The sequence below is a fragment of the Gemmatimonadota bacterium genome (assembly GCA_026706345.1).
Taxonomy (GTDB): domain Bacteria; phylum JAAXHH01; class JAAXHH01; order JAAXHH01; family JAAXHH01; genus JAAXHH01.
The window spans coordinates 19,267-76,937 of sequence record JAPOYX010000216.1; the positions used below are offsets into that span (position 1 = coordinate 19,267).

57 protein-coding genes and 1 tRNA gene (1 of these 58 running past the window's edge) are annotated in these 57,671 nt (G+C 61.4%); 43 read left to right on the top strand and 15 right to left on the bottom strand.

The genetic code is table 11. The annotated features are described in order from the left end of the window. Positions 1 to 489 precede the first annotated feature (489 nt). The 5 genes from OXG98_15115 to moaC all read left to right on the top strand — a co-directional run bounded on the left by OXG98_15115 (position 490) and on the right by moaC (position 3,435). Positions 490 to 987, top strand: a complete 498-nt coding sequence (locus OXG98_15115; GenBank protein MCY3773334.1) for a hypothetical protein — start codon at positions 490 to 492, stop codon at positions 985 to 987. A gap of 9 nt (positions 988 to 996) precedes the next feature. Continuing rightward, positions 997 to 1,842, top strand: a complete 846-nt coding sequence (gene cyoE, locus OXG98_15120; protein ID MCY3773335.1) for a heme o synthase — start codon at positions 997 to 999, stop codon at positions 1,840 to 1,842. A gap of 114 nt (positions 1,843 to 1,956) precedes the next feature. After that, positions 1,957 to 2,379, top strand: coding sequence for a DUF420 domain-containing protein (locus tag OXG98_15125; protein MCY3773336.1), 423 nt, complete (start codon positions 1,957 to 1,959; stop codon positions 2,377 to 2,379). Between the two features lie 35 nt (positions 2,380 to 2,414). Next, a complete protein-coding gene (locus tag OXG98_15130; GenBank protein MCY3773337.1) occupies positions 2,415 to 2,966 on the top strand; it encodes an ECF transporter S component in 552 nt (183 codons plus the stop codon). Further along, positions 2,941 to 3,435 (top strand): cyclic pyranopterin monophosphate synthase MoaC, encoded by a 495-nt coding sequence (gene moaC, locus OXG98_15135; protein MCY3773338.1) that lies wholly within the window; start codon positions 2,941 to 2,943, stop codon positions 3,433 to 3,435. Before OXG98_15130 ends, moaC begins: the two co-directional genes overlap by 26 nt. A 7-nt stretch (positions 3,436 to 3,442) precedes the next feature. Here moaC and OXG98_15140 read toward each other — a convergent pair whose 3' ends face one another. Then, positions 3,443 to 3,658, bottom strand: coding sequence for an AbrB/MazE/SpoVT family DNA-binding domain-containing protein (locus OXG98_15140; GenBank protein ID MCY3773339.1), 216 nt, complete (start codon positions 3,656 to 3,658; stop codon positions 3,443 to 3,445). Between the two features lie 205 nt (positions 3,659 to 3,863). On the opposite strand from OXG98_15140, the gene OXG98_15145 reads away from it, so the two are divergent. The 11 genes from OXG98_15145 to OXG98_15195 all read left to right on the top strand — a co-directional run bounded on the left by OXG98_15145 (position 3,864) and on the right by OXG98_15195 (position 12,860). Further along, the gene (locus OXG98_15145; protein MCY3773340.1) at positions 3,864 to 4,331 is read left to right on the top strand and encodes a hypothetical protein; all 468 of its coding nucleotides are present in this window, start codon (positions 3,864 to 3,866) and stop codon (positions 4,329 to 4,331) included. Between the two features lie 5 nt (positions 4,332 to 4,336). Next, a complete protein-coding gene (gene argC, locus OXG98_15150) occupies positions 4,337 to 5,356 on the top strand; it encodes an N-acetyl-gamma-glutamyl-phosphate reductase (GenBank protein MCY3773341.1) in 1,020 nt (339 codons plus the stop codon). Positions 5,357 to 5,436: 80 nt separating this feature from the next. After that, positions 5,437 to 6,225, top strand: coding sequence for an acetylglutamate kinase (gene argB / locus OXG98_15155; GenBank protein MCY3773342.1), 789 nt, complete (start codon positions 5,437 to 5,439; stop codon positions 6,223 to 6,225). A 23-nt stretch (positions 6,226 to 6,248) separates the two neighbouring features. Then, complete coding sequence (locus OXG98_15160) at positions 6,249 to 7,433, top strand: aspartate aminotransferase family protein (protein MCY3773343.1); 1,185 nt, start codon at positions 6,249 to 6,251, stop codon at positions 7,431 to 7,433. Positions 7,434 to 7,449: 16 nt separating this feature from the next. Further along, on the top strand, positions 7,450 to 8,817 hold the full coding sequence (argH, locus tag OXG98_15165; GenBank protein ID MCY3773344.1) for an argininosuccinate lyase: 1,368 nt from the start codon (positions 7,450 to 7,452) through the stop codon (positions 8,815 to 8,817). Positions 8,818 to 8,886: 69 nt separating this feature from the next. Beyond that, positions 8,887 to 9,474, top strand: coding sequence for an N-acetyltransferase (locus tag OXG98_15170; GenBank protein ID MCY3773345.1), 588 nt, complete (start codon positions 8,887 to 8,889; stop codon positions 9,472 to 9,474). A gap of 77 nt (positions 9,475 to 9,551) precedes the next feature. Beyond that, positions 9,552 to 10,721, top strand: a complete 1,170-nt coding sequence (locus OXG98_15175) for a nucleotidyltransferase domain-containing protein (GenBank protein ID MCY3773346.1) — start codon at positions 9,552 to 9,554, stop codon at positions 10,719 to 10,721. 99 nt (positions 10,722 to 10,820) lie between these two features. Beyond that, the gene (locus OXG98_15180; protein ID MCY3773347.1) at positions 10,821 to 11,261 is read left to right on the top strand and encodes a hypothetical protein; all 441 of its coding nucleotides are present in this window, start codon (positions 10,821 to 10,823) and stop codon (positions 11,259 to 11,261) included. Next, a complete protein-coding gene (locus tag OXG98_15185) occupies positions 11,258 to 11,656 on the top strand; it encodes a helix-turn-helix transcriptional regulator (protein ID MCY3773348.1) in 399 nt (132 codons plus the stop codon). Before OXG98_15180 ends, OXG98_15185 begins: the two co-directional genes overlap by 4 nt. Positions 11,657 to 12,043: 387 nt before the next feature. Beyond that, positions 12,044 to 12,385 (top strand): hypothetical protein, encoded by a 342-nt coding sequence (locus OXG98_15190; GenBank protein ID MCY3773349.1) that lies wholly within the window; start codon positions 12,044 to 12,046, stop codon positions 12,383 to 12,385. A 67-nt stretch (positions 12,386 to 12,452) separates the two neighbouring features. Further along, on the top strand, positions 12,453 to 12,860 hold the full coding sequence (locus OXG98_15195) for a very short patch repair endonuclease (protein ID MCY3773350.1): 408 nt from the start codon (positions 12,453 to 12,455) through the stop codon (positions 12,858 to 12,860). A 126-nt stretch (positions 12,861 to 12,986) separates the two neighbouring features. Here the strand turns inward: OXG98_15195 and OXG98_15200 are convergent, their stop codons facing one another. The 3 genes from OXG98_15200 to OXG98_15210 all read right to left on the bottom strand — a co-directional run bounded on the left by OXG98_15200 (position 12,987) and on the right by OXG98_15210 (position 15,659). Beyond that, positions 12,987 to 13,445 (bottom strand): hypothetical protein, encoded by a 459-nt coding sequence (locus OXG98_15200; GenBank protein ID MCY3773351.1) that lies wholly within the window; start codon positions 13,443 to 13,445, stop codon positions 12,987 to 12,989. Positions 13,446 to 13,523: 78 nt separating this feature from the next. Beyond that, on the bottom strand, positions 13,524 to 14,534 hold the full coding sequence (locus OXG98_15205; protein ID MCY3773352.1) for a Gfo/Idh/MocA family oxidoreductase: 1,011 nt from the start codon (positions 14,532 to 14,534) through the stop codon (positions 13,524 to 13,526). Between the two features lie 84 nt (positions 14,535 to 14,618). Further along, positions 14,619 to 15,659, bottom strand: a complete 1,041-nt coding sequence (locus OXG98_15210; protein ID MCY3773353.1) for an Ldh family oxidoreductase — start codon at positions 15,657 to 15,659, stop codon at positions 14,619 to 14,621. A 1,506-nt stretch (positions 15,660 to 17,165) separates the two neighbouring features. Here OXG98_15210 and groES point away from each other — a divergent pair. The 19 genes from groES (at position 17,166) to OXG98_15305 (ending at position 38,553) form a co-directional block, all read left to right on the top strand. Then, entirely contained in the window at positions 17,166 to 17,453 is a 288-nt protein-coding gene (groES, locus tag OXG98_15215; GenBank protein ID MCY3773354.1) for a co-chaperone GroES, read from the top strand. A 77-nt stretch (positions 17,454 to 17,530) separates the two neighbouring features. Continuing rightward, positions 17,531 to 19,171 (top strand): chaperonin GroEL, encoded by a 1,641-nt coding sequence (gene groL, locus OXG98_15220; protein MCY3773355.1) that lies wholly within the window; start codon positions 17,531 to 17,533, stop codon positions 19,169 to 19,171. Positions 19,172 to 19,260: 89 nt separating this feature from the next. Continuing rightward, complete coding sequence (locus OXG98_15225) at positions 19,261 to 19,656, top strand: zinc ribbon domain-containing protein (GenBank protein ID MCY3773356.1); 396 nt, start codon at positions 19,261 to 19,263, stop codon at positions 19,654 to 19,656. A 69-nt stretch (positions 19,657 to 19,725) separates the two neighbouring features. Further along, entirely contained in the window at positions 19,726 to 20,739 is a 1,014-nt protein-coding gene (locus tag OXG98_15230; GenBank protein MCY3773357.1) for a MoxR family ATPase, read from the top strand. Next, positions 20,736 to 21,617: a DUF58 domain-containing protein gene (locus OXG98_15235; GenBank protein ID MCY3773358.1), complete on the top strand. Its 882-nt coding sequence runs from the start codon at positions 20,736 to 20,738 to the stop codon at positions 21,615 to 21,617. The genes OXG98_15230 and OXG98_15235 overlap by 4 nt, the downstream gene beginning before the upstream one ends. A 233-nt stretch (positions 21,618 to 21,850) precedes the next feature. Beyond that, complete coding sequence (locus OXG98_15240) at positions 21,851 to 22,798, top strand: ATP-binding cassette domain-containing protein (GenBank protein ID MCY3773359.1); 948 nt, start codon at positions 21,851 to 21,853, stop codon at positions 22,796 to 22,798. A 2-nt stretch (positions 22,799 to 22,800) separates the two neighbouring features. Then, positions 22,801 to 23,574, top strand: coding sequence for an ABC transporter permease (locus OXG98_15245; protein ID MCY3773360.1), 774 nt, complete (start codon positions 22,801 to 22,803; stop codon positions 23,572 to 23,574). A 73-nt stretch (positions 23,575 to 23,647) separates the two neighbouring features. Then, on the top strand, positions 23,648 to 25,267 hold the full coding sequence (locus OXG98_15250; protein MCY3773361.1) for a Gldg family protein: 1,620 nt from the start codon (positions 23,648 to 23,650) through the stop codon (positions 25,265 to 25,267). Positions 25,268 to 25,280: 13 nt separating this feature from the next. Then, positions 25,281 to 27,059, top strand: a complete 1,779-nt coding sequence (locus tag OXG98_15255; GenBank protein MCY3773362.1) for a DUF4340 domain-containing protein — start codon at positions 25,281 to 25,283, stop codon at positions 27,057 to 27,059. A gap of 16 nt (positions 27,060 to 27,075) precedes the next feature. Beyond that, positions 27,076 to 28,140 carry a BatD family protein gene (locus tag OXG98_15260; protein MCY3773363.1) on the top strand — a complete coding sequence of 355 codons (1,065 nt, stop codon included), beginning with the start codon at positions 27,076 to 27,078 and terminating at the stop codon, positions 28,138 to 28,140. A 7-nt stretch (positions 28,141 to 28,147) separates the two neighbouring features. Beyond that, positions 28,148 to 29,155 carry a VWA domain-containing protein gene (locus tag OXG98_15265; protein MCY3773364.1) on the top strand — a complete coding sequence of 336 codons (1,008 nt, stop codon included), beginning with the start codon at positions 28,148 to 28,150 and terminating at the stop codon, positions 29,153 to 29,155. A 43-nt stretch (positions 29,156 to 29,198) separates the two neighbouring features. Next, a complete protein-coding gene (locus OXG98_15270) occupies positions 29,199 to 30,209 on the top strand; it encodes a VWA domain-containing protein (protein MCY3773365.1) in 1,011 nt (336 codons plus the stop codon). A gap of 34 nt (positions 30,210 to 30,243) precedes the next feature. Further along, positions 30,244 to 30,909 (top strand): tetratricopeptide repeat protein, encoded by a 666-nt coding sequence (locus OXG98_15275; protein MCY3773366.1) that lies wholly within the window; start codon positions 30,244 to 30,246, stop codon positions 30,907 to 30,909. A gap of 40 nt (positions 30,910 to 30,949) precedes the next feature. After that, positions 30,950 to 32,359, top strand: a complete 1,410-nt coding sequence (locus OXG98_15280) for an aspartate kinase (GenBank protein MCY3773367.1) — start codon at positions 30,950 to 30,952, stop codon at positions 32,357 to 32,359. Beyond that, positions 32,346 to 33,449: a hypothetical protein gene (locus OXG98_15285; protein ID MCY3773368.1), complete on the top strand. Its 1,104-nt coding sequence runs from the start codon at positions 32,346 to 32,348 to the stop codon at positions 33,447 to 33,449. Before OXG98_15280 ends, OXG98_15285 begins: the two co-directional genes overlap by 14 nt. Positions 33,450 to 33,482: 33 nt before the next feature. Further along, entirely contained in the window at positions 33,483 to 34,541 is a 1,059-nt protein-coding gene (gene asd, locus OXG98_15290) for an aspartate-semialdehyde dehydrogenase (protein MCY3773369.1), read from the top strand. A gap of 4 nt (positions 34,542 to 34,545) precedes the next feature. Beyond that, the gene (locus OXG98_15295; protein ID MCY3773370.1) at positions 34,546 to 36,435 is read left to right on the top strand and encodes a BatD family protein; all 1,890 of its coding nucleotides are present in this window, start codon (positions 34,546 to 34,548) and stop codon (positions 36,433 to 36,435) included. Further along, positions 36,432 to 37,289 carry a tetratricopeptide repeat protein gene (locus OXG98_15300; GenBank protein ID MCY3773371.1) on the top strand — a complete coding sequence of 286 codons (858 nt, stop codon included), beginning with the start codon at positions 36,432 to 36,434 and terminating at the stop codon, positions 37,287 to 37,289. The genes OXG98_15295 and OXG98_15300 overlap by 4 nt, the downstream gene beginning before the upstream one ends. Positions 37,290 to 37,356: 67 nt before the next feature. Then, on the top strand, positions 37,357 to 38,553 hold the full coding sequence (locus tag OXG98_15305) for an aminotransferase class V-fold PLP-dependent enzyme (protein ID MCY3773372.1): 1,197 nt from the start codon (positions 37,357 to 37,359) through the stop codon (positions 38,551 to 38,553). 107 nt (positions 38,554 to 38,660) lie between these two features. Here the strand turns inward: OXG98_15305 and OXG98_15310 are convergent, their stop codons facing one another. From OXG98_15310 to OXG98_15325, 4 genes are all read right to left on the bottom strand, one after another. Next, entirely contained in the window at positions 38,661 to 39,380 is a 720-nt protein-coding gene (locus tag OXG98_15310) for a sulfotransferase (GenBank protein ID MCY3773373.1), read from the bottom strand. 93 nt (positions 39,381 to 39,473) lie between these two features. Next, the gene (gene surE / locus OXG98_15315) at positions 39,474 to 40,157 is read right to left on the bottom strand and encodes a 5'/3'-nucleotidase SurE (protein MCY3773374.1); all 684 of its coding nucleotides are present in this window, start codon (positions 40,155 to 40,157) and stop codon (positions 39,474 to 39,476) included. A 376-nt stretch (positions 40,158 to 40,533) separates the two neighbouring features. Next, positions 40,534 to 41,250, bottom strand: a complete 717-nt coding sequence (locus OXG98_15320; GenBank protein ID MCY3773375.1) for a PspC domain-containing protein — start codon at positions 41,248 to 41,250, stop codon at positions 40,534 to 40,536. Between the two features lie 7 nt (positions 41,251 to 41,257). Beyond that, positions 41,258 to 41,782 carry a hypothetical protein gene (locus OXG98_15325; protein MCY3773376.1) on the bottom strand — a complete coding sequence of 175 codons (525 nt, stop codon included), beginning with the start codon at positions 41,780 to 41,782 and terminating at the stop codon, positions 41,258 to 41,260. Positions 41,783 to 42,068: 286 nt separating this feature from the next. Between OXG98_15325 and OXG98_15330 the strand changes: the two genes are divergently transcribed. The 8 genes from OXG98_15330 to OXG98_15365 all read left to right on the top strand — a co-directional run bounded on the left by OXG98_15330 (position 42,069) and on the right by OXG98_15365 (position 49,250). Continuing rightward, on the top strand, positions 42,069 to 42,656 hold the full coding sequence (locus OXG98_15330) for a sigma-70 family RNA polymerase sigma factor (protein ID MCY3773377.1): 588 nt from the start codon (positions 42,069 to 42,071) through the stop codon (positions 42,654 to 42,656). 32 nt (positions 42,657 to 42,688) lie between these two features. Further along, positions 42,689 to 43,267, top strand: coding sequence for a zf-HC2 domain-containing protein (locus tag OXG98_15335; protein MCY3773378.1), 579 nt, complete (start codon positions 42,689 to 42,691; stop codon positions 43,265 to 43,267). A gap of 195 nt (positions 43,268 to 43,462) precedes the next feature. Continuing rightward, the gene (gene lepA / locus OXG98_15340; GenBank protein ID MCY3773379.1) at positions 43,463 to 45,280 is read left to right on the top strand and encodes a translation elongation factor 4; all 1,818 of its coding nucleotides are present in this window, start codon (positions 43,463 to 43,465) and stop codon (positions 45,278 to 45,280) included. A gap of 56 nt (positions 45,281 to 45,336) precedes the next feature. After that, complete coding sequence (gene lepB / locus OXG98_15345) at positions 45,337 to 46,044, top strand: signal peptidase I (GenBank protein MCY3773380.1); 708 nt, start codon at positions 45,337 to 45,339, stop codon at positions 46,042 to 46,044. A 17-nt stretch (positions 46,045 to 46,061) separates the two neighbouring features. Continuing rightward, a complete protein-coding gene (gene hemW, locus OXG98_15350) occupies positions 46,062 to 47,192 on the top strand; it encodes a radical SAM family heme chaperone HemW (protein ID MCY3773381.1) in 1,131 nt (376 codons plus the stop codon). A 42-nt stretch (positions 47,193 to 47,234) separates the two neighbouring features. Continuing rightward, entirely contained in the window at positions 47,235 to 48,323 is a 1,089-nt protein-coding gene (gene ddlA / locus OXG98_15355) for a D-alanine--D-alanine ligase (protein ID MCY3773382.1), read from the top strand. Between the two features lie 184 nt (positions 48,324 to 48,507). Continuing rightward, positions 48,508 to 48,580 (top strand) — tRNA-Gly (locus tag OXG98_15360). Positions 48,581 to 48,635: 55 nt separating this feature from the next. Further along, positions 48,636 to 49,250: a tetratricopeptide repeat protein gene (locus tag OXG98_15365; GenBank protein MCY3773383.1), complete on the top strand. Its 615-nt coding sequence runs from the start codon at positions 48,636 to 48,638 to the stop codon at positions 49,248 to 49,250. A gap of 68 nt (positions 49,251 to 49,318) precedes the next feature. Here the strand turns inward: OXG98_15365 and OXG98_15370 are convergent, their stop codons facing one another. The 7 genes from OXG98_15370 to OXG98_15400 form a co-directional block, all read right to left on the bottom strand. Further along, positions 49,319 to 50,134: a sugar phosphate isomerase/epimerase gene (locus OXG98_15370; protein ID MCY3773384.1), complete on the bottom strand. Its 816-nt coding sequence runs from the start codon at positions 50,132 to 50,134 to the stop codon at positions 49,319 to 49,321. A 19-nt stretch (positions 50,135 to 50,153) separates the two neighbouring features. After that, complete coding sequence (locus tag OXG98_15375) at positions 50,154 to 50,834, bottom strand: phytanoyl-CoA dioxygenase family protein (GenBank protein ID MCY3773385.1); 681 nt, start codon at positions 50,832 to 50,834, stop codon at positions 50,154 to 50,156. Positions 50,835 to 50,851: 17 nt separating this feature from the next. Next, positions 50,852 to 52,567 (bottom strand): dihydroxy-acid dehydratase, encoded by a 1,716-nt coding sequence (locus OXG98_15380; GenBank protein ID MCY3773386.1) that lies wholly within the window; start codon positions 52,565 to 52,567, stop codon positions 50,852 to 50,854. A gap of 32 nt (positions 52,568 to 52,599) precedes the next feature. Further along, the gene (locus OXG98_15385; protein ID MCY3773387.1) at positions 52,600 to 53,253 is read right to left on the bottom strand and encodes a DUF2953 domain-containing protein; all 654 of its coding nucleotides are present in this window, start codon (positions 53,251 to 53,253) and stop codon (positions 52,600 to 52,602) included. A 3-nt stretch (positions 53,254 to 53,256) separates the two neighbouring features. Beyond that, positions 53,257 to 53,613, bottom strand: coding sequence for a spore germination protein GerW family protein (locus OXG98_15390; protein MCY3773388.1), 357 nt, complete (start codon positions 53,611 to 53,613; stop codon positions 53,257 to 53,259). Positions 53,614 to 53,733: 120 nt separating this feature from the next. Next, positions 53,734 to 54,273, bottom strand: a complete 540-nt coding sequence (msrA, locus tag OXG98_15395; protein MCY3773389.1) for a peptide-methionine (S)-S-oxide reductase MsrA — start codon at positions 54,271 to 54,273, stop codon at positions 53,734 to 53,736. A gap of 174 nt (positions 54,274 to 54,447) precedes the next feature. Further along, on the bottom strand, positions 54,448 to 57,671 hold the 3' portion of the coding sequence (locus OXG98_15400; protein MCY3773390.1) for a UvrD-helicase domain-containing protein. Its footprint extends 295 nt past the window's final position; only the last 3,224 of its 3,519 coding nucleotides appear in the window; its start codon lies off the right edge, out of view; its stop codon occupies positions 54,448 to 54,450.

Sequence of the window (57,671 nt, forward strand, 5' to 3'; positions counted from 1 at the left end):
GGCACGTCGGAATCGTTCGGCGGGCGAAAGCAGCTCGATACCCGCTCCGGCCTCTGTCGGCCTTCGGACCTTGTGCAGGATGTTTCCGTCCCAATCGGCGATGACCACGGCCAGCTTGGTGCCGCCGATATCATGGCCCAGGAGGTACGGGGCGTTCCGATCGGGCTGGGGCATAATCGCGGGTCGGAGCGTTAATCCTGACTGGAGCATAGTCGCGGGTCGGCACATGAATCCCGAGGCTTCGCGGGCGCCTTCCGGCTTTCAGGAAAGCATGCAGTTATTATAGCCCGCGAACGGCTTGTGTCAACTGCTTTCAACCGGGTCCCGACGCTGTTCCGGGCAGCCAAAAACTGATTGACAGCAACCGTCCGGTCCGGGCATTTTTGCAGGAATCGGAAGGCTGCTTCCCGGTCTGGGCGGCCTTGACCTGAGGCGCACGGATCCGCGGCCGGTCCACGGCCCGCTGGAGGAATGGGAGGAGGACGGCAAATGTTGGATACCAAGATTCTGTGGATGTGGCTGCATGTACTGGGCGTCGTGCTGTGGGCGGGCGGTTTCTTCTACGTCCTGGTCGCGCTCACCCCGGCGCTCCGGTCGGGCAGGGCGTCGGAGGAGCGCGTGGAGATCATGCGCAGGACCGGCGCCATATTCCGGCGGGTATCCTGGACGGCGATCGTCATCCTGGTCGTGAGCGGTTCGTTCAGTCTGTATAACCGGATCATGGATGGGGTGGCCGCCCGGGCGATGTCGTCCCAGCCCGAGCTGTACCCGCTGCTTCCGCCGGGCTACGAAGCCCTGATGACCGTCAAGCTGCTGATCGTGATCGCGTTGATCGTGCACCATGCGGTCCGGCTCCTGGAACCCCGGGTCCTCGAAGACGGCAGCATCGGGTTCAAGTCCAGGGCTTCGGGCATCGTGGGCGCCGTGCTCTTTGCGGCGGCGGTGCTGCTGGGCCTGATCCTGCTGACCATGAACGTCTCTGTCTGATTCGGTTCCATGAAGGATTTCATCGCCCTGACCAAGCCCGGCCTGGTCATCATGCTGGTGCTGACCACCTGCGTCGGGTTCTACCTGGGGTCCGACGGGCCGGTGGACTGGCTGCGCCTGCTGCACACGCTGGCCGGAACCGCCCTGGCGGCCGGGGGCACGCTCGCCCTGAACCAGTTCATGGAGCGAGACCGGGACGCCATGATGCGGCGGACCCGGAAGCGTCCGCTCCCCGCCGGGAAGCTGCGGCCCGCGCAGGCCCTCGGGTTCGGCGTGGCCATCACGGTGGCGGGCCTGTTGTACCTAGCGCTTGTGGTCAACGTCCTGAGCTGCGCGGTCACCGCGTTGATCACCGCCACCTACCTGTTTCTCTATACGCCGCTCAAGCACCGGACCACGCTGTCGACCGTGTTCGGCGCGGTCCCGGGCGCGTTGCCGCCGGTGACGGGATGGGCGGCTGCCCGAAACGAACTGGGGCTGGAGGCCGGCGTCCTGTTCGCCATCCTCTTTCTCTGGCAGATGCCCCACGCCCTGGCGCTGGCCTGGCTCTTCCGCGAAGACTACGCCCGCGCCGGTTTTCAGTTGCTGCCCGCCGTCGATCCCGACGGCCGGTTCACGAGCGTGCAGATCCTGATCAACTGCCTGGCCCTGACCGCCTTCAGCCTGGTCCCGACCATACTGGGCATCTCGGGGATCATCTATTTCTACGCGGCCTTCGCGGCCGGACTGGGCCTGCTCGCTTTCGCCATCCACCTGACCGTGACCCGGACGCAGGCTTCGGCCAGGAACCTGTTTTTTGCGTCGCTGGTGTTCCTGCTGGTCCAGTTCTCCGTGATGGCCTATGACAAGGTGTGAGTACGTGTCGGTATCGCTACGGATGGATGGTTGCGATGTTTGCCGGTATGGTTTTCGACGAGCGGATGCGACGCGATCCAGATCAGGAAATACTTCTGAGGAGTACACGCTGAAATGCTGGAAATTTCCGACCTGCCCCTGATGAATGCCTGCCTGAACACGACCAGCGCGGCTTTCCTGGTCGCGGGCTACGTCAATATCAGGAAGCGCAATGTCGCCGCGCACAGGACGTGCATGCTGGGCGCGGTGGCGGCGTCCGTTCTGTTCCTCACAACTTATCTGATCTACCACTTCAACCACGGAAGCACGCCCTTCACCGGCGAGGGATGGACACGTTACGTCTATTTTACCATATTGATAAGCCACACGATTCTGGCCACGGCCATCGTGCCCATGGTCGTGCTGACGCTGCGCCACGCGCTGAAGGGACGTTTCGAGCGCCACGCGCTGCTGGCCAGGTGGACCCTTCCGATCTGGCTGTACGTGTCCGTTACCGGCGTGCTGGTGTACCTGATGCTCTACCACTGGCCCGTATAGACATGCTCTACCACTGGCCGGGATAGGCGACTGGCATGGCCGTAACCGTTCGCAGCCTGACACTGGCCGCGCTCATGATCGCGCTCATGACGCTGGCGACCCTGATCGTCCGGATCCCCAATCCGGCTACCCAGGGATACATCAATCTCGGCGACGCGATGCTGTTCACCATCGCCCTCGTCTTCGGCTGGCGTATCGGCGGAATCGCGGGCGGCGTGGGTTCCGCCCTGGCCGACGCGCTGGGCGGCTATTTCCTCTGGGCGCCCTGGACGCTCGTCATCAAGGGCTTGGAAGGGATCCTGGTCGGAACGATCGCGGCCTGGGGAGCCCGGGACGGTCGGGATGCCCGGGGCGGTCGCCATCCGCGCCGGATCGCGGCCTTCGTCGCTGTGTTCGTTGGCGGCGCATGGATGGTATCAGGGTACTACGTGGCCGGATCGGTGTTGTTCGGAGGAGTAGCCGCACTGACGGAGATACCGGGTAACCTGACGCAGGCCGGTGTGGCGGTGGTGGTGGCTTTGCCCCTGTCGGTCATATTGAGAAACGCCCTGCAACGGAGTGATTATGGACCTCACGCATCTCGATGAAAAGGGACGCGTCCGCATGGTGGACGTGACGGAGAAATCGGTTACGGAAAGGCGGGCGGTGGCCTACGGTGAAGTGAGGGCGGCTACGGAGACGATCCGGAAGATCTCCGCCGACGAGATGGGCAAAGGGGATGTACTGACCACGGCGAAGATCGCGGGCATCTCGGCGGCCAAGAAGACGGGCGACCTCATCCCCATGTGCCATCCCATCCCGCTGACCCACGTGGAAATCGACATTACCCTGAACGAAGACCAGGGCAGGATCGGCCTCCTGGCCACGGCCGTCGCGTCCGGCAAGACCGGCGTGGAAATGGAGGCCCTGACGGCCGTCTCCGTAGCCGCCCTGACCATCTACGACATGTGCAAGGCCGTGGACCGGACCATGGAGATCGCATCCGTCCTGCTGGCGGAGAAGGAGGGCGGCAAGTCGGGCACGTTCAAGCGGCCCGGGTGGGAGGGTCCGGGGTAGTCCGGACTCATCTTCCCCTGATCGTTTCGATGTAGTCGTCCGTGTTCTCCCTACTTCGCAAAATGCCGCAGATGCGTTCAACGGGATGACGGTCCTTCGCTGCCTTGCGAACGAGCAGGCCCTCTTTCGTCGGTATAATCTCGACCTCGATGCCTTGATGCAATCCATAGCGGTCTCTCAACCGCTTCGGGATCGTAATCTGCCCCCGCTTGGAAATCCTCATACAGCCTCCTGGGTGTGTTGCAGAATCTGCCTTTCACATTAGTCGGTGTCTTGCCGGGATTTCTCGTACTTCACTTCACCGTCCCCATGTCAGCCGAAACTGACATGCGGGTCTTTTTTCTTGACGGCAATCGATTGGGCCATATATTGTAGTGCGACATTAGGAATAATTATGCTTATAAATTCATATTTATTCGGATAAACACGTGAACGCCAAGCACCAGCGCCAGGGCACCCTACGATCACTCATCGAGCGGGGGCACTTCCATACGCACAAGGAGGTGATCGCGGCCCTGCACACGGAAGGGATCGACATCAACCAGGGCACGCTGTCCAAGGATTTCAAAGAACTGCACGTGATCAAGACGCGTCTGGCGGACGGACAGTACAAGTACGTATTGCCGCGTTACTACTCGGTGGAGACTCAGGACGAACTGGTCGAACGGGAGATCCGGGATTTCGTCGTCGGCGCGGAAGACGCCATGAACCAGGTCGTCCTGCAGACCACCGCCGGTCACGCGTCCGGGGTGTGCGAGGCGATCGACCAGGCGGAATGGCCGGAGATCGTAGGCAGCGTGGCGGGCGAGAACACGATTCTCTTGGTCACGAAATCGACCGCCCAGGCCAGCAAAACGCTGAAGCGCATCCGGGCCATCATGAAGCAGAAGAGGTAAGACACATGATCAGACTGGGCATCATAGGCGCGACGGGGTACACGGGCATGGAACTGTACCGCCTGGCGTCGCGTCATCCGGACATCGAGATCGCGTTCGCCACTTCGGAACAGTACACCGGCCAGCACCTCGGCGAGATCTTCCCCCGGGTGGACCCGGACCGGGACATTACGCTGAGATCCCTGGACGACATTTCGGAAGAACCCGCTGACGTGGTCTGTTTCTGCACGCCGGACGGGGTGGCCATGGACCGGGTCGGCGCCTTTCTCGACCGGGGCGTGCGCGTCGTGGACGTCAGTTCCGATTTCCGGTTCGACGATCCGGAGGTGTATACGTCCTGGTACAGCCGGCCGCATACGGCACCGTCGCTCCTGGATTCCGCGGTGTACGGGATTCCCGAATTGAACCGGGATCGCATACGGACGGCCGATCTCGTGGGCAATCCCGGCTGCTATCCCACCGGCGTGATCCTCGGCCTGGCCCCGCTGCTCGAAGAGGATGCGATAGACGCCGGGCAGATCATCGTGGACGCCAAGTCGGGCGTCAGTGGCGCCGGCCGGGGCCTGAAGCTGCGGAATCTCTACGTGGAGGTGAACGACAGCATCACGCCGTACAACATCGGCCATTCGCACCGCCACGTGGGGGAAATCGAGCAGGAACTGTCCAGGTTCTCCGATGGGTGGCCCTATGTGGTCTTTTCGCCCCATCTGACGCCCATGAACCGGGGCATCCTGGCGACGACCTACGTACACGTGAAGAACGGCGCGACCAACGGAGACCTGGCGGCCCTGTACGCGCAGCGCTACGAAGGGGAGCCTTTCATCCGGCTGTCGCAGTCCGGCTATCCCGAGACGCGCTTCGTGACCTGGACGAACTACTGCGACCTGCGGATCGACCGGGTGGACGGATCGGACCTGGCCATCGTCACGTCCGCCATCGACAACCTGGTCAAGGGCGCCGCCGGCCAGGCGCTGCAGAACGTGAACGCCATGTGCGGCCTGGACGAAACGACGGGGCTGATTTAGGGAAAGCGCGGCACGAGACTTACACGACGCGGCACGACGTGGCACGACACAATGCGACGGCACGATCGATTGGGATCATCATGGCACGAAACATCGTGGTAAAACTGGGCGGCGCGACGATCGAGCAGGACGGCGTGATCGAGGAGTTGGCCGCCGACCTTCGGGACCTGCCGGACGTTTTCCCGATCATCGTCCACGGCGGCGGTGCGGAGATCGGCCGGTACCTGGAGTTGCTCGGCAAGGAGTTCACCTTCGTGAACGGCCTCCGGGTCACGGACGGCGACATGGTCGAAATCGTGGAGATGGTCCTGTCGGGCAAGGTCAACAAGGAACTGGTCTCGCGCTTCCAGCACAGCGGCGTGAACGCTCTCGGCGTAAGCGGGAAGGACATGGGCCTGCTGCGGGCGGAGAAGTACCGGGAGGACGGCGTGGACATCGGTTTCGTGGGAGAGATCGTCGAGGTGAATACCGCCCTCTTCGATCTCTGCGCGTCGAACCACGTCACGCCCGTGGTCTCCCCCATTTCGGGGGGCGTCAACGGGGAGACCTACAATGTCAACGCAGACCACGCCGCGCTGGACATCGCCCGGGCCGTGGCCTGCGACGACATCGTGTTCATATCGGACGTGGCCGGCATCCACCGGTCCGACGGCCGGCCCGTTCGCAAGTTGACCCCCGAACTGGCCGATGAACTGATCGAAGCGGGAGAAATCACGGGCGGGATGATTCCCAAGGTCCGCTCCGCCCTCGAGTGCCTGTCCTATGGTGTCCGCCGTGCCCGCATCATCGCGTGGCGGGGGGCCGGAACGCTGCGGAAGGAACTGGCATCGGATGAAAGTGTCTTTGGAACGGTAGTGACCACTGGATGAACCACCGGAAGAAAGGAAAAAGCATGACTACCGAAGAGATCATCGGCCTGGAGGAACAGTACATCGCGCCGACCTACGTACGTCCGCCCGTCGTGTTCGACCGGGGCAGCGGAGCCTACGTCTACGACCTCGAAGGCAGGAGGTATCTCGATTTCCTCGGCGGTATCGCGGTGAATTCCCTGGGCCACGGGGTACCGGAGATCATCGGCGCCGTGGCGCAGCAGGCCGCGAAGCTGATGCACATCTCCAACCTGTACCACACGGAACCCCACGTGAAGCTCGCGAAGCTGCTGGTGGAAAACGCCTTCCCGGCCAGGGTGTTCTTCTGCAACAGCGGATCGGAGTCCATTGAGGCGGCCCTCAAGTTCACCCGCCGGTGGGCGTCCGAAGCGGGCGGCGAAGCCAAGCACGAGATCGTGACCTTCGAGAACGCGTTTCACGGCCGGACTTACGGCGCCGTCAGCGCCACGGCCCAGCCCAAGTACCACGAGGGGTTCAAGCCCATGCTCCCGGGGATGGTCTACCTGCCCCTGAACGAGATCGAGCCCCTCGAAGAAGCGATATCGGCGGAACGGACCGCGGCCGTGATGGTGGAGCCCGTCCAGGGAGAGGGCGGCGTAAACCCGGCGCACGTGGAGTTCCTGCAACATCTGCGCAGGTTGTGCGACGAACGCAGGGTCGCCCTGATCTTCGACGAGATCCAGTGCGGCCTGTGTCGCACGGGCAAGCTCTTCGCCTACCAGCACCACGGCATCGAGCCGGACGTGATGACCCTGGCCAAGCCGCTGGCCGGCGGCTTGCCCATCGGCGCCGTCATGATGAAATCCCACATCGCCGAAGTGCTCAAGCCGGGCATGCACGGCTCCACCTTCGGGGCGAACCCGGTGGCCTGTCACGTAGCCCATGCCGTCGTCAGCAAGATGATCGACGAGGGTCTGGCGGACCGGGCCCTGGAAATGGGCGGCAAACTGACCGCCGGTCTGAATGAGCTCACAGGAACCAACAAGGACATCCGGGGCGCGGGCCTGTTGATCGGCGTGGAATTCGAAGACAAGGTGGGCGACGTGGTGAACGCGTGCCGGGACGGGGGCCTGATCGTGGGAACGGCCGGGGACAACGTGCTCCGCTGCGCGCCGCCCCTGGTGATCGAACAGCGGCACGTGGACGAGGCGCTCGGGATCATCGGCGGAGTGCTGGACGCGCGGTGAGCAGAATGGGAGCATCATGACCGACAGCCGGGACGAAGCACTCAAACAACTCATGGATGATTTCCACGCGTCCATCGACGCGGACCGCCGCCTGTTCCGCGTGGACATCAGGGGCAGTATTGCCTATGCGCGCGGGCTCGTGCGCATCGGCGTGCTCACCGCCGATGAGGGCCGGGTGATCGAAGCGGCACTGGGCGAGATCGAAGGCGAGATCGAAAGCGGCGCCTATACGCTGACCCGGGACCTGGAAGACATCCACATGGCCGTGGAGAAACGCCTCATCGAGAAAGTGGGTCCCGTGGGCGGAAAGCTGCACACGGGCCGGAGCCGGAACGACCAGAACGCCACGGACGAGCGACTGTATCTCCGCGAGGTGGTGGACGACGTCTCCGGGCGGATCCGGGAATGCCAGGCAGCGCTGCTGGGGCTGGCCGAGCGTACCGTGGATGTCGTCTTCCCGGGGTATACCCACCTGCAGCAGGCGCAGCCGATCCGGTTCGCCCACTACGCCCTTTCGCTCCTGTTCGGGCTCCAGCGGGACCGGGAGCGACTGGCGGATTGCCGGAAGCGGATCAACGTCATGCCCCTCGGCGCCGGGGCGATGGCGGGCAGCGCCTTCCCGATCGACCGCGCGTTCCTGGCCGATGAACTGGGTTTCGACGGCATCTCGCCCAACAGCATCGACGCGGTGAGCGACCGAGATTTCAACGTCGAGTTCCTCGCCGCATGCACGACACTGATGATCCGCATCAGCCGGGCCTGCGAGGACCTGGTCATCTGGTCGTCCACGGAATTCGGGTACGTCACGCAGCATCCCCGGCTGGCCACGGGCAGCAGCATCATGCCGCAGAAGAAGAACCCGGACGCCGCCGAACTGCTGCGGGGCAAGACCGGACGCGTCGTGGGCAGCCTGGTCTCCCTCGTTACCATGCTCAAGGGCCTGCCCCACACGTACAACAAGGACATGCAGGATGAAAAGGAACCCCTTTTCGATGCGATCGACACGGTGACCGTCGCGCTGACGGTCTTCACGGCGATCTGGGAGACGCTGGAGGTTAGCGGCGATCGGGTTGAAGAAAACATGGACGACGCCATGCTGGCCACGGACCTGGCGGACTACCTGACCCGGTGCGGCGTGCCGTTCAGGGAAGGACACGGCATTGTGGCCGCCCTCGTGGACGAGGCCATGAACCGAGGCTGCAGCCTGCGGGACCTGCCGATCGAGCTGTATCAGCATTATTCGGAACATTTCGACGAAGCCGTGATCGCCGGGCTCAGGTTCGACGACAGCGCCGACAAGCGCGATCTGCCCGGTGGGACCGGTAAGGACTCCGTGCTGCGCCAGCTGGAACAGGCCCGCGAGATCATCGCGCAGGGATCATAAGATGTGGTTGAGTTCGGCAAGCCAGGACACGGGTATCAAGAGTGCAGGTAGTCATGGAGCAGAACGGCCATGAACAAAGCTGACACGTCTTTGACGCCGGCCTCGAACGGAAGCGACATCGTCATCCGTCCGGCCGTGATCGGGGACGTCCCCGAGATCATGGAGATTCTCCAACCCTATATCGAGGAGGACATCCTCCTTCCGGTGTCGGTCTACCGCCTGTTCGAGCACATCCGTTATTTCGTCGTGGGCGAGCGGGACGGCCAGGTGATAGGCTGCGGTTCCCTCGTGATCGTGTGGCACGACCTGGCCGAGGTGCGGTCCCTGGCCGTCCGGAGAGGATGCCAGGGCGGCGGCGTCGGCGGGCGCATCGTCGACGAACTGATCGCGGAAGCGGAGGAACTGGGCGTCGCCCGGGTCTTCGCCCTGACCTACGAGACCAGCTTCTTCGGCCGCCACGGGTTCGAGGTGGTCGATCGCGAGACCCTGCCGCACAAGGTATGGAAGGACTGTACCTCCTGCGCCCGTTTCACCCACTGCGACGAGATCGCGGTAGCCCGGACGCTGATCCCCGAAGACCAGCGGAAACCGGAACCCGCCCTGCCGGACATGCAGCAGGACCCCACGCTGATCATGCCTTCTCCCGCTCCTCAGTAACTAATCTTCCGCTCCCCGGCGACTCGCCTTTGACTGGCTGAAAAAGCGTGCCTGGACGATCTCCTCTATCGAACCACGTGACGGAAGCAGCGAACCAGCTCGGATGGTGGCTGCGGCTTCCCCCGACCAACCTGATAGATCGCGGCGATCACGTCCGTTTCCGCCACGCCCTCTACTTGATGATCCACCAGACCGCCACCGTACTCTACGGGATGAACGGCCTGCCGGAGATCATGTATTATCCGTCGCGGCTCGAAGGCGCGCGAAACCGGCTGAACGGGTTGTCACGGGCGCTGGAAAACGCAGGCGATGCCCTGTGGACGCTGGCGACCGAACGGGTACCTGAAAAGGCGTGGGCAGCCGCGTCCCGGCTGATGCGGGATACCCTGGCGTTGCTGCACGAATCCGGTGGCGATCATGGCACGTTGGACCAGGATATCGAGGAAGGGTCCTTCAAGCCGGATCAATCCCGGGATCCTGGTGAGCTGTACGCCTTGGCCGCCGAAATCGTGGAGAGGATCCGGCTGCTCGAGGGAACGAGCGCCGTGGCGCTGGGTGGATCCCTGGGAAGAGGTTACGCCGACCGCCAGTCGGACATCGACCTGCTCGTGTTCGGGCCGGGCATTCCCCGGGAGGCCGATCGCCGCCGGTTGATCTCGGCGTGGCCGGACATGCGGCACGGTCCCCTGATTGAGCCGGCCTGCGACAGCGTGGTGCTTGACGGGGCGATGGTCCACATCCGTTACTGGACCCGGCAGACCGTGGAAGATATGCTGAAGGCGTTTCCCAGGCCGCCCGAGCAGCGGATTCTCGCCGAAGAGTTGCAGTGCTGCCATGCGCTGGTCGATCCGGATGGTCGGCTGAGTGTGTGGCAGAATGTATTGGAAAAGTTACCCGCTGAATTGGTTAAAGCGGTGATCGGTGAAGCACAGGATCGGCTGCCCCTGTTTCGGAACCAGTGGCGAACGGCACAGGGCGCTGACGACCGGGGCCACCTTTACTGTCTGGCCAACCAGGCCGTGAACGATTTACTGATCGCGCTGTACATAAGGAATGGACGGTTTCTGAGTACGCCTCGGTGGGTCCACAAAGATATCGGAGTGTGTGCTACCTTGCCAGCGGACCTGGGGGCGAATCTCTCTCGGCTCGTAGATGGGATCATCGACAGGGAAGATATGGTGGCCAGATGGACGGTACTGGAGGATCTGTGGGACAGGTCTGAATCTCTGCACACCACATTGGAGTGATGTCTCATCCATCTTTAGCTGCGAGATAAATCTGCAGATTGCGACTATTGACAATGACTGTTCTAATTGACATTTTTAACACAATCAATATGTTGTGTAATGATACCTGCTTTCGACAGTTCCGGAAACCTTCCTCCAGGTGTTTACTGGTCTGCCTGGGAAGAGGTGTCGACCAGATTTGGGACAAATCCATGGAGACGGTTAATTCTTTCCGGTCTTCGAGAAGCACTGTCGAATCTTAAACTTGCTGGTTGTCAAAAGGTCTATCTAGACGGTAGCTTTGTTTCCAGCAAGAACATGCCGAATGACTTCGATGCATGTTGGGATGAAAACGGAGTAAATCCGACTGTTCTTGACCCAATTCTGTTAACTTTTGATTCCGGCAGGGCTACCCAGAAAGCAAGGTACATGGGGGAGTTGTTTCCTGCCTCTGTTTCAGCAAATAACGACGGACTGTCATTCTATGAATTCTTCCAGACAGACAAACACACTGGAAACAAAAAAGGGATAATCGCGCTGGATTTGGGAGATCTCAAATGATTAAGAACGAGAGACAATATCTAATCACCAAAGCACAGTTATCGCGATTCGTGCGTACCTTGGAAGGCCTGAGCGAAGAGGTGGGGGTACATCCGCTGATCCTGAAGGCGCAGAAAGATGCGGTGCGTAGCCAGCTTTGCGATTTGGAAGCAGACTTACGCGAATATGAATCATTGAAGGCAGGCAGATTCAAGTTGGAACAGCTTAAGACCGTCAGAGAAATACCGACCATACTGATCAAAGCGAGAATCGCTCAGGGCCTAAGCCAGAAAGACCTGGCGAAGCGGCTCGGTTTGAAAGAGCAACAGATACAGCGATACGAAGCGACTGACTATGCTTCCGCCAGGCTTACAAGAATACGCGAGATCGCTGAAGCCTTAGATATTGAATACTAACCCAAACGAATTCGATCGAGTTGAACGTAACATTGGAATCAAGTGATTTGCACAGTACCACTAACAACGACTAATTCAAATGGATTGTTTAGCATAAGGAATTGTAGCGATGGGACACACTGACCATGAAACAGACCAAACAGGTTGTGATGTCATGGAGGAGTTTCGAACCTTTCTTATTGAATTAGCAAACAACCTTACTTCTCATCTTGACATTCCTGAAGGTGTACCCAGTCAGTGGTGGTCTAGAGTCGATGAAGGCTCTCTTTTTCTTAACTCGAAAGAATATCAACAGTATAACCATATTCTACGAAAGTTGATGGAATCCGGTAGATGTGAATACCTATACAGTGCCCAACTGTCAACGTCCGCCAGGTTTGGGCGCGCATGGCCTCGCAACTAATCGCGAAATCTGAAGCAGCAAATAGCTGGGGAGGACGTACCATTTGGATAGTTCAGGATTTGTTGGCTGATTACATTCGTACACAAACTGCTTTGCCACTAGATGATCTACACTCCCCAGATTGGATTCCGGATGAAGTAAATATGGTTGTGGCGAATTTGAGTGGACCTGTTGCGCTGTATGCCGGACCTATCAGGCCACGAGGTAAAGATCAGGCATGCTGGATGGAAATACTAGGAGCCGCTCATTTACCGTCTAAAGAAGCAATCACAAGTAAACTACGAGAAAGGAATAACCTCACTTCCACACGTGTATCATTGGAATAGAAGTCCCTAGTCGCTAGAGAATCCCGGTTTGAGATATTTAAGACAAAGCAGTCGTGATACACTAACTGTGCGAGAGCGTAGTGAGTTGATGGGCCGTATTCGATCCGTGAATACGAAGCCCGAGATGCGCGTACGGCGGCTGGTGCACGGTATGGGATACCGTTACCGTTTACACGCAAAGGATCTTCCGGGTCGACCGGATCTTGTATTCCGTCCACGACGCAAGGTCATCTTTGTTCACGGTTGTTTCTGGCATCGTCATAGAGGATGCTCAAATAACCGAATGCCGAAATCACCTGAACGGCTATTTTATTGGCGTAAAAAGTTGGATGGCAATGCTCAACGCGATAGGGAACATTATTCTGCTTTGCGGAGCATGGGGTGGCAGGTACTCGTGATCTGGGAATGCGAGACAAAGGAACCAGAATCCGTCAAAGAGAAAGTTAGAGCATTCCTAAAATATAACGAGGAATAACGGCATCAGATTTCGCTAACTCCTGACTTCGCTTTAAGGTACATCTTCGACGGTTAAACGAACTCATCATTGGCAACCTAGCTAAGAACCGGGTAGGTAGTAGTTCGAAGTCATAGCTTTACATCCCTAAATCCTCAATTCAAACCCATCCTCGGTCTGCCTCAAGCTCTCTGCTACCAGATCGTCGGATATCCGGACGACTACGCCGGAACCCGAATCGCCGATCGGCTCGAAGGATACGCCGAGGTTTCTGTCCCTGCCCCCGGCCTGCGCGACGTCGACCACGAGCCTGTTGCGATCGGATGAAAACGTATCGAGCAGGCCTTCCGGAACGTCTACGTCATCCACGACGACGGTCAAACCCTCCGCATCCCACGATTCAATTACCCCGTCGAACCGGTTCAACGTCCATACGACCGGTTCATTCTCCTTCGTATTGAGTGAAACGATCCGTTCGTCCTCCATCACGACGCCGAGTCGCTCGCCGGCAACAAGCAGATGGGTGAGATCTTCCCTCGGTCCGCCGCATCCCATAGCGATCAGCAGGGCAGCCAGAACGAAGTATCGCATGTTTATGTGGTACATGGTCGTCTCCCGGATGCAGCGCGCCGGTTGTGCTTCGCCGCCTGAATTCGCGTACATCACGCGTGGATCCCGCCTCGATCACGCCTCCTCAATAAACCGTTCCACGTCCACGAGGACCCCGTCCCGGCGTGCCGAATCCCATCCGGCCAGGATAGGTGCGAGCGATCTGAGCCCGTCGTGGTAATCGCTCTGAAGCAGATTCGGATCGTTCGACCGGACCGCCTCGACGAAGGCCTGGTCCTGGGCCAGCCATGGGTCGAAGGGATCGGCCTCGTAGACGACCTCGTCATTCACCTCTATCCGTTCATAACCGAAAACCCCCAGCCTCCCGCCGTCGAAGTAGATCTTGAAATAGGGCTCTTCGCCCGGGCCGGTCGGATCGGATTCGATGAAGGTCAGCGTCGCCGTGGCGCCTTCCGACAATTGGTAATGGAAGGACGAGGAAAGAGGGGTGTGGTATTCCTCCGGATGGTACAGGAATGCCTGGGCCTTGAGGACGTCCTGCCCCGTCATGAACCGGGTGTAGTCCGTGGCGTGCACGCCCCAGTCGAAGAAGCGGACGCCGCCTTTCTCCACCTGGTGCGACCATGCGGTGGGGGCAACAGCGGCCGGTTTTGGGTTATGCGAGATCTGCTGGAAACGGACATGCACTACGCGCTTGTCCCGGAGCAGCCGCCGGGCTTCCTGGAAGATCGGCCGGTACCGTTCCCGAAAGCCTACCGTGCTGATGACGCCGCCCTTCCGCACCGCCGCGTCGATCCGCTTCGCCAGGGCCATGTCCATGGCCTGGGGCTTCTCGCTGAAAAGCTGGATGCCGCGTTCGGCCGCAGCGATCTCCACGTCGGTGCGGGCGAAGGCCGGCACGATAGACCAGAGGGCGTCGAGGTCTTCGGCTTCCAGCATCGCGTGGGCGTCCGTGTAGGTACGGGCAACCCCGAACTGCGCAGCCGCTTCACGTAGCGCGTCTTCATTGATATCGCACAGCGCCGCAATCTCGACGCCGTCGATCCGGCACAGGTTGGGCAGGTGGGTGGCCTGTGCGAACCGGCCGGTTCCGTAGACGGCCACGCGTACGGGTCTTCCGGGCATGGGGGTCTCCTGTTTCCCGCTGGCGTGACGCGGCCAGCGCGGTTTGCGACTATTTCGTAATCTGATCTCTAATGGGCGCCGGATCTATATCGCCGGCATTTCCACGCCAAGGCCAGCCGCGGTTTCCGTGATCGTGTTCCAGGTCTTGTCCGGGATGTAGATGCCCTCGGCAAGCCGCTGCTGCCGTACGTCCTCCTCGATTTCGCCCGGTGCGTAGACCCTGTCGAATCCCGGCAGGGGTTTCGCCGAACCCACGTAGGCGACGTGGGCTTCGATTTCCGCCTTGTAGTCGGCTGGGTCCATGAAGGCCCCGATGTCCAGTGCGGCGATCAGGATCCCTCCCCCGCCCTTGCCGCCCGTACACCCCGCGTTCGACAGGGGGCCGATAATCATCTCGATCATCATGGCCAGGCCGTGTCCCTTGTGGCCGAACTGCAGACCGCCCAGGGGCAGGACGGCCACCTGGTCCGGCTCGGCGTGATACCGGCTGCCGTCGTTCACGTAGCGGCCCTGCTGGTCGATCAACCATCCGTCCGGCATGGGCTCGCCGCGCTCTATCTTCTGCTCCACCTTGCCGCCCGCGACCACGCTGAGTGTCATGTCCAGCATGAGGGGCGGACCCTGTGCGCGGGGCACGGCGAAGGCGATGGGCTCAGGCCGCAGGCGCCGGTCAGCGCTACCGTAGGGCGCCACGAATTCGCCGCCGCCGTTGAGTCCCACCATGCCGATCATGCCCTGTTCGGCGATCCGAGGGGGGAAGTCGCCCAACCGGCCGATGTGGGAGACGTTCCGCAGCGCGATCATGCCGATCGTGGCGCTGCGCGCCTTTTCAACCGCCAGGGACAGGGCCTTTGTCACCGCTACGATGCCGTTGGCACCGTTCCCGTCGATCTGCGCGAATCCGGGCCGGTCCGCCACCACGATATGGTCTTCCCAGGGCCTGTAATCCGACTGCAGGGACGGGACGTAGCGGGGCATGAACCACACACCGTGGGAATCGTGCCCGAGCAGGTTGCTGGTCGTCAGGTGATCGGCGAGGATGTGGGCGTCTTCCGCCGGGATGCCGGTCGCCTCGAAGATCGCGCGGCTGAGACTGTTGAGCTTGTCGAAGGGCACTACGGGCATGGATCGACTCCTGTGATTTCCGTAAGCGTGGCTGGGTGGAAATGGGTATATGGATACAGAACTTACGTTTTCAATCCTGGGATGAAAACAGTCTTATGTCGATGCATCAATGGAAAGAAAACGAATCCATATACGAGACCCCATGCTTAAAAAACAACTGATTAAGAAAGTACCATCTCTCAAAGTTGTCCATCGGTAGGGAACAACGCGGCTCAATCAGTAGTGGAGACTGATTACTAAGAGGTCATAATGGAATCGATTTTCAACGATTTAATTGAAAAGTGGCATGGTCCTGTTCCGAGTTCCACGCTTGTTCTGTTCATAGCTGCAGTAGTACCAGGGGTTATCATTGTTTTTGTGAGGTCACAGTTTGTCAAAGGGAGCAGCCTTCCGTACCCAGCAGGGTTTCTTTCCTATCTGACTGTTTCGACGGTTTACTGGATGGTTTTATTGGTATTGATTTTCCCTCTGGGGATGTTGATATTGGACTACGCACGAATACACTACTTGATTGCTCCATTTTAATGAATGTAAAGAATTTACCTTTGTTGTTATTGTCCCAATACTCGTTGGATTTGTTTCCGGGTGGGTGGCAACCAGGGGTTATGTTTACAGGATCCTGTACTTCCTGAAACTAAACCCCTTTCATCCTACTCCGACAGCATGGGAATGGTGTTTTTCTGAATCCGTTGAACAGTTCATATTGATTACATTAAAAAACAGTGTTCAGTTTGGAGGGATGCTTGATTCTGATAGTTTCGCTTCGTCAGATATAGAAAACCAGGCTATCTACATATCTGAAGTTTACGAAATTGATTACCAGAATAACTGGATTCCCCAGGGTCGTGGCGTTTCCTTTCGAGTGGGGAGATTTCTTCAGTAGAATTCATTCCGATTAAGGAAGAGGAGCAGTCAAATGTCAAAAACACCCCAACCTCCAGAAAAAGGGTACGGGCCTACTCGCCATAAACCCACGGGGATTCAGACCGAAACCTAATCCGAACAGACCTGCGAATCCGAAACCTCCCAATGTGGGTAGCGCCCTGAAACCACCCCCCAGATCCAGGTAGTCTCTAAAGCCCCCAATCCAACATTGACTGGAACTCAAACCCCGCTTCCCGGAGCGGGGTTTTTTGGTAGAAGGGAATGGTCCAGGAATGTCATACTGAGCCAATCAGAAATGCGAACGCCCTTGACACGCCAGACAGGCATGATTAATTTGACCTCTATGTCTAATTGGCAATGCCAATATGGCACGATTAGTTGTGTGTGACAGATTGGCAGAAGACAGGAGAGCGTGGCAGTACCACCAGGTGTTTCGCTACAATGTGTATAACATCTTGAATAACAAACATTTAAGTTTCAATTACCGTGTTATGTGGGCGGGCTTGTCAACGGTGGCACGGAAATTGCACGTAAGAAAGCGGACGAGATAACTGTTCATTATCGTGATCGTGCTGATTTCAAAATCAGCGTTCTTATCACCAGTGAAAGGAGCAGGAAGCAATGAACGTACAACCTTTGGGCGACCGGGTTCTGGTCAAGCGCCTCGAGGAAGAAGAGGTACAGCGCGGCGGTATCATCATTCCCGATACGGCCAAGGAAAAGCCGCAGCAGGGCGAGGTCGTGGCGGCCGGTCCGGGGCGCGTCGGCGACAACGGCGACCGCGTGGCGCTGGAAGTCAAGGTCGGCGACAAGATCCTCTTTGGCAAATACTCCGGAACGGAAGTCAATCTGGATGATTCCGAATACCTCATGATGCGGGAAGAGGACATCCTGGGTATCGTGTCGTAGATCATCGAGTGTCCGAACCGTAACCTGCAAGGTCCGGTTGCGGCTGAATCAGCGCGTATGCAAGGAGGGTTGAACCAGTGGCAAAGCAGTTGAAATTCAGGGATGAAGCGCGGCGCTCCGTGCTGAGCGGTGTGGAGACCCTTGCCAAGGCGGTGAAGGTCACCCTGGGTCCCAAGGGCCGGAACGTGGTGCTCGACAAGAAGTTCGGTTCGCCGACCGTCACGAAGGACGGCGTGTCGGTGGCCAAGGAAATCGAATTGCAGGACCCCTACGAGAACATGGGGGCCCAGATGGTCAAGGAAGTGGCTTCGAAGACCAGCGATATCGCCGGCGACGGGACCACGACGGCCACGGTGCTGGCCGAGGCCATCTACCGCGAAGGGCTGAAGAACGTGACCGCCGGTCACAATCCCATGGCCCTGAAGCGCGGTATCGAGAAGGCCGTTTCCGCGGTAGTGGACGAGATCGAGGGCATCAGCCAGCCGACGGCCGGCAAGACCGAGATCGCCCAGGTCGCGACGATTTCCGCCAACAACGACCCCGAGATCGGCGACCTGATCGCCAATGCCATGGAGAAGGTGGGCAAGGACGGGGTCATCACGGTGGAAGAGGCCAAGAGCATGGACACCATGCTCGACGTGGTCGAGGGCATGCAGTTCGACAAGGGGTACATTTCCCCGTATTTCGTGACGGACTCCGAACGCATGGAATGCAGCCTGGACGATCCCTACATCCTGATCCACGAGAAGAAGATCAGCGCGATGAAGGACCTCCTGCCCATCCTCGAGAAGGTCGTGCAGCAGGGCAAGTCCATGCTGATCATCGCCGAGGACGTGGAAGGCGAGGCCCTGGCCACGCTGGTGGTTAACAAGCTGCGCGGCACCATGCGCATCTCGGCCGTCAAGGCACCGGGGTTCGGCGACCGCCGGAAGGCCATGCTGGAAGACATCGCGATCCTGACCGGCGGCCGGGTGATCACCGAGGACATCGGCATCAAGCTCGAGAACGTGACCTTCGAGGATCTCGGCCAGGCCAAGCGCGTGGTGATCGACAAGGACGAGACGACGGTCATCGAGGGCGCCGGTTCCCAGTCCGAGATCGAAGGCCGTATCTCCCAGATCCGTCGCCAGATCGATGAGACGACGTCCGACTACGACCGCGAGAAGCTGCAGGAACGCCTGGCCAAGCTGGCGGGCGGCGTGGCCGTGATCAACGTCGGCGCGGCGACCGAGACGGAGATGAAGGAAAAGAAGGCCCGCGTGGAAGACGCGCTCCACGCGACCCGCGCGGCCGTGGAGGAAGGCATCGTGCCCGGCGGCGGCGTCGTATACCTCAGGGGAAGCGGCGCACTGGACGGGCTGCAGGTCAACGGTGACGAGGCCACCGGAGTGAGCATCCTGCGAAGGGCGCTCGAAGAGCCGCTGCGGCATATCGCGGCCAACGCCGGCGCGGAAGGGTCGGTCATCATCGAGCACGTGAAGCAGAAGGAAGGCGCCGTGGGTTACAACGCCAATACGGGCGACTACGAGGATCTCATGTCGGTCGGCGTGATCGACCCGGCGAAGGTAACGCGCATCGCGTTGCAAAACGCTTCCAGCATCGCGTCCCTCCTGCTGACCACCGAGACCCTGGTGACAGACATTCCCGAGAAGGAGCCACCTCCCGCGCCGGGCGGCTACGGCGGTGGCGGCATGGGCGGCATGGGCGGCATGATGTAGGCCTCCAGGCCAACCTGCCAGGCAGTTTAAGTGCGTGAAGACCGGCGTCGGCTGTCTTAGTCGGCGCCGGTTTTGTTAGGAAGGAACGCATGCCTACCTACCAGTACCGCTGCAACAAATGCAGGCACGAGTTTTCCGAGTTCCAGTCGATCACGGCGGATCCCCTTTCCACCTGTCCGGAATGCGGCGGCGCCGTGAAACGCCTCATCAGCGGTGGGGCGGGCTTCCTGTTCAAGGGCGATGGATTCTATACCACGGACTACCGGAGCGAGAACTACAAGCAGGCCGAGAAGGCCGACCGGGAGTCTTCTTCGTCCAAGTCGGACGGCGGGTCCGACGGGTCCAAATCCGACGCCAAGTCCAGCGGCGGCGGGTCCTCCGACGCGTCCGGTTCCGGTGACAAGTCGAAATCCGAAGCCTCCCCGAAGGCCGACTCGTCTTCCGGTCCGTCTGGTCCGTCTGGTCAGCCTGGTCAGCCTGGTTAGCCTGGTTAGCCTGGTCCGTCCGGCCCGTCCGGTTCGGCCGGTCCGCCCGCGTCCAACTGAAGGATCATCATGAGCACAGAAGAAGCGAAATCACCGGACGACATCAAGGCCATTCACGACCGGATCTACGAGCAGAGCGTCTTCGTCGACCGGCTGGTCTCGGAAATCGGCAAAGTGATCGTCGGCCAGCAGTACATGATCGAGCGTCTCCTGATCGGCCTGTTGACCAATGGACACATCCTGCTCGAAGGGGTGCCGGGCCTGGCCAAGACCCTGGCGGTGCGTACCCTGGCTTCGACGGTCTCGGCGCGGTTCCAGCGGATCCAGTTCACGCCGGACCTGCTCCCCGCCGACCTCACCGGCACCATGATCTACCAGGCGAACAGCGGCGAGTTCATCGCCAAGAAGGGTCCGATTTTCGCCCACCTCATCCTGGCGGACGAAATCAACCGGGCGCCCGCTAAAGTGCAGAGCGCGCTCCTGGAATCCATGCAGGAGCACCAGGTAACCATCGGCGACGAGACCTTCCCGCTGGAGGATCCCTTTCTCGTCCTCGCCACGCAGAATCCCATCGAGCAGGAAGGGACCTACCCCCTTCCGGAAGCCCAGGTCGACCGGTTCATGCTCAAGTTGACGACGACCTATCCGCGCAAGGAAGAGGAACTGGAGATCCTGAACCGCATGACCTCCGGTGAGCCGGCGGAAGTGGACCAGGTCGTGTCGCTGGAGGATATCGTCCGCGCGAGATCGATCATCAACAGGGTCTACATGGACGATAAGATCAAGCAGTATATCGTCGATCTGGTCTTCGCGACCCGCAAACCGGAGGACTACGGCGAACTCGCCGAAATCCGGGACCTGGTGGAGTACGGCGCTTCGCCCCGGGCGACGATCTACCTGGCGACGGCCGCGCGCGCGCATGCCTTCCTGCGCCGCAGGGGCTACGTTACCCCGGAGGACGTGAAGTCGATCGGGATGGACGTGATGCGTCACCGCGTCATCGTCACCTACGAGGCCGAGGCGGAGGACATGACCTCGGAACAGATTCTTCAGCGCGTCTTCGACTGTGTAGAGATCCCTTGATACCCAGGCAGATCATCCAGAAGATCCGGCAGATCGAGATCCGGACCAAGCATCTCGTGAACGACGTATTCAGCGGAGAGTACCACAGCGTCTTCAAGGGACGCGGCATGGAATTCGCCGAGGTGCGCGAATACGAGCCGGGCGACGAGATCCGGTCGATCGACTGGAACGTCACCGCCCGCCTGGGGCGCCCCTATATCAAGCGCTTCATCGAGGAACGGGAACTGACGGTCATCCTCATGGCCGACGTCAGCGCATCGGGTCATTTCGGCACGGTGAACCAGATGAAGAGCGAGATCACCGCGGAGATCTGCGCGCTGCTGGCTTACGCGGCGATCCAGAACAACGACCGTGTCGGCCTGCTCATGTTCACCGACCAGATCGAGAAGTACATCCCGCCGAAGAAGGGCCGGACCCACATTCTTCGGGTGATCCGGGAAGTACTTTACAACCAGCCCGAACACACCGGCACCGACATCACGCAGGCGCTTGAATACCTGAACCGGCTGCTGACGCGCAGGAGCATTGTCTTCATCCTGTCCGATTTCCTGACAGCGGACTATATCAAGCCCCTGCGCGTGGCCAGCAAACGCCACGACGTGGTCGCCGTCACGATCACGGACCCGAGAGAACTCAGCCTGCCCGGCATCGGCCTGGTCGAACTGCAGGACGCGGAGACAGGAGAAGAGGTGCTCATCGACACCGGCAACGCCGAATGGCGCAGGCAGTACGCCGAATACAACGAAGCCCTTCGCGAAGACCGCGACCAGCAGTTCAGGGTGACCGGCGTGGACGCCATACACATCCGCACGGACGAGCCCTATATCGATCCGCTGCTGCAGTTCTTCAAATTGCGCGAGCGCAAATTCGCGCGGTGAATCGATACCGTTGCGAAGGATGCGTCCAGGCGCCCGCCCGTTCGACGATGATGACCTGCCTGGACCAGGAGAATCGAAGCCGTCGCTTCAGCCGCGTAAAGGCACGGTCCGAAGGATCGGGCCGGGGGGCAACAAAGGCTTGCGTTTCATCACTTTGTGCGCTAAATTAGGTTACTTTGAAAACCGTCGCGCGATTCGCGCGAAGCTTGTGGTAAAGTCACCGGGAGCCTGACTTGATAGAAGTAAGGGACCTGACCAAGAAGTACGGTAATTTCACCGCGGTGCGGGACGTGAGTTTCGAGGTGGAAAAGGGCGAGATTCTCGGATTCCTCGGACCGAACGCGGCTGGCAAGACCACCACCATGCGGGTGCTGACGTGCTTCATGCCCGCGACGGCCGGCACGGCCCGGGTGGCGGGGTTCGACACCTTCAGCCAGTCCCTCGATGTGCGCCGCAGGGTGGGATACCTGCCGGAGAACGTCCCGCTCTACCTGGACATGCGGGTCCGTCCCTACCTGGAGTTTATCGCCAGGATCAAGGACATCCCGTCCCGCGATCGCAAAAAGGCCGTCAACCGCGTGATCGAATTGACCTCCCTGGAAGAGGTCGAAAATCGGATCGTCGGTCATTGTTCCAAGGGTTTCCGTCAAAGGGTGGGCCTGGCCCAGGCGCTGATACACGATCCCGACGTCCTGATCCTGGACGAGCCGACCAACGGCCTGGACCCCAAGCAGATCAACGAGGTCCGGGAGGTGATCAAGAGCCTGGCCGGGGACCATACCATCATTCTCAGCAGTCACATATTGCCCGAGGTGAGCAAGACCTGCGAGCGCGTGGTCATCATCGACCAGGGCCGGATCGTGGCCGGGGACACGCCGGCCAACCTGGACGCGCGGCTGCGGGGTTCGCAGTCCATCTCGGCCCAGATCCGGGGTCCGGTCAGGGAAGTGATGGACCTGTTGAAGAAGAAGGACGGCGTTGTGGATGTGAAGACCAGGTCTTCGATCGGCGATGGTCTCTGGCAGTATGACATCGACATCGTCCCGGGCCGGGATCTCCGTCCGGAAGTGGCTTCGTCGGTGGTCGAAAACGGCTGGGACCTCGTGGAACTCACCACGGCCGGCATGAGCCTGGAAGAGATTTTCCTGGAGCTGACGACCCAGGAAGAGGAGGGCGACTGACGATGCAGGGATTGCTGGCCATCTGGGGACGTGAATTGAAGGCCTATTTCATTTCACCCATCTTCTACGCCCTTTCGACCGTGTTCATATTTATCGTAAGCTTCATGTTTTTCTACAGCTTACAGAGTTACACGCAGTATTTCATGCAGGCCGCGCAGTACCCGGCCATGATGGAACGGATCAACATCAACGAAATGATCATGCGCCCGCTGTTCAATACCATGAGTTTCGTGGCCGTGCTGACGCTCATGCCCATGCTCACCATGCGGGTCTTTTCCGAGGAAAAGAAGACCGGCACGATCGAGCTGCTGCTGACTTCGCCGGTCCGGGACTGGCACGTGATCCTGGGCAAGTTCCTGGCGGCCTTCACCCTGTACACGGCCATGATCGGGCTGACGATCATCTACCCGCTGGTGCTCCAGGTATACGGCGATCCCGACTGGGGTCCCATATGGGCCGGCTACCTCGGTCTCATTCTCCTCGGCGGCGGTGTGATAACCATCGGGCTCTTCGCCTCTTCGCTGACGGAGAACCAGATCGTGGCCGCGGTGATCTGCTTCGGCGCCGCGCTCATACTCTGGATGATGGATGTAGCGGCCGAATCGATGGCCGGCACGCTGGGCGAGGTGGTCGGATACCTGTCCGTGCTGAGGCACTACAATACCTTCGAGAAGGGGATTATCGACTCGACGGACTGCCTCTTTTTCCTGAGTTTCATCTTCCTGGGCCTGTTCATCACGGTCCGGTCGGTGGAGTCGATGCGCTGGCGGGGATGACACTTGTCCTGAATGGACGAACCAGCCCGCGCTTTCGAACCGCGTGCGGTCTGATAAGGGGAGAAACCCGTACATGAAGAGTCTTGTGCCATCCGCCGGATACCTGGGCCTCATCCTGATCCTGGTCAGCGGGTACCTCTACGCCTCGGATGCGACGACGCAGCGCACGGTCCTGATCGTCCTGCTGGCCGGTCTGGCGCTCGGATCGGCCTGGGTGGTCTTCGAGTGGGAAAAGGTGTGGAGCCTGCTTGGACGGCGTACCACGCGGTACGGGGCCAACACCGCCGTACTTGTCCTGCTGGTGATCGGCATCCTGGCCTTCGTGAACCTGATCGGTGCGCGTTACTCCCAGCGGTTCGACACGACGGCCAACCAGAGGTTCAGCCTCGCGGACCTGTCCGTCAGCGTGCTGGACGAGCTGGACCAGGACGTTCACATCGTGGGCTTCTTCAGATCCAGCGGGTCCGATGCCATGCAACGGCACGAGATCGACGACATGCTGAATCAGTTCCAGTACCACTCGGACCACATCACCTACGAATTCGTAGACCCCGATCTCGAGCCCAGCATAGCGCGTCAGTACAACATCTCCGCCTACGGAACGATCGTGTTCGAAAGCGAGGGCAAGACCGAGCACATCAACCGTTACCTCGAAGAGAGCGTGACCAACGCGCTGGTCAAGGTCACGCGGGAAGGCCAGAAGACCATGTATTTCCTGGAGGGCCACGGCGAGCACAACATCAACCTGACCGACCAGGCCGGCTACAACAGGATGCTCCAGTTGCTCGAGAACCAGAGTTACGTCGTCAGGAGTTTCTCGTTGCTTAGCGAAGTGGAGGTACCTTCGGACTGCAGCGTCCTCGTGGTGGCCGGTCCCAGGACCAACCTGGTGGGCAACGAGCAGGAAGCCATTCGCAACTACCTCGACCGCGGCGGCCGCGCCCTCTTCCTGCTCAATCCCGACTATCCCGAGGAGAGTGCCGATCTGTCGGAACTGCTTGCCCGCTGGAAGGTGGAGATCGGCGACAACGTAGTGATCGATGAGAGTGCCGTGGGACGGTTGCCCGGCATGAACGAGTACATGCCGGCCGTCATGCAGTACCCGGCCCATCCGATCACGCGGGCGCTCGGCAATACGGTCAGCTTCTTTCCGCTGGTGCGGTCCATAGAGCCCGCGTCGGCCTCCGACGACACCGTTGAAATACAGACCATCGCCATGACGGGCCCCCGCAGCTGGGCGGAATCCGCCCTGCCGGATACGCCGGAAGAAGCCATGGAGTACACGCCCGAACTGGACCCGGTGGAAGACGAGCCCGGCCCGGTTTCCATTGCCGTCGCCATAACGGCCGTCCCGAGGGCCCTGCCGCGCAGGGACATGACCACGCTGACGCCGCAGGAGATGGCGATGCGGCCGGAGGAGCACGAGTTGAAGACGCGTATCGTGGTCGTCGGCAACTCGGCCTTTGCCTCCAACGCCTATATCATGCTGCCGGGCAACGGAGACCTGGCCCTGAACATCCTCAACTGGCTCGCCCAGGAGGAGGATCTGCTCGCCATCCGGCCCAAGTCGAGCGACACCAGGCTGGTTCAGATTTCGCTGAGCCAGATGCGGGATATCTTCATCGTCACCGGCATACTTTCGCCCATCGGCATCCTCATCGCGGGCGTCATGGTGTGGTGGAGAAGGAAATAGGAGGCGATGTACCGTGAGCGGTGGCCGTTACACGATCATCCTGGCTGTCATTCTGGGATTGCTGGCGTCCTGTTACTTCCTTTTCGTCCTGGAAGAAGAACAGATCGCGGAAATCGAGCGTGTGTTCGAGGTCGACGCGGAGGAGGTCGTTGGGATCAGGGTTGCCGTGGATGGTGAAGCCACAACGCTGGAAAAGGTGCCGATGAAGGGCTGGGAGATAACCGAGCCGGTCAGGTACGCGGCCGACCCGAACGTCGTGGGAACGCTGTTGCAGGAGTTCTCCACCCTGTCCCCCGCCCGTACCGTGGCTGATTCGGCGGAAGTCCTGTCGGAATACGGCCTCGAGCTTCCATCGGCGTCCGTCGAGGTAACCCGGGGTCTCGACAAGCCCATGGTGTTGCTGCTGGGAGACGTGAACCCGACGGGCGCGGCCTATTACGCCGCTGAACAGGGAACCCGGCGGGTGTTTCTCGTCTCCGCGCGGATCAATGAGAATCTGCGCAGGTCGACCGATGCGTTGCGGGACCGCAGCCTGATGCGGGTTGAGCAGGACAAGGTGGAAGAGATCATCCTCGAAAAGGGAGACCGCAGAGTCGTCATCAAGTTGGATCCCTTTGGGATCTGGCGCGTGGAAGAGCCCTATCAGCTGCCGGCGGAGCGCGATGAAGTGGCCAACGCGATAAGTACGATCATCGGCGCCTCGGCGATTTCCTTCATCGATGAGGCGCCGTCTTCGCTTGAGGGATACGGTTTGACGGATCCGGTGATGACGGCGACCGTGAAATCCGGTGACGGCGGGATCCGGCATACGCTGATCCTGGGTAATGAAGAAATGGGCCTCGTCTATGCCATGACCGGCGAGAGACGCAACGTGTACTCGGTTTCGATGTCGATCCTCCAGCAACTGGACCGTGAGCCCGACTTCTACAGAAGGATTACAGCTTTCGATTTTCAGTCCTACAAGATCCCTGTATTTTCGATGAACCTGGGAAACGAGTCCGTGACCCTGGTCAAGCGGACCTTCGAGGACTGGCGGATGACGTCTCCTTATGAGTTGAGAGCCAATGACCGTTTCATTACGGCCATGCTGGACAGCCTGGAGATCACGCGTGTGCGGGAGCACATCCCGTCGACGTCCGCGAACAGAGCGACGTACGGTCTCGACAACCCGGCCGCCAGCCTGTCGCTTACGATTGAAGACCGGGTGAGGCCCCAGGAAGTCCTGGTCGGAACGGTCTCCGGTGATGGGAAGTACAGATACATGCTGGATCCCGCGGAGGAGTGGATCTACGCGGTGGACGCATCCGGTCTGCAGCATCTCCCGGCCACCGCACTGGAGCTGCGCGACAACAGGATTCTGCGGTTCAAGGGCTACCAGGTGCACATGTTCGAGGTGATCACACCCGACGAACGCGTACGGGTACGCCGCGACCAGAAGCAGAGAGTCGTGTGGAAAATGGAAGAGCCGGCGACGGGCGACGCGGACGCGATCTCGGTCGGTCGGGCGTTCAGCGAACTGGATTCACTGTATTCGCAGGCTTTCGTAACGGCGGATCCCGATGCGGACCTGGCATCCTATGGACTCGACAGGCCGATCATGGAACTTACGCTGCAGATCGGCGGCCGGGACGATGTGCCGGAAGAACGCATATCGCTCCTGGTGGGCAAGTCTTTTCCCGGGGACGGGAGTCTGGTCTACGTCAAGCAGCGAAACAGCCCCGTCGTGTCCCTGGCCAAGGCCGGGTTTGTAGCCCGAATCAACAATATGGTCGCCCAGACACCGAAATCGTGACATGAGGCGGCGTGCGGTGAGGTACTTCGGTTTATTCGCCACCCTCCTGGTGGCTGTCTCAACGAATCCGGTCGCTGCCGAACCCGTCCCGGCGCCGCAGGAAGAAGACGACGCGTTTTCGATCGCGGCCTCGGTAGACCGCGACCGGATCACCGTGGGCGATCCCTTCCTGTACCGGGTCACCGTGAAAAGCCCCGGTAACGCCGCGATCGAGTGGCCGGAAGCCGGACGACCTCCGGAAGGTTTCGAGCTGGTCTCCTTCGAGCACGAAGGACCCCTGCCCGGGCCCGGCGGCGCGAACATCGATTCCCTCCGCTATGTACTCACCCTGTATCGGACGGGTGAGCATTCCATACCGCCCTTTTCACTTAAGAGTGTTCTTTCGGATGGTACCGAGCTTTCCGCCGAATCGGATGCCATACCGGTTACCGTGGTCAGCGTGATCGACGATGATGCGGCGGACATACGCGATCTGAAGGACCCGGTGGAAATCCCCGGCGAGGTGCCGTGGTACTGGTGGATGATCGGCGGCCTGGTATTGCTCGCCGTCGCGGCTGCGGTCATGCTGTACATCAGGCGCCGCAGGAACCGGGGTGCTCCGAACGGCTCGGTCCCGGAAGCCGAGCGCCCTCCCGACGAAATCGCCCTGGAAGAACTGGATCGGCTGGCTCTCAGGGAGTGGCTGGCCCAGGGACGCGTGAACGCCCATTACTCCACGCTGTCGGAAATCCTGCGCCGGTACCTGTCCGCGCGCTATCGGATAGCCGCCATGGAATACACGACCTCTGAGCTGGTGGCGGCGTTGAACGTGCTCGATCTCGGGAACGAAGAAACGCGGGCCGTCCGGATGCTGTTCGAGGAATGCGACATGGTCAAATTCGCAAGGTATACGCCGGGATCCCATCGTCAGTCTCTTTCCTTGCAGGAAGGAAGGGAGATCGTCGAGCTTACACGCCCGCCCGAGGTGCCCGAAGCCCCGGAATCCACCGCACCGGACAAATTGGCTGACGACGATTCTCCCGTCGCCGGCGAGGCTTCGGACGGCGGTGCGGGATCTGTGCAGGCACCGGCAAAGGATTGATGTACCCATGTTCTTTTCCGTACCCATGATTCTCGGTCTTCTCGCGGCCCTGCCGGTACTCCTGTGGTGGTATCGCCGCCAGGTGAAGGGCCGGCGGGGCGGAATGCGGTTTTCCGATATCTCCGTCGTAAGCCGGCTGAAGCCCGCGTCCATCCTGAAGTACCGCCACGTCCCCTTCGCGTTGCGCGCCGCCGCCATCGGCCTGGCGATCCTGGCCCTTGCCCGGCCGCAGACGGGGACCGAAGGTGCGGAGGTGATGACCGAGGGTATCGACATCGTGCTGGCGCTCGACATCTCCGGCAGCATGGGAGCCGAAGACTATAAGCCCCGAAATCGTCTTTATGTCGCCAAATCCGTGATCTCCGATTTTATCCGGGAACGGAAAAACGACCGTATCGGCATGGTGGTCTTCGCGGGACGCAGCTTCACGCAGTGTCCGCTGACGCTGGACTACGACGTGCTGCTCGGCCTGCTCGACCAGGTGGAGATCGGGTTGACCGAAGACGGTACGGCCATCGGAATGGGCATCGCCAATTCCGTCAACCGGTTGCGGCAGAGCAGCGCCGAAAGCAAGGTGGTCATCCTGTTGACCGATGGGGTGAACAACACGGGCGCCATCGACCCGGTCACCGCGGCCAAGGCGGCCAAGGCGCTGGGCGTCAGGATTTACTCGGTCGGAATAGGAAAGGAAGAAGGCGCGCCGATTCCGGTCGACGACCCGGTACTGGGTCGCACGTACGCCCGTAATCGCGACGGCAGCCTCGCCCTCACGGAAATCGACGAGGAGACGCTCCGGCAGGTCGCGGAGATTACCGGCGGATACTACTTCAAGGCGACCGACGGCGAGATGCTGTCCCACATCTATCAACGCATCGACGCCCTTGAACGCACGGAGATGAAAGTCATCGCCTACTCGAGATACACGGAACTGTTCGGTTACTTTCTGTTGCCGGCCATGTTCCTGGTACTGGCCGAAACCCTTTTGAAGCACACCCGGTTCAGAAAACTGCCGTAGATCAGGCGGCCGCGTTCAGGTCATTCGGACCACCGGAGTAATCATGCGATTTGCCCAACCCGAGTTTCTGTATCTGCTGGCGGCAGCACCGCTGATCATCCTGTTCTATATCGTTCGGTTCCGGCACAGGCGCGACGTGCTCAGGCAGCTGGGAGATCCGGAACTGCTGGACAGGCTTGCACCGTCAACCGTAGCGGGAAGACAGCCGGTCAAGGCGGCGCTTGTGGTCCTGACCCTGGTCTGTTTCGCCCTGGCCCTCGCCCGGCCGCAGTTCGGAACACGGTCCGAAACGGTGCGCCAGACCGGTTTTTCTGTGATGGTCGCGCTGGATGTCTCCAATAGCATGCTGGCCGAGGACGTCCGGCCGAATCGTCTCGTACGGGCCAAGTATGCGGTCCGGTCCCTGGCAAGAAAGCTCCGGAACGACCGGATCGGACTGGTGGTTTTCGCCGGATCTGCTTTTCTGCAGTGTCCCCTGACCGCCGATTACAGCATCGTGGAACTCTTCCTGGACGGTATCGATACCCAGACGGTGGGTACGCAGGGAACGGCCATTGCGGAGGCGTTGCAAATCGCGGACCGGTCGTTCCAGCAGGATCACAAAGGGTACAAGGCCGTCGTACTGATCACCGACGGAGAAGACCACGAGGGAGACCCCGCAGCGATTGCCGCGGAACTGGCGGCCCGGGACGTTCGTGTTTACGTGGTGGGCATCGGCACGCCGCTTGGCGTTCCCATACCGGTCAAGGGCGAGGACGGCATGGTCGCCGGTCACATGCGGAACCGTTCCGGGGAAGTGGTCATGAGCCGCCTGGACGAATCTACGTTGCGCCAGATCGCGGAGACGACCGGAGGGGCTTACTACCGGGCTTCGCCGGGTGGAGAAGAGATGGACCTGGTGTACGATACCCTCGCATCGCTTGAAAGGGCGGAGTTCGAAAGCCGGGAATTTACGCAGTACGTCGAGCGTTACCAGTATATATTGTTGTTCGGCCTGATGCTCCTGGTCGCGGATACCGTGATCCGGGATCGCAGATTGCCCGTCGATTCTTAAGCGTCGGAACCCAGGCCATGCCGGAGTTCAAGCCATGAGCGCCATACTGGTCGTCATCCTGTTCCTCGGTTTGCAGCCGGCCGCGAAGAACGCCCGCGGAAACGAACTGTATCACCAGGAAAAGTACGATGAGGCGCTGGCGGCCTATAACGAGGCGCTGGCGGAGGACGGAGAAAACCCGGCGCTTCATTACAACCGGGGCAACGCGCTGCACCGCGCCGAGCAATATCCCACGTCCGTGCAGGCGTATACGAACGCGTTGGACGGCGACGCGCCGCTCGGCGGCCGGGCCTGGTACAACATGGGCAACAGCCTGTATCGCATGGGCCGGCTGGAGGAATCCATCAAGGCCTACAAAGAGGGCCTGCGGATCAAGTCGGACGATCTCGACATGAAATACAACCTGGAATTCGTGATGCGGCAACACCAGGAACACCAGGACCGCCGGAACGCGCAGAATCCACCGGACGATCAGGACGAACAGGACAACCAGGATAGTCAGGCACAGCCGCCGGAGCCGGAGCAGCAGCAACACGAAGAAGGAGAAAACCCGGAGCAGCAGCAGGCCCCCCGGGAAGGGGAACTGAGCAGGGAACAGGCGGAACGTCTTCTGAATGCCCTGAACAGGGACGAACTGGATATACAGCGCCAGCTGCGCAGACAGCAGGCCACGCAGGTCAATCCGGAGAAAGACTGGTAGCCGGTTCAGGCGGGACCGACGAGCCACGATGGCGGACACTATGATAGTCATGAAATTCGGAGGCACTTCCGTAGGCAGCGTGGAGGCCATTAGACAAGTCGTCGAAATCGTCGGAAACTACCGCGAACACGGCCTGTCGGTGGTATTGTCCGCCATGAGCAAGGTGACCGACGCCCTGCGGGCGATGGCGGCCACCGCCTGCGCCGGAACCGAGCCCACCGCTGCCCTCAAAGCCCTGAGGAAACGCCACGAGGAGACGGTTTGCGCCGTGGCCGAGGGGGATGAGCGGAAGCGGGCCATCGAAGACTGTGCCGGACTGATCGACGAGTTGTCGGGAATCCTGCACGGGATTACGCTGCTCCGGGAGCTTTCCCCGCGTTCGGCCGACCTGGTCAGTTCCTTCGGCGAGCGCCTGTCCGTGATCGTGGTCTCCGCGGCGCTCCGATCGGCCGGCCTGTCGTCCATCCCCGTCGACGCGCGCGAATACGTAAAGACCAACGAGCGCTATACCGAGGCGGAGGTGAATTTCGCGGAAACGGACCGCCGTCTTTCGGAAGGGCTCGCCCCCATGGTGTCCGATGGCTGCATTCCGATCATTACGGGGTTTCTCGGGTCAACGGATGAAGGGGTCACCACGACCCTGGGGCGGGGTGCCTCGGACTATACCGCCTCCTTGGTCGGCGGCGCGTTGCATGCCGGGGAAATCTGGATATGGACGGACGTGGACGGTGCGATGACGGCCGATCCGAGGATCGTCGGGGACGCCCGGGTACTCAAGGAAATTTCCTATCTCGAGGCCGCCGAGATGTCCTATTTCGGCGCCAAGGTACTGCATCCCATGACCATGCTGCCCGCGGTGAAACAGGAGATTCCCATCCGGATCCGGAACACCTTCCGGCCCGAGAACAGCGGCACGGTCATATCGTCGCGCACCCGTACGGCGCCCCTGGGCGTGAAAGCCGTGACGAGTATCGACCGGCTGTGTCTGATCGTGGTCGAGGGCACCAGCCTGAGCAGAACGCCCGACACTCACGCGCGCCTTTTCAAGACCACGGCCGAACGCAAGACCCAGGTCATCATGATTACGCAGGCTTCATCCGAACACGACATCTGCCTGGCGGTCGACGAACGGGACGGCCCCGGAACCGTCCAGGCGCTGAAGGAGGAATTCCGTCATGAAGTCGCCGAAGGCAGCCTGGAGGAGATCTCGGTTCAATCCGGCCTGGCCGTGGTGGCGGTGGTCGGCGGCGGCATGAAGGGAACCCCCGGTATCGCGGCGCGCACGTTCGGCATTCTCGGCGAACACGGGATCAACATCATCGCCATCGCCCAGGGTTCTTCGGAACTGAATATCTCGTTCATCGTCGAACGGAACGACCTGCAGAAGACCGTTCAACTGGTGCACGCGTCCTTTGGACTGGGAGGGGATGGAGATTTTGAGCATAATTAACCTGTTTCAGTTCGGGAAGGGGAACATAGGCGGTGCGCTGATCAGGCAGGTGGCGGAACGGTCCGGGGCCCTGGCCCAGGCCAGCGGCCTGTCTTTCGAGTACGTCGGGATATGCGGCCGGGGCCTGGTGGTCTTCGATCCGCGGGGACTCAATACGGCGCTTCGCCTCCCCGGCGGCCTGGACGGGTTGCTGAACGACGAGGACAGGAACGCGCATTACCCGGGCGCGCCGGACATGATCGGTCGTTTGCTGCACGATCCTCCGCCGAATCTCTGCGTGATCGATACGACGTCCGCCGATATGACGGAGGTACACCTGGCCTGCCTTCGAAAGGGCGTCCCGGTCGTGACGGCCAACAAGAAGCCCATAACCGATCGGGGAGTCGCCTATGACGAGATCCGGCGGCTCGGCCGCGCCAGACGGATGCGATACTGGTACGAAACGACCGCGGGCGCCGGCCTGCCCGTCATAAGTACCGTCAGGGAACTGGTGGACACCGGGGACGAAGTGACCGAAATCGTGGGATGCCTGAGCGGTACGCTCGGCTATATCTGTTCCAGGCTGGACGAGGGGCTCGCCTTTTCGGAAATCGTCCGGGAAGCGAAAGCGCTCGGATACACGGAACCCGATCCCCGGGACGACCTGAACGGGATGGACGTGGCCAGGAAAGCCCTGATCCTCGGCCGGGAGATCGGATACCGTCTCGAACTCGAAGATCTGACGGTCGAGGGCATGGTTTCCGAAGCGCTGCTCGAAGCCCCTTCCGTGGATGCGTTCATGGAGATGCTGCCCCGGGAGGACGCGGAATACGCGCAGCGTGTGGAATCCGGGAGGCAACGCGGGCAAGTGCTGCGATACGTCGCCACCGTAGGAGACGGCACGTGCCGGGTAGGCCTCCGGAGTGTGGACAGAGAAAGTCCTTTGGGAAGCCTGGCCGGTCCGGATAATATGGTCGTGTGCACCACGAAGAGATACCGTGACAACCCGCTGATCGTGCGGGGGCCGGGTGCGGGACCGGAGGTTACGGCGGGAGGCCTGTTCGGCGACCTGATCAAGGCGGCGAGGACGCTGCCCGGCGGCGATCAATAAACCTCGGTATCTGATCTGCTATGGGAGTCTGAAGTGTCGAAGAATGAGATCAAAGTGGGTATCCTGGGCGCAACCGGAGCGGTGGGGCAGCGGTTCGTCCAGTTGCTCGAAAACCATCCCTGGTTCAGGGTAACCGCCCTTGCGGCGTCGGAACGGTCGGCCGGCAGACCCTACCAGGAAGCCGCTTCATGGCGGCTGGATACGCCGATTCCGGAGGCCGCGCGGGAGATGTCCGTTACACTCTGCGAACCGGGACTGGACTGCGATCTCGTATTCTCCGGCCTGGATTCCTCGGTGGCCGGTCCGATCGAGGCGGCCTTCGCCGCCGCCGGCTATGCCGTCGTCAGCAATTCGAAGAACCACCGCATGGACGACGACGTGCCGCTCCTCGTCCCCGAAGTCAACGCGGACCACTGCGGCATCATCGACTACCAGCGGGAGCGAAGAGGATATGACCGCGGGTTCATCGCGACCAATCCGAACTGCTCCACCATCGGTCTTACGATGGCGCTGAAACCGATCGCCGACCACTTCGGCATCCGCCAGGTCGCGGTCACCACCATGCAGGCCCTGTCCGGGGCCGGCTATCCGGGCGTTCCCTCCCTCGAGATACTGGACAACGTGCTTCCATATATCGGGGAAGAAGAAGACAAGATGGAGCGGGAAACCCTGAAGCTGCTGGGCAGGTACCGGGATAACCGGATCGAGAACGCCGGGATCGTCGTCAGCGCCCAGTGCAACCGGGTCCATGTCCAGGACGGCCACATGGAATGCGTTTCCGTGGGCCTGGAGAAGGAAACCGACCCGGGGGGTCTCGCCGAGGCGCTGCGCAACTATCGGGGGCTGCCCCAGGAACTCGGTCTGCCCTTCGCTCCGAGGCAACCGGTCATCGTTCGCGATGAACCGGACCGGCCGCAGCCGAGGATGGACCGCGACGCCGAGAACGGCATGGCCGTGACGGTGGGCCGGATCCGGCCCTGCCCGGTGCTGGACATGAAATTCGTAGTTCTCTCCCATAACACCATCCGAGGGGCCGCGGGGACCGCCATCATGAACGCGGAGCTGCTGCGAACCCGGGGATACCTGGATTGAACGCATGAGACAGTGGACGCACAGAAGCCTGTGCCTGTTGCTGCTTTTTGGGCCGCTTTCCGTGACGGGGCAGGAAGTCTCGGTTACGGCGGAGGTGAACCGGACCCGGGTGACGATCGACGAGACGCTGATTTTGACGATCTCGGTGTCGGGATCCGACCTGGGCGATGTCCCGAAGCCCGAATTGCCCGATATGCAGTCTTTCAGCGTCATCGGCAGTACCTCCTCCTCGTCCACCAGCTTCAATCTGGTCAACGGTAAGTTGTCCTCCTCAAGGTCCGTGCGGTATATCTACCAGTTGAAACCCCGGAAGACGGGGACCCTGGTCATCGGCTCGGCCGAACTGACCTATGACGGGGCCACCCATGAAACGACGCCTGTATCGATCGTGGTCACGCAGGGCGCCTCGGGTCCGTCGCCGGGCGGAACCCGTGTCGCACCGCCGGGCGGAACCCCGGCCGCGCCGGCGAGTCTTTCGCAGGATAACACCGGCTTGCCGGACCTCGGGGACGCCGTATATATCCGGACCACCCTGGACAAGAAGCGGGTCTACCTGGGCGAGCAGGTCACGGTGACCTACACGCTGTACACCCGCCTGGGCCTGTCGAATGCGCGGTACGATGAGGTCCCCTCCTATACCGGTTTCTGGCTGGAGGAGCTCTTTTCCGCGCACCACCTCGATTTCATGGAAGAAATCATTGCCGGCAGGCGGTACGCCGTAGCCAGGCTGCGGCAGGTCGCGTTGTTTCCCACCGTGACGGGCGAGTTGAAAATCGAGCCGCTGTCCATGATCTGCGACGTACAGGGCGAGCGATCCCGCAGAAGCCTCCTCGACCGCTTTATGAACGATCCCTTCGACACGTTTTTCTCTAATACACGCCAGATCAGGGTGGTGTCCGGAGGGCAGACCGTGACGGTTCTGCCGCTTCCGGGCGAGGGCCGCCCCGCCGGTTTCAGCAACGCGGTGGGCGACTTCTCGCTTAAGGCGACGGTGGACCAGGCCACCACGGAGGTTAACCAGCCCGTGACGCTGACGATTGTGCTGGCCGGCGAGGGCAACCTGAAGACCGTGGAAGATCCCGCCCTGCCGCCGCTCGACTACTTCAAGGAATACCAGTCCGGGAACAAGGCGGAATACGCGTCAGCCGGATCGCGCGTTTCGGGAACGAAAACCTGGGAACACGTGCTCATCCCCACCCTCCCCGGCGACCATTCCATCGCGTCGCTTTCCTTTCCTTTCTTCAATCCCGATACGGATGCCTATCGGGTTGCGACGACCGACCCGGTAACCATTACCGTCCTGCCGCCCAGCGGAGAACAGGCCGCCGTCGTCGATATGCCGCGCAAGACGGTCGTCCGGCAAATAAGGGAGGATATACAGTACATCAAGCCCGAAACGGTATTCCTCGGCGATCAGGGAGAGGTCCTGTTCAGGTCATCTTGGTATCTTCTATTGCACGCCCTGCCCGTCGCCGTGATCCTGGCCGCGTTCTTTTACAGGTCCCACGCCCACCGCCTGCGGAGCGATGCCGGTTACGCCCGGCGGCGCCGGGCGAGAGGCAACGCCGATGGCGAACTGCGGCAATCGAAAGAGAAGCTGGATCAGGGTGCGCTTGACCAGGCCTTCACGGGCATATCCAACGCCCTGTACGGCTATGTCGCCGACAAGTGCAATCTGCCGACGGCCGGTCTGACGTCGCCCCGCGTCGTTGAACTGCTCAGGGAGAGGGGCATGGACGACGACACGGTAGAGCTGGTCAAGGACTGCCTGGACGCTTGCGACATGGCCCGGTTCGCCCCGACGGCGCTCACGGCGGAACATACCGAAGACGTCCTCGGCAGGGCCCGTAAGGGCATCGAATCCATCGAATCGCAGATGGCCGGAGACCGTTGAAAACCAATCCACTACCCACCATGCGCGCACAGGGCATATCCGGTGCCGTCTCGAAACCGGAAGGGAATCCGGAGCGGTACGGCCGCCGCGGCCTGGTCTCGTGGCTGATCCTGGTCGCCCTGGCCGCCGGCTGCGCGGCCGCCGGCTGCGCCGAAGATACGGCGGACAGGCAGACCGTGGAGTTGTACCGGCAGGGCAACCAACTGTATGAAGGCGGGAAGTATGCGGAGGCGAGCCGGACGTACGAACGCATCATTCAGCGCGGGATACGTAACGGGCACGTATACTACAACCTGGGGAACGCGTATTACAAGCAGGACCGGATCGGCCGGGCCATCCTGGCCTACGAAAGGGCTTCCCGCCTGATGCCTCGGGACGGAGATCTGCGAAACAACCTGGACCTGGCCAACGAAAGGACGGTCGACCAGATTGCCCGCGACGTGCCGTGGTTCGGCAGGCAGGCGCTGGACGCAGTGACGGTGAATGAAGCCACGGTTGTTGCCACCGTATCGGGGTTTATCGCGTCGCTGGCCCTGGTGTGCTACTTGATTGCCAGGCGGCCGCGCGCGCGGTCCGCGTCAGGCTATGCTTTACTGGTCACGTGCCTCGTCTTGTTGCTGGCCGCCGGGTTCATGGGCATAAAGATCTACGATAGCCTGGGGAATGACGAAGGCATCGTCCTGAGCCCAACGGTCGTGGTCAGAACGAGCCCCGACGCAGCATCCGAACCGGTTTTCACGCTACACGAGGGTGCCAGGGTGCAACTGGTCGAACACCGGGACGACTGGATGCGAATCCGCTTGCCGGACGGCAAGAACGGCTGGCTCTCCCGGGACGATCTCGAAGGCATCTGACACCGACACGGGACATGTAACCTCCGCACGGGCTTCCAACCCGGAAACAGGACATCGAGACACGCCTATGCTGACTTCCATCTCCGAACCACAGACCCAACGCATTGATCCCGGTGATGATGCGTACTGGTCCCAGGTCCGGTCGCAGTTCATAACGGAACCGGACCACGCCTACCTCAACAACGCCGCTCTGGGCATGCCGCCCAAGCCTGTTCGGGACGCCGTCGCAGCGGGTTTTCGCCTGATGTCCGAGAATCCGTCGAAGGCCAAGCGGGTCTTCCAGGACTATATCGAAGAGGAACTCAGGCCGGCCATGGCGGGTTTTCTACGCGCGGAAACCGGTGAGATCGCCCTGGCCCGCAACGCGACCGAGGGCCTCTATCATATCGTCAACGGCCTGGAACTGGCGCCCGGCGACCGGATCCTGATGACTACCCAGGAGCATCCCAGCGCGGTGAAGCCCTGGAAGGTACGGGCGGAACGGGACGGGATCGAGATCAGGGAGGTCCAGATCCCCAGCCCGTTAACTGGAGAGGATGATATCGTGGAGCGCATAGCCGGGGCGATCGACAGGCGGACGAAGGTGTTCTTTTTCTGCCACGTGACCCGCGGGGGATACCTGTATCCGGTCAGGCGGCTTTGCGCCCTGGCCAGGGACCGGGGGCTGATATCGGCCATCGACGGCGCCCAGGCCGTGGGTATGCTGGACGTCGACCTGGCGGATATGGAATGCGACCTGTATACCAACAGCCTGCACAAGTGGTTTCTAGGTCCCGCCGGCACGGGGTTTCTGTACGTCAATCGCGCCCTGCAGCCTTCCTTCGGCACGCTGTACGCGCCAGTGGCGGAACCCGGGGTGGACGCCCGCCGTTACGAGATTCAGGGGACCTACGATCTTCCCGTTCGAGCGGCCCTCGGCACCGCCCTCGATTTCCTGAACCGGATCGGCATATGCAATATCGAAAGGCGGCTGCGCATGCTGTCGGATTACCTGAGACAGGCCCTCCTGGATATCCCCCGGCTGCGGTTGCTCACCAGCCAGTCCCACGACATCTCGTCGCCCGGCTCCACCATCTTCGAATTCGACGGGATCAACGCGGCGCGATGGCGCGGCCCCATGGAGACGGAAGCGAATCTGCACGTGGACGACCACGACCGGGACGGTCACCACGGCATCCGCATCTCCACCCACTATTACAACACTACGGACGAGATCGACCGGTGCGTGGACAAGTTGAGAGATATGTTACGGCGGGAAGGGTAGGATCCGAGCAGATGTTCTTCGAAGAAACCCCGCGGACGAAATCGACCGGCGGGAAGTGCCGCCGGGCGTATGGACGGCCCGTGTCGTAACTGAATCGTGCCGCCGGCTCAGACTTCATATCCCAGTTCGTCCAGCGCTTCCCCCAGCAAGTCCATGGGGAGATCGCCTTCCGCCTTTTTCCACCGGCCCACCGCTTCGGGGCGAACGACGATGCGGCTGAGGGGAATGCCGAGGTAGTCTTCCAGCCGGCGCAGGGTCTCTTCCTGGTTCAACACGAAGTCCTCGAACCGTACGGTCAGCAGATGTACGGGTTTCGGCGTTGCTTTCATGAGCTGATACTGGTACAGCCAGGAAATGGCCCTGCGCCGGCGTATGTCCGGGTCGTCGGGATAAGCGATGCCGAAATCACCGAGATCGTCCGTCCTGTGGTCGGCCAGGATGCCGTCCCGGGGGTCCCGGATCCAGTGTATATACCGGATATCGGGAAACATGCGGACGATCCAGGGATAGACGAGTGTCGTTTCCGGGAGTTTCCAGCCGCGGTGCGGGTTCCCGTTTTCCGCCACGTCGGCCAGGTACGTTTCCATTTTTTCCACGAATTCCGGGTCGGGATCCATTCCCATCACCCGTGCGTAGTCCCAGGTAAGTCCACCCTTCCAGGCCACGTATTTCGCGAAGATGCGGCAGGCGTCGTACAGATCGTGCGGCGGTACCTTGTCGCCGGACGCGTTTATTGTTCTCCCCATGAACACGCCGCTCGTATAGAGCGTGTGCGATATGGCCCGCGTTCCGGAGTGCCCCCGGCCTATGATGGTGATGATGGACATGATGCTTGCCGGCTGATCGCAACCGGCTGAAGTCTCCCGCGGCAGTGATGCGCGGCATGTCGACAGCCTCGCATGTCAGAGCGTCGGCACCGGTCAGACCCTGATTCTGGACACGGAAATATGGCCACTAAAGCAAAGATCGGTATCCTGGCCGGGTCGCCGGGGCCGTTCGTGGTATACATCCATGTTTTGATATCCGTTTCCGGTTCGTGCGAATGTGTGCCTGAAGGGACTCGAGTCCACGGAAGCGATTTTTGTCTCCAGCCGGGGTTCGTTGTGCTCCGGGTGCGGCAGGTTCACGTTTAGAAAACATCCGGATTCCAGGGGTTCGCACAGCAGGCGTTTGAGCAACGGCCCGAGGCGTTCGGCGGCCAGCGGCCAGTCGATCGCCCTTCCCTCCGCCACATAATGGGACAGCGCCATGGCCTTGCATCCGTGGAACGCCGCTTCCCTGGCGGCTGCCACCGTACCGGATTCGTAGACGTCCACCCCGAGATTGGCCCCGTGGTTTATCCCGGAAAGCACCCAGTCTCCATCTGGCGCCAGTTGACCGAGCGCCAGGCGGGCGCAGTCGGCCGGTGTGCCCCAGACCCTGTATCGGTCTCCGGCGAGTTCATCCACGCGGATTGGGCGGTCGTTGGTCAACTGGTGGCTGGCGCCGGATTGGATTTCCGCCGGTGCGACAATGACCACATCGCCCCACTGCGACGCCAGGCCGGCGAGGGTCAGCAGACCCTGCGCCTCAATGCCGTCGTCGTTGGTAACGATCAGTTTCACCGCGGCCTACTTGTCCTGGGGAACGGGTTTTCCGGATGGATTGCAGCGTGATTGGGAAGTTGAGGAATGCGGGTAACTCGTCTTGCGCTGAACACGAGGTCGCCTGATCCTTCGCCAACACGGCAGGAGTAATCCGAACAGGGGATAGATGACAATGATGGCGAGCCCGCCGCTGATCCACTGTATGATGCGGGCCAGACGCAGGTTGTTCTTTCTTCTCATACCTAGGCCGTCGATATGAAATATAAAAGCGACCGGTCCCGGACGCTGACTGATCGCGGTATATTCTAGGTGGCTGAATACCGGTTGTCAAGTCCATTCGGAGGACTCGAGCCGAAGCCGGAGGGGCGTGCGGGTCATTGGCAGGCGTCGTCCGTTACGCGTTCTCGACGGGACTTTCGGGGCGTCCCACGGGCATGACGAAAGCCATGAAGAGATAGAGCAGGGTTACCGTTCCCACGGAAAACAGAAAGGCGATGAAGAACCCGATGCGCACCAGGGTCGGGTCAAGGTCGAACGCATCTGCCAGACCGTTGCACACGCCGAAGATCTTCTTGCCTTCATTGAGCCTGTACAGTCGTCGATGTCTGAAGAACTCCATGATCTGCCCTCTGTATGCGAACAGGATAAAAACCGCGGCGCCGATTGCCACGATGGGCACCAGCGGAAGGATGAAGGAGAATCGCCCGAAGTCCGGCCCGAAGTCCGGAGCGTATGAATAGGTCAGCACGATCACGGCCAGCAGGATCAGCAGGATTCCCCAGACCGTGTTGTTGTTCCGGGAGGTGCTCGGGTAGCCTTGGGCTTGCTGGCCCGTCTGGCCCGCCTCGCCCGCCTGGCCCGATGCCTCGGAAGCCGGCTGCGCCTCGGCTGCGTCCACGGGCGTCGGGTCGGGATTCCGGGGTATGATGAAAACGCACACCAGGTACGCGAGGAAGACGAAGGGGCCGAAAGCGGGCAGGGTGATGACCGTGAAGGCGACCAGGGCGATGCGAAGCACGGAGGCGTCCACGTCGAAGTATTCGGCCAGGCCGCCGCATATGCCGCTTATCATCCTGTTGGAAGAGGATCTGTAGAGGATTTTCCTAGGCACGGATACGTTACCCTCCGTTTTTCTTCCCCGTCGTCTGTTCACCGGTGCCGGGATCGGCGCTTGGACCGGTGCCGGGATCGGCGCCGGGACCGGGATCAGGGCCGGGACCAGGAACGGGGCCGGGTCGGACCTGCTGAAGGCCGGCCTGCTCCTGGTTCCTGTTGTGCAGCAGCCGGGAGCGTACTATCAGGCCGATGCCCACGAACAGAAGCACGAAGCCGAAGAATTCCACGTCGCTGGCGATGACCGTGGCCAGGCCGATGCCCACCAGGAGTACCACGAGAAGAGAGGGCACGCCGGAATCGTGCTTCCTGGCTTCGATGTATATCCCTTTCTCGATCATCGCCATACGTTCGTGGTGCCTGATTTCCCGTCCCCTCCTCAGATACCCCAGCAACCCGAGGACGATTCCCAGTCCGAAGGAAATGGAAACCGTACCTACGGCTGCTTCCCAGTAATCCAGATAGGCGAGGACTACTGCCATGACACAGGTACTGATGAACAAAACCGCCCAGGCTTTCCAGCTATCCATACCCGCCTCCAGATGGATCCTGCTACCTCAGTCGCATCGTCTGTTCAGCAATGCCGCTCAACTTTTCGACACGAAAACCGGCCTTTTTGTTTCGGAAACTGAAAATTAAATCGTTTTGCAGGTATTGCCACGGAAAAAGTATACTCATGTATTGAAACATTTGTAGATTCCCGGTAGTCTTATTGTTGAATGGGGAATCGACCGGGATTCTTCAAGGGGTCGAATCTGTCCGGCGAAACGGCCCTGTAAGCGGCTGAGACTCGCTTGAGACAGGATGAAGCGACCCATGGATTTGAGCGATGAAGAACTCGTCGCAAGGGCCCGGAAAGGCGACAGGCCGGCATTCGCCCATCTCGTTGACCGGCACCGGGTTTCCGTATTCAACCTGACCCTCAGGATCGTTGGAAACCGGGAAGACGCCGAAGAGGCGGCGCAGGATGTGTTCGTCCGGGCTTACAGGAGTCTCGACAGGTTCCGCGGAGATGCCAGGTTTGCCACGTGGCTTTACCGTATCGCCGTGAATGTAAGCCTGAGTTCGGCACGGCGTTCCCGGCGGGACCTGTCCACCACTTCCCTGTCGGAGCCGGAAGATGACGATGACGGATTGCCGTTGCAGATACCGGATACCTCGGCGAATCCCGCGGAACGGTTCGAGCAGGCTGAATTCAGGGAACAGGTCAGGAACCTGGTGTCGGCGCTTCCGCCTATTTACAGCGCGGTGATCGCGATGTATCATATCCAAAGCCTGTCTTATGACGAGATCTCGGAAGCGCTGGAGCTGCCGATTGGCACCGTCAAGGCCCGGCTTTTCCGTGCCCGCGCCGCTTTGAGGAACCTGGTCGGCCGATCCATGGAGCCCGATTCGCTGAGTTAATCCGGCCCAGGGGCCCCCGGAGTCGATTGATTATGAACTGCGCATCCGTACAACGACTGATATATGAAGCCGTGGACCGGGCGCTTGCCCCGGATGAGCGCCGCCTGGTGGATGCCCATCTGACAGGATGCGAACGCTGCAGGTCGGAGGTGGCTGTGCTCGACGCCCTGATCGAGACGGTCGAGACGACCCCTCCGGCGGACCCTTCCGACGCATTCCTGCCCAACGTGATGGCAAGGCTCCCCGCGTCCCGGCGGTCCGCGTGGCTCGTGCCGTCCGTGGTCTTCCCCCGCGTGGCCTTTGCCGCAACCCTGGTGGTGGCCGCACTGGTCTGGCTGTATCGCGAGACGTTTGCCGAAATCGTGGGAAACCTCCTGCCCGTACAGGCTGTGATGGGACCGGCGGCGACCGTGATCCGTGACCTCCAGGCTTACATCCAGACTCAGGCCGGTGCGGTGGCGGACAGCCTGCCCGAACCGGTGTCCACCTCCGTCGACTGGGGTTCTCTTCTGCTGGTGGTCACCACGCTGGTGGTCGGTTACCTTCTGGTACGCACGGCCGAAGCGCTGGGCGTCGGAAACTCGAACATGCAGGTCGGCAAGCGGCCTTAGATTCTCCGGTTCGCCTGTACCGGCTCATAGCCGTCCTCTGCACCGGAGAACGCAAAGATACCCGCCTTGATACGGGTCCCGGGCAGCCCGCATACTTGTTGACAATCCGCGCGTTAATCGTTTTATTTCACCCTGTTGCATACGATTTCCATTAAGGCGGCTTTCCGGTTTTCCGGGCGGCCACACGGGGATTCCATGTCCACTGCACCTATTCGCAACTTCTCCATTATCGCGCATATCGACCACGGCAAATCGACGCTGGCGGATCGCCTGCTGGAGATGACGGGTACCGTGTCCCCCTTGAAGATGCGCGCCCAGATGCTGGACAACCTCGACCTGGAGCGGGAACGGGGCATCACGATCAAGGCGCACGCGATCCGCATGTCTTACGAGTCGCCGGACGGGCAGGCTTACACCCTGAACCTGATCGATACGCCCGGTCATGTCGATTTCTCCTACGAGGTATCCCGCAGCCTCGCCGCCTGCGAGGGCGCGCTTCTGATCGTCGACGCGGTCCAGGGCATCGAGGCGCAGACGATCAGCAATCTCTACCTGGCCCTGGAAAACGACCTGACCATTATCCCCGTGATCAACAAGATCGATCTTCCAAACGCCCGGGTCGACGTCGTTACGGGACAAATCGTGGATCTTCTGGGCGTCGAGCCCGACGACGTCATACTGGCCAGCGCCAGGGACGGCATCGGGGTCGAGGAGGTGCTGCAGGCCATCCTGGACCGCATCCCGCCCCCTGAACCCGACGACAGTCCGTTGCGGGCCCTCATCTTCGACTCGATATTCGATCAGTACCGCGGCGCCGTGCCTTACGTGCGCGTCATGAGCGGCGAAATAAGGCCGGGCATGGACATCGTCATGTGTTCCAACGGCAAGCGATTCGAAGTCGCGGAGACCGGGGTACTTCGTTTTGACAAGGCGCCCGTGGACGCGCTCACGGCCGGGGAGGTCGGCTATCTGATCGGGAACATCCGAAACGTGGCCGACGCCAGCGTGGGCGACACCGTCACCGATGCCGCCCGGCCCTGCGACGAACCGCTGCCCGGTTACCGGGAGGCCAAGTCCATGGTGTTCAGCGGGCTCTATCCGGCGACGTCGGAAGATTACGAGCCGCTCAAGGAGGCCCTGGAAAAATACCAGTTGAACGACGCCGCCCTGGTATACGAACCCGAAACCTCGGTAGCGCTCGGATTCGGTTTTCGCTGCGGTTTCCTGGGACTCCTGCACATGGAGGTCGTACAGGAGCGCCTCGAGCGGGAGTACGGACTTACGATCCTGGCCACCATGCCGAGCGTGGAGTACCGGATCAGGACCACCGCGGGCGAGGTGCTCAGAGTGGACAACCCGGCCGATATGCCGGACGCCTCGCTCATCGCCTGCGTGGAAGAGCCGTTCATACAGGCGCAGATCGTGGTGCCGACGGATTACATCGGCAATATCATGAAGCTGACCCGGGACCGGCGGGGCGTTTACAAATCCATGGAGTACCTCGACACGACCCGGGTCTCCCTGCAGTACGAACTGCCGCTGTCGGAGATCGTCTTCGATTTCTACGACAGGTTGAAGTCGATCAGCCGCGGGTATGCTTCTTTCGACTACGACTTCCTGGAATACCGCGCCTCGCCCCTGGTCAGGCTGAACCTGCTTCTCAACGGCGACCTGGTGGATGCCCTTTCTATTATCATCCACAAGGACAAGGCCTATGAGTGGGGCCGCGAACTGTGCCAGCGGCTGCGCAAGATCATACCGCGGCAGATGTTCGAGGTCGCCGTCCAGGCCGCCATCGGCGGCAGGGTCATCGCGCGTGAATCGATCCGTCCTCTGCGCAAGAACGTCACGGCCAAGTGCTACGGAGGCGACATTACCCGGAAACGCAAACTCCTGGAACGGCAGAAGGAGGGCAAACGGCGCATGAAGCAGGTCGGGAACGTCGAATTGCCGCAGGAAGCCTTTCTGGCTGTACTTGATATCCGGGGCGAAGGCGCGGCCGTCGGAGGATAGACGCCAGAGACCGGTTTTCATGCCGGACGGCTCACCACCTCGGAGGATATCCATCCTTGGCGAAAAAAAAGTCTCTGCTTCGAGAGTACGTGGAAATCGTGCTGTTCACCGTGCTTCTCTTTCTCGTCATCCGTGCGGAGGTTGTTCAGGCTTTCCGCATTCCGTCGGAATCCATGGAAGCCACCCTGCAGGTGGGTGACTTCCTGCTGGTCAACAAATTCGTCTACGGCCCCGGCATTCCTTTCACGGATATACGTCTGCCCGCCTGGCGCGATCCGGAACCCGGCGATATCCTGGTGTTTCCTTATCCCCGCAACCCTGCGCAGATGTTCATCAAGCGGTGTATCGCCGTCGCCGGGCAGAAGGTGGAGATCCGAGACAAAAACGTATACGTCGACGATGTACTGGTGGAAAATCCGCCGCACGTCAAGTTCGATGATCCGACGGTAAGGGCGGCCCCGCGAAGCACGCGGGACAACTGGGGCCCCAAGATCGTTCCGGCGGGCACCCTGTTCGTCATGGGGGACAACCGGGACTACAGTTCGGACAGCAGATACTGGGGATTCGTAGACACGAGGGATGTCGTGGGCAACGCCTTCATCATCTACTGGTCCTGGGAACGGCACCGGGAAGACCCTGAACTGGTGTGGCAGTCGTCCAGGCCCCTGGAGAGCGTCGCCTCCCTGGTCTACGTGCTGGGTTACAACATCGTCCACGTTCCCTGGCGCGTCCGCTGGAATCGCATCGGCAGAATCGTCATGTAGGTCGGGACGCATACACTTTGGCCGGTCTCTATATTCATATTCCCTTCTGCACCCACGCCTGCCCGTATTGCGACTTTTCCTTCGAGCTGCTTAAAGACGGCCGGGTAGACCGGTTGCTGGCGGCCCTGGAAGCCGAGGCTGAACGCCGTGTCCGCGAATCGCCCTGGCCGGACACCATCGTCGACACGGTCTTCCTGGGGGGCGGCACCCCCACCTGCCTCACGGATCGTCAGCTGGACCGCGTCTTCGGGATGATCCACGCGTTCTTCCGCGTCGACTCTGACGCCGAAATCACGGTAGAAGCGAATCCGGAGACAGTCAGAACCACCAAACTGCAGCGGCTTCGAGACTTGGGCGCCAACCGGCTCAGCATCGGCGTTCAGTCCTTTTCCGATGACATCCTGCGACGACTCGGGCGTCGTCATACGGCGGACCAGGCCGTGACGGCAATCGTGCTCGCAAGAGAAGCCGGTTTCGAGAACGTCAATCTCGATCTGATGTTCGGGGTGCCCGGCCAGGCGGCGGACTGGGCGGACACACTGGAACGCGCGGTTTCCCTGGACCCGGAGCACGTGTCGGTTTACGGGCTGACGATCGAACCGGGAACGGATTTCGCCCGGATGAAGGAGGAGGGGCTGCTGGACCTGCCGGGTGAAGCGCGTCACGTGGCCTGCTATTACCAGGCGCTTGACCGGCTGGCCGCCGCGGGTTACCGGCACTACGAAGTCTCCAACCTGTCGAAACCCGGCTTCGCATGCAGGCATAACGTTTCCTGCTGGAACGGCGGCGACTACCTGGGGCTGGGGCCGTCCGCCCACTCGCACCTGGCCGGACGGAGACTGGCCAACACGCGTGGCCTCGCCGATTACCTGTCGGCCATGGACGAGCGGGGCGAGGCCGTTGACCTGGATGAAACGCTCACGGTGGAAGAACGTATACACGAGTATATCCTGCTGGGCCTGAGATCCGTCGAGGGTATGGACTCCCGGGCTTTTCGAGACCGATTCGGGGAGGACGCCATGGGCAAACGGGCCCCGGCAATCCATACCCTGGCCGAGGAGGGGCTGCTGGCGGAGCGCGGATCACGGATTCGCCTGACCCGAAAGGGGCTGGCCCTGGCGGACAGCGTCTGCGCGTACCTCATGTAGCCGGACCGGCAGGCCGGTGCGCAAACCGAAAGAGACGGCATCATGAAGAAAATCAGGGTAGGGGTCCTGTGCGGGGGCAGGTCGGCGGAACACCAGGTCTCGCTTCAGTCGGCCCGGAACATCGTCGACGCCATCGACCGGGACCGGTACGAAGTGGTCCTTATCGGAATCGACCGAACCGGACAGTGGCATCTGGGCGATTCGGCGGAATTCCTGCTCAACGCCCACGATCCGAAGCTGATCGCCCTGAACCGCCTGAGTGAAACCGTGACCCTCGCTCCCGGGGCGCCCGCCGACCAGGTGGCGACCCGGACGACGCACCGGCCCGCCGGAAACATCGACGTCATCTTCCCCGTTCTCCATGGACCCTTCGGCGAGGACGGCACGGTTCAGGGCCTCCTGAAGCTGGCCAATCTGCCCTTCGTAGGTTCCGGCGTCCTGGGTTCGGCGGTATCCATGGACAAGGACGTGATGAAGCGCCTGTTGCGGGAGGCCGGCATCGCCATCCCCGATTACATGACGTTTGCATCTTCCGACCGGGACCGAATCGCATTCGATGAAGTGCGTGGCCGCCTGGGCCTGCCTTGTTTCATCAAGCCCGCGAACCTGGGCTCATCCGTCGGCATCACCAAGGCGCATGATGCCGGGGAATTCGAATCGGGCGTCCGGGAAGCCTTCCGATACGACCGGAAGATCCTGGTAGAGGAATACGTAAACGGCCGGGAAATCGAATGCGCGGTGTTGGGAAACGCCCGGCCCGAAGCATCCGGCCTGGGTGAAGTCCGGCCCACCCACGAGTTTTACTCCTACGAGGCGAAGTATATCGACGAGCACGGCGCCGAGCTGGAGATACCGGCCGCGCTGCCGCCCGATCTGACGGAGCGGATCCGGGCGACTGCCGTGGAAGTCCACCGGGTGCTGGCCTGCGAAGGCATGTCCCGGGTCGATTTTTTCCTTAAGGAAGACGGTGCAGTCCTGGTAAACGAGCTCAATACCATTCCCGGTTTCACCCGGATCAGCATGTTTCCCAAGCTATGGGAGGTCGCCGGAGTATCCTACGGCGACCTGATCGACCGGTTGATCCAGCTCGCGCTGGAGAGATTCGATGAAGAAAAATCGCTCGAAACGTAACGGGTGCATCGGGCGGCCTGGCCTGGACTGGCGTTGTCTGGCAGGGTCAAGCCTGGCCGAGCCCGGTCCGGCCGAGCCGGGACGGGTACCCGGGGTACGGACCGTACCAGATTTCGCTTGACATCGCGCGGGTTGCCGGGATAGAATACGGTAAGCGGCGGCCGTCCCGGTTTCCGCTTATCCCGCGGGAATAGCTCAGTTGGCAGAGCATCAGCTTCCCAAGCTGAGGGTCGCGGGTTCGAGCCCCGTTTCCCGCCTGGCAGCCCTGCGGTTTAGTCCATCCGCGGGGCGTTTTCTTATGAGGAGGTTCCCGTGCGACGATCGGCGGTTTGCCTGGGACTGGTCATCGCGGCCCTGGTATTCGCCCGATGCGGTGCGAAGACCATGCAGTTTTCGGATTCGCTCAATACGCCCGAGGCCGAGTATGCGCGGGCGCTCCATCTGCTGGAATCCGGCGCCCATGACGAGGCGGAAACGGCGTTGCGCAGGACGATCCGGCTCGATAGCGGCTATGCGCCGGCCTACGTGGGGATGAGTCGTCTGTTCTTCGAACGGGGCGACGTGAAGGAGGCGATCCGGTATGTGCACATGGCGAGGGTACGGGACGCCGACTACGTACCCTCCTGGTTGATGGCCGCCCGCCTGTACGCCGCCGCCGGGCAGTATGAAGCGGCGGTAATCGAATTCCGGGAGGCGATCTCCCGGGACAGAGACCGGTTATGGGCCGTTGAAAGCTACTTCGATCTGGGCCGCACCCTGGAGAAGCTGAATAAACTGGAAGAGGCCCACGACGCCTACATGGAGGCGGTCTCCCTGGACCCTCTTCATCTCGAGGCCCGGGCCTCGGTCTCGCGTATCTGGAAGACCCTCGGTTCCGAATTCCTGATGCGGCTGCGTTTCGAGAACCGGGACATCATCCTGCCGTGACCGTGACGGAGGTTGCCGCCAGGATGAGCCTGGATACGTCGGCAGCCCCGTCAATCCGGCCGGTCGAGTCAGGATAAATCTCCGATTATACCCTGGATGAAGTTTACGGAACTTCGCAGGGTTTCCCGCCGCTCCGCGTCGCTGTCTCCCGTAATGCCGCATTCATAGGCCAGGTACCCGTCGAATCCGATGTCCCGGAGGGCGGACAGTCCCGCCTTCCAGTCGATGTCCCCGGAGCCAGGCTCCTGGCGGGTGTTGTCGGCCATGTGCACGTGACCCACGTACCGCCGTCCCGCTCTCCGGAGCGTGGCCGGCGTGTCCGTCTCCTCGATGTGCATGTGGAAGAAGTCGCACAGCAGGCTGGCGGACGGCGGGTCGCCGGCCCGCTTGATGATTTCGATCCCTCGTTCCTGCTGTCTCAGCAGGTGCTCCTCGTAACGGTTCAACGGTTCCAGCAAAACCTTCGTGTTCTGCTCCGCGGCGGACTCCGCCAGGTCCCGGACGATCTCCGTCAATAGTTGCATCTCCAGGGTGATCGCGTCGGCCAGCGGCGTAAGATCCGGGATGCGCGGCGGTCCGAATATGGGCGGCAGGATCAGGCCGACGGCCCCGAAGTGCCCGCATACCGCCAAGTTCTCCTTTGCCTCGGCGATGCTGTGGTTCCTCTTGTCCAGATCGGGATCCAGGAAATCGAAGGTGCCCTGGCCGCACAGCGAAACCAGCCGTATGGTGCGGTTACTCAGCGCGGATTCCAGTTCGTCGATCCGCCGGGCCGGACCCCGCCCGGATATCTCGAGCCCTTCGACGTGCAGTGATTCGGCGAAATCGAGTTTTTCGTCGAGCGTGCCGCCTGGGAGCAGGGCTTCCTGCAGGGCGATTTTCATTTCGTCTCCTTATTCATGGTCAAACCGCTTCGTCGATGAGTTTGGCGGTGGCCCAGACCGTCGAAGCGTCGGGCACATCCGCGTTTCGATAGGTGGGAATGAAACACCATCGGTCCCGGCCGGACCGGTTCGGATGGGAACTGTGCAGCAGCCGGTCGTGAAACACCAGCACATCCCCGCATTTCATTTTCACGTCCATCATCGGCTCGCCCTTGAGATCGTCGTCGGAAACGCGGTTGGCGAACCCCCTTGCATCCCGCACCGACGCATGATCCCGCGCCTGCCGATGGGAACCGGGAATGACCCTCAGGCACCCGTTTTCAGGCGTCGCGTCCTCCAGGGCGATCCATGCGGAGTACTTGGTCGCGCCGCCCCAGTACGCCTGGTCCTGGTGCCAGGGCGAGGCGAAGTGGACCGTGGGAGACTTGAATACGGGTTTCGCGCTGAGGAATTCGATGCGGGGGCCGATCAGCGGCCGCAGGATGGCCGTCATCCGGGAGTCGCAGGAAATCGATTCGAAGCGGGGCGGAATGGCGTCGCACATCCACACGTGTACACCCGACGGCCCCGATTGATTTTCCACCAGTTCCTTCGCCTCGGTCTTGCATACCGCCATTTCCTCCGCCGCGAAAACGGATTCGACGAGGAGAAAACCGTTCTCAGCGAAGGATGAAAGAGCCTCGTCCGGCGCCTTACCCATTCCTGCCTCCCGCCGAGCTAGTGTGAATCCCGTGCGACCGGCGCGCCGCTACCGCCGACCAGGAAATCGAAGTCCACGCCCCGGTCGGCCTGCAGCACGTGGTCCACGTACAACCGGCAGTATCCCCGGTCTGTCGCCGGTTCAGGCGGTATCCAGCGGGCTCGTCTCCGGGCCAGTTCATCTTCGGGCACATCGAGTTCAAGGCGGCGCTCACCGACGTCCAGCTCTATCATGTCGCCATCCTGAACGAGGGCCAGCGTGCCGCCCGCCGCGGCCTCCGGCGCCGTATGGAGCACGACGGTTCCGTAGGCCGTGCCGCTCATGCGCGCGTCGGATATGCGCACCATGTCCGTGACGCCCCGTTGCAGCAGTTTCGACGGCAGCGGCATATTCCCCACCTCGGCCATGCCCGGATATCCTTTCGGCCCGCAGTTTTTCAGCACGAGGACGCTGTCCGCGTCCACGTCCAGGTCGGGATCGTCGATGCGACCGTGGAGGTCCTCGATGTCTTCGAACACCACGGCGCGGCCACGGTGCCGCATCAGTTCGGGCGATGCCGCCGAGGGCTTGATGATGGCGCCGTCGGGACACAGGTTGCCTTTGAGTACGGCGAGTCCGCCGGTCGGGGTCAGCGGGGCGTCCAGGGTACGGATGACCTCCCGGTCGTGGCAGGGCGCGTCGGCCGTGTTTTCACCGATGGTCCTGCCGTTCACGGTCATGGCGTCCCGATGAATCAGGTCGCCCAACTCGCGGACCACGGCCGGCAGTCCGCCCGCGTAGTAGAAATCCTCCATCAGGTACTGCCCCGACGGCATCAGGTTCACGATACACGGGATGTCGCAGCCCAGGCGGTCCCAGTCCTGGAGGGAGAGATCTACGCCGAGGCGGCCCGCGATGGCCAGCAGGTGCACGACCGAATTGGTGGAGCCGCCGATGGCCCCGACCACCCGGATGGCGTTCTCCAGGGCATTGCGCGTGACGATGTGGGACATGCGCAGGTTCTCGCGAACCAGTTCCACCGCCCTTGCGCCCGCCTCGTGGGCCAGCTTCATCCGCCGGGCGTCGGCCGCGGGTATGGCGGCGTTGCCGGGCATGCCCAGGCCCAGCGCTTCGACGACGCTGGCCATGGTGGAGGCCGTACCCATGGTCATGCAGTGGCCCGTGGACCGATTCATGCAGGATTCCGCCTCGAGAAACTCCTCTTCGCTCATCGTCCCGGCCCGCACCTCGTCACTGAACTTGTACACGTCCGTCCCGGACCCGATATTCCGTCCCCTGAACCGGCCGTTGAGCATGGGGCCGCCCGATATGGCCAGGGTGGGCAGATCGCAGCTCGCCGCGCCCATGAGCAGGGCCGGGGTCGTCTTGTCGCATCCCACGAGCAATATGACTCCGTCGAGCGGATTGGCGCGAATGGTCTCTTCCACGTCCATGCTGACCAGGTTGCGAAACAGCATGGTCGTAGGCCGCATGAGCGGCTCGCCCAGGGACATGACGGGGAATTCCACCGGGAATCCGCCGGCCTCGTACACGCCGCGGCGGACCCGTTCCGAGATGATCCGGAAATGGGCGTTGCACGGCGTCAGTTCCGACCAGGTGTTGCAGATGCCGATGACGGGCCGGCCGTCGAAGACGTGATCCGGAAGCCCCTGGTTCTTCATCCAGCTTCGATGAATGAATCCCACTTTGTCTTTGGGACCGAACCACTGGGCACTGCGAAGGGGTGATGACATGAATGCTCCTGGAGACGAATCAGATGCTGGAATTATCCCTGACGCCGGGACGCGGCCCATGCCGCGCGAAGCGTGGAAGGGGAAAGGACGAACCGGACGGTGGGTAAGAGTAGGGTCACGGGCACGATGCGGACCTCGCCCTGGCCGTCCAGTTCGAATACGGCTTCATTGAATTCGGGTTCGACGAGAAACCTGACGCGCTTCGCGCCTTGAAGGAATCCGGTGGCTGCGCAGATACTTCCCCAGAGGCGCCCGGTGTCACAGGGATTGTCCAGCCCGATGCGGCCGGCGACACGCAAAGACACGAAATGCACGCACCTCGTCATGTCTCGCAGGAACCTCAACACGCCCCGGATAAATCCCTTGCTCTTCAGCAACTTGCGGAACCGTTTCGCCGGGGCACGCGATGCCTTGCGCGGCGCTTCCCCGGACGAATCGTCCGGTTCAGGCGCCGCCGTGGCCGGCCTCCTTCTCCGCCTTCTTCTCCTTTTCGTACGCTCACCGTCTCCCGCCATGGAAGGCGTGAAACGGAGCAGTCCGAACAGCCAACCGATCGTGATTCTGGCGGAGAATGCTTCCCGCCGAACGATCGAGAAGGAGATCGTCACGGGCGAAGCAAGCAGAAACAGGACCGCGAGCACACACGCGGCAGGTATGATGAGTACCGGTTCGAAATTCGGGGCCACGGCTCAGCTTTCTTTACGTTCGCCCGGCTTCGTGAATCGGTCCAGTACGGACTTCATCAGGTCGGCCACGGTGTGTGCGGCCGAGGATACGCCTGACTGGCCCGACATGCGTTCCAGGCGGACGTCGCCATCCTTGACGACCAGGACGGCGACAGGTTGCACACCCCCGCCGCCGCCGGTGCCGCTGCGTCCGCCGTCTTTGTCCTGGGCCCCGCCGCCGCCGAATCCGAATCCGGTTTTCACCAGCGGGATGACAGTCGTATTATCAACCTCCACCGGGTCGCCCACGACGGACTGCGCCTTGGCCATTTCCCTGAGCTCGCCCAGGGTGGTTTTGACCAGATTTTCCAGATCTGCCATGCATGTTCTCCCATTTGTTCATGCGGTCCCGGTCGTCCAGGGAACCAGGTTGACGCGGCGTACAGCCGAGACGCCGCCGCGACACTCCCCTTCCGCGCGCATACGCGCATGCGGCGGCCGTCAGTCGCCCCACAACTCTTCCAGGCGGCGGTCCCGGCCGCAGTTGTACCGGTAGAACTTGTACCGCAACGGATTCTTGATGTAATAGTCCTGGTGGTATTCTTCCGCCTTGTAGAACACGGAAGCCGGGGTAACCTCGGTCACCACGCGAGCGAAACGGCCGGAATCGATCCATTTCTGTTTCGAGGCCTCGGCCAGCGCTTTCTGTTCGGCGTTGTGATAGAAAATCCCCGCGCGGTACTGGCTGCCCTTGTCGCAGAACTGGCGGTCGTCCACCGTGGGATCGATGTTCATCCAGAATACGTCCAGCAGTTCCTGGTACGTGATCTTCGCCGGATCGTAACGGACTTCCATGGCCTCCGTATGACCGGTGCCGCCGGCGGATACTTCGCCGTAGCTCGGATTGCGCACGTGACCGCCGATGTACCCCACGATGGTGGAAACGACACCGTCCAGTTCGTCATAGGGCGGTTCCATGCACCAGAAACAGCCGCCGGCGAAAGTAGCCAGCGCGTAATCGCCGCTCTGATCGGTCTGCATGGCCTCGCCGGTTTCTCCGGACCGCGGCTCCGGGCCTGTCTTCGAATGGGCGACAGCATATACGGTAAATGCGAACAGTCCAGCGGCCAGCACGGTTAGCAGCGTGTGTTTTGCATTTAACATGGCCTCTCCTTTCTATCGGGCGCGTCCAGCTGTTCCCAACCGGGACTCATCCTATCCGAACAGGCCCATTTGTTTCGACGGCCTCGGTTTCGCCTTTCTCCGCCGCCGACCCGGTCCACGCGTTTTATCGTACTGCTTCAACTGTTCTTCGATATCGGTCAGGAATGGCGACGGCCGGGTCGAGCGCACCTCGCCGAACAGCATGCGCTTCTTCGACCGTACGAGGTAAAGCCGTTCCCTGGCGCGGGTCATGGCCACGTAAAACAGGCGGCGTTCCTCCTCCACGTCGGACTCCATGCCGCCTTGTTGCAGGGGCACCAGACCGTCCTCGCAGCCCACGACGAATACGACCGGGAATTCCAGCCCCTTGGCCGCGTGAAGGGTCATGAGATTCACATGCTCCGCCACTTCTCCGTAGGCATCGTATTCCTGGCTGAGCAGCAGCTTGTCGAGCAGGACCGCCAGATCCGCCTCGATTCGGGCGCACCGGATCAGCTCGCGCAGACTGTCGTCCGCCCTGGGATAGCGCCATTTCATTTTATCCCAGACGGAAGTGCGGGCCAGGTTTTTCAATACGTCGGCCGCCGTGTTTTTCTCCAGGCCGGCGTTAATGGCGTTCAGGTCGTCCAACAGGGCTTCCACGCCGGCCCTGGATCGCTTCATGAGCAGGCGCGGCCGGTCCATCAGGTCCCGCACATGGTCGATCGTGATCTGCGTGCGCTGATTCCAGATACCTTCGATGAGCTCCACGGTCCGGTCTCCCAGTCCGTCAATCATCGACGACAGACACCGCAGCGCCGACGCGGTGGTGACGGCCCGCGTGGTCCGTCCGTCGCCCAGTTGAAGCAGGGTGACCATCTCCTGTACGCCCGGCCGGTTGATGAGGGACGTGTCGCCAGCGACCTGGTAAGGAATCCCGCTGCGTTCGAAGGCCTCTATCAGGGCCGTATTCTGGCTCTTCGTCCGGTACAGTACGGCGACGTCTCCGAAGGATCGTTCCTCGTCCGGATCCGTCCCGCCTTCCAGGCGGCCCGAGTCCTGGGAGAAGAGGCTGGTTCCGCCCGCCAGTCGTTCGATCTGGTGTACGACGTACTCGGCCTCGGCCTTGTCCGATCGGGTTTCTTTGATGACGAGGCGCCCCTGGACGTAGAGCGCGGCGACCAGGGGGGGCGCCGTAGACTGGCTGGAGGCGCCCATGACCTGCGACGAGGCGTCGAGGAGGGAAGCCGCGGAACGGTAGTTCTCCTTGAGGTACTGTACCCGCGCACCGGGGAAATCGTCCGCGAATGAATGGAAATACCGGATGTCCGCTCCGCGAAATCCGTATATGGCCTGGTTGGGATCACCAATGGCGGTGATTCGCGCGCCACCTTCCGCCAGGATCTTCAGCAGGGCGTGCTGGGCTGGATTGATGTCCTGGTATTCGTCCACGAAAACGTAGCGGAACCGCTCGTGCACGCTATTCCGGAACCGCTCGTCCGATCGGAGCAGCTTGGTGGTCTCCAGGATGACGTCGTCGAAGTCCAGCAGCCCATGTCTGCGCAGGAGGCGGGTATAGGCCGAAACCGCTTCCGGGATTTCACCGCTTCGATCCGATGCCTTCCACCGGGCTACCTCTTCCAGCCGCCGCCTGCGCTGCGCGGCGTTGTCCCGCGGCCACTGCGCGCGGGCCAGTCGGTCCTGGTCGTCGGGCGTCGCCACGCTCAGGCTGAACGGGATGCTCGTATGGCGCGACCATTGGCGCATAAGGGCGAGGCAGATCCCGTGAAACGTGCCGACCATGGCCTCCTCGGCCTGGCCGTCGAGGAGGCTTTCCAGCCGCGTCTTCATTTCGCCGGCGGCCTTGTTGGTGAAGGTCACGGCCAGCATCCGTCCGGGTGTGGTTTCATGCCGCGCCAGGTAAGCCATGCGGTGGGTGAGCGTGTGGGTTTTTCCGGTGCCGGGCCCCGCCACGATAAGGAGATGGCCCTCGCGATGCCTTACGGCCTTCCGTTGGTCTTCGTTGAGGCGGCCGTCATCCGATGCCGCGTTTTCCGGTGTCCCGGGCGCCTCGAGCACGGCCACGGAAGACAGGGTTCCGTGAGGCTCCGGCTCCGGCGCCGCGGCCGCCGGAGCCGCGGGTTCCACGAACTCCGACAGGACCGGCGGTTTATCTGCGACCTCAACCGTCCCATTGGTGCGTATCGGCGTCTCTTCCTCCCTCTCCGGCGCCGCTTCCTCCCTCTCCGGCGTATCTTTCGGCCTGTTCTCGCGGGACGGTGCTTTCGCTTCCACGGGCAGTTCGTCCAGCAGGGCGATCTGCGTATCGCCGCCCAGACGGTCCGCCTGGTTAAACAACTTGATCACCCCGTAATCTCCGTCATACCCCGGCAGGATATCCACCTCGCCGACCCGCATGCGTCGAATGCCTTCGGCGATCAACGGCCCCGCCTCCTGTTCGATGTCATCTTCGGGAACGTCCAGGAGTATCTTGAGTTCGCTGCCCAGGCGCGCGAGCATGGCCTGATAGACCAGGTCCACCGTTTTGGATCCGGCGCCGACCTGTTTCGCCTCGCCGATGATCTCGGGGAGGGGAATCACACTGAAGAAATGGCGCGCGCGAGCGGGTCTTTTCCCTTCGGGCCGGTCCGCGAGCTCTTCCACGCGGGCCATGACGCCCACGGTCACGGCCTTGCCGCATTCCGGGCACCGTCCATCCGCGGCAATAGTCTCCCGGGGATGCATCCTTCTCCTGCACTTCCTGTGTCCGTCGTAGTGATACTTGCCCTCTTCGGGATAGAACTCCACCGTCCCCGTCAGCCCGGTGTCTTCCGGATCGGAGAGGGCGCTGTAGATCGCGGGATAGTCGCAGGACGTATCGAACAGGGTGGTTTCCCTGCCCAGCTTCCCGGGCGAATGGGCGTCGGAGTTCGATACGAGCACGTAGGGGTCGAGCTGTTCCAGCCTCCAGTTCATGAGCGGGTCGGACGACAGGCCGGTTTCGACCGCGAAGATATGCTCCGTGAGATCGCCGTAGCAGTCCGATATCCGGTCGAATCCCCCCTTGGAACCCAGGGCGGAAAACCAGGGCGTCCAGACGTGTGCCGGGATGAGACAGGCCATCGGATCGGTCTCCAGGGTGATCTCCAGCAGGTCCCGGGAGTCCAGCCCCAGGATGGGCCGACCGTCCGACCGGATATTGCCGATGGCGCCCAGGCGGGCCTGTAGCGACCTGGCGGCTTCGAATCCCGGCGCAAAAATGATATTGTGTACCTTTCGGACGCCGCCGAGCCGCT

Excerpts from the sequence above, each read along its gene's own strand:
- OXG98_15200 (MCY3773351.1), bottom strand. The coding sequence starts at position 13,445 with ATGTACCACATAAACATGCGATACTTCGTTCTGGCTGCCCTGCTGATC.
- argC (MCY3773341.1), top strand. The coding sequence starts at position 4,337 with ATGATCAGACTGGGCATCATAGGCGCGACGGGGTACACGGGCATGGAA.
- OXG98_15335 (MCY3773378.1), top strand. The coding sequence starts at position 42,689 with ATGAACTGCGCATCCGTACAACGACTGATATATGAAGCCGTGGACCGG.
- OXG98_15280 (MCY3773367.1), top strand. The coding sequence starts at position 30,950 with ATGATAGTCATGAAATTCGGAGGCACTTCCGTAGGCAGCGTGGAGGCC.
- OXG98_15205 (MCY3773352.1), bottom strand. The coding sequence starts at position 14,534 with ATGCCCGGAAGACCCGTACGCGTGGCCGTCTACGGAACCGGCCGGTTC.
- OXG98_15180 (MCY3773347.1), top strand. The coding sequence starts at position 10,821 with ATGATACCTGCTTTCGACAGTTCCGGAAACCTTCCTCCAGGTGTTTAC.
- lepA (MCY3773379.1), top strand. The coding sequence starts at position 43,463 with ATGTCCACTGCACCTATTCGCAACTTCTCCATTATCGCGCATATCGAC.
- OXG98_15130 (MCY3773337.1), top strand. The coding sequence starts at position 2,415 with ATGGCCGTAACCGTTCGCAGCCTGACACTGGCCGCGCTCATGATCGCG.
- argB (MCY3773342.1), top strand. The coding sequence starts at position 5,437 with ATGGCACGAAACATCGTGGTAAAACTGGGCGGCGCGACGATCGAGCAG.
- OXG98_15275 (MCY3773366.1), top strand. The coding sequence starts at position 30,244 with ATGAGCGCCATACTGGTCGTCATCCTGTTCCTCGGTTTGCAGCCGGCC.
- OXG98_15185 (MCY3773348.1), top strand. The coding sequence starts at position 11,258 with ATGATTAAGAACGAGAGACAATATCTAATCACCAAAGCACAGTTATCG.
- OXG98_15250 (MCY3773361.1), top strand. The coding sequence starts at position 23,648 with ATGAAGAGTCTTGTGCCATCCGCCGGATACCTGGGCCTCATCCTGATC.
- OXG98_15295 (MCY3773370.1), top strand. The coding sequence starts at position 34,546 with ATGAGACAGTGGACGCACAGAAGCCTGTGCCTGTTGCTGCTTTTTGGG.
- OXG98_15380 (MCY3773386.1), bottom strand. The coding sequence starts at position 52,567 with ATGTCATCACCCCTTCGCAGTGCCCAGTGGTTCGGTCCCAAAGACAAA.
- OXG98_15170 (MCY3773345.1), top strand. The coding sequence starts at position 8,887 with ATGAACAAAGCTGACACGTCTTTGACGCCGGCCTCGAACGGAAGCGAC.
- OXG98_15190 (MCY3773349.1), top strand. The coding sequence starts at position 12,044 with ATGGCCTCGCAACTAATCGCGAAATCTGAAGCAGCAAATAGCTGGGGA.
- ddlA (MCY3773382.1), top strand. The coding sequence starts at position 47,235 with ATGAAGAAAATCAGGGTAGGGGTCCTGTGCGGGGGCAGGTCGGCGGAA.
- OXG98_15305 (MCY3773372.1), top strand. The coding sequence starts at position 37,357 with ATGCTGACTTCCATCTCCGAACCACAGACCCAACGCATTGATCCCGGT.
- OXG98_15125 (MCY3773336.1), top strand. The coding sequence starts at position 1,957 with ATGCTGGAAATTTCCGACCTGCCCCTGATGAATGCCTGCCTGAACACG.
- OXG98_15140 (MCY3773339.1), bottom strand. The coding sequence starts at position 3,658 with ATGAGGATTTCCAAGCGGGGGCAGATTACGATCCCGAAGCGGTTGAGA.
- OXG98_15310 (MCY3773373.1), bottom strand. The coding sequence starts at position 39,380 with ATGTCCATCATCACCATCATAGGCCGGGGGCACTCCGGAACGCGGGCC.
- argH (MCY3773344.1), top strand. The coding sequence starts at position 7,450 with ATGACCGACAGCCGGGACGAAGCACTCAAACAACTCATGGATGATTTC.
- OXG98_15115 (MCY3773334.1), top strand. The coding sequence starts at position 490 with ATGTTGGATACCAAGATTCTGTGGATGTGGCTGCATGTACTGGGCGTC.
- OXG98_15390 (MCY3773388.1), bottom strand. The coding sequence starts at position 53,613 with ATGGCAGATCTGGAAAATCTGGTCAAAACCACCCTGGGCGAGCTCAGG.
- OXG98_15210 (MCY3773353.1), bottom strand. The coding sequence starts at position 15,659 with ATGCCCGTAGTGCCCTTCGACAAGCTCAACAGTCTCAGCCGCGCGATC.
- OXG98_15325 (MCY3773376.1), bottom strand. The coding sequence starts at position 41,782 with ATGGATAGCTGGAAAGCCTGGGCGGTTTTGTTCATCAGTACCTGTGTC.
- OXG98_15375 (MCY3773385.1), bottom strand. The coding sequence starts at position 50,834 with ATGGGTAAGGCGCCGGACGAGGCTCTTTCATCCTTCGCTGAGAACGGT.
- OXG98_15265 (MCY3773364.1), top strand. The coding sequence starts at position 28,148 with ATGTTCTTTTCCGTACCCATGATTCTCGGTCTTCTCGCGGCCCTGCCG.
- OXG98_15225 (MCY3773356.1), top strand. The coding sequence starts at position 19,261 with ATGCCTACCTACCAGTACCGCTGCAACAAATGCAGGCACGAGTTTTCC.
- groES (MCY3773354.1), top strand. The coding sequence starts at position 17,166 with ATGAACGTACAACCTTTGGGCGACCGGGTTCTGGTCAAGCGCCTCGAG.
- OXG98_15230 (MCY3773357.1), top strand. The coding sequence starts at position 19,726 with ATGAGCACAGAAGAAGCGAAATCACCGGACGACATCAAGGCCATTCAC.
- msrA (MCY3773389.1), bottom strand. The coding sequence starts at position 54,273 with ATGCAGACCGATCAGAGCGGCGATTACGCGCTGGCTACTTTCGCCGGC.
- cyoE (MCY3773335.1), top strand. The coding sequence starts at position 997 with ATGAAGGATTTCATCGCCCTGACCAAGCCCGGCCTGGTCATCATGCTG.
- OXG98_15270 (MCY3773365.1), top strand. The coding sequence starts at position 29,199 with ATGCGATTTGCCCAACCCGAGTTTCTGTATCTGCTGGCGGCAGCACCG.
- OXG98_15245 (MCY3773360.1), top strand. The coding sequence starts at position 22,801 with ATGCAGGGATTGCTGGCCATCTGGGGACGTGAATTGAAGGCCTATTTC.
- OXG98_15330 (MCY3773377.1), top strand. The coding sequence starts at position 42,069 with ATGGATTTGAGCGATGAAGAACTCGTCGCAAGGGCCCGGAAAGGCGAC.
- OXG98_15160 (MCY3773343.1), top strand. The coding sequence starts at position 6,249 with ATGACTACCGAAGAGATCATCGGCCTGGAGGAACAGTACATCGCGCCG.
- OXG98_15370 (MCY3773384.1), bottom strand. The coding sequence starts at position 50,134 with ATGAAAATCGCCCTGCAGGAAGCCCTGCTCCCAGGCGGCACGCTCGAC.